The sequence below is a fragment of the Streptomyces sp. NPDC093149 genome (assembly GCF_044754145.1).
Lineage (GTDB): Bacteria > Actinomycetota > Actinomycetes > Streptomycetales > Streptomycetaceae > Streptomyces.
This window is the reverse complement of the sequence record NZ_JBIVON010000008.1, coordinates 292,859-350,529: the sequence shown is the minus strand read 5'-3', so window position 1 is coordinate 350,529 and position 57,671 is coordinate 292,859. Positions and strand designations below refer to the sequence as shown.

Sequence of the window (57,671 nt, the reverse complement as noted above, 5' to 3'; positions counted from 1 at the left end):
CCTGCGCTTCCGCGAGGTCTGGCCCGACGCCACACTCCTGAACCTGTACGGCATGACCGAGACCGCCTCCAACGTCGCCGCGTACGACACCGCCCTCCTGCCCGCGGACGCCGAACGTGTCCCCGTCGGCAGCCCCGTGGCGGGTGCCGTGCTCTCGGTCCGCGACCGGCTCGGCCGACGGCTGCCGCCCGGCGTGACGGGCGAGGTGTGGGTCTCCGGTCCGCCGCTCGCCCTCGGCTATCTCGGCGGTGACGGCGAGGACCGCTTCACCATGGACGACGACGGCGTCCTTCACTACCGTACGGGGGATCGTGGCCGCCAACTCCCCGATGGCGTAATGGAGATGACCGGGCGCGCCGACAACCAGATCAAGATACGGGGCTACCGCGTCGAGCTGGAGGAGATCGAGGCCACCCTGCGCAAGGCGCCGGACGTCACCGACGCGGGGGCGTACACGGAGACCGAGCGGGGCGAGACACGCATCGTCGCCTGCTTCACGGCCGACGAGGAGACAGGTCCCGCCGCACTGCGCGGCTACCTGCGCGACCGGCTCCCCGACTACATGCTTCCCGCCCGCATCCAGCAGCTCGCCCGGCTCCCGCTGACCACCAACGGCAAGCTCGACCGGACCGCCCTGCGCACACTCGTGAAGAACGCCGGGCAGGAACGGACGGCCGGATTCGCTCCGTCCGACGCCACCGAAGCAGCTGTCGCCGCACTCTGGCAGGAACTGCTCGGCGCCCCACCGGCCTCGGCGGACCAGAACTTCTTCGACGCCGGAGGCCACTCCCTGCTCGCCGTACGGCTCGCCAACCGGCTGGCGAGCACGGCGGGCCGACGCGTCCCCCTGCGCCGCATCCTCGGCGCACCCACCGTCACCGCGATCGCCGCGCTGTGCCGCGAGATCCAGCAGGAGGAACAGGCATGAACGTGCCATGGCTGAACATGACGGGCGAAGAGCCGCCGCCGGGCCGGGACGGCACTCTCGTCGTCTGCTTCGCACCCACCGGCGCCCACGGTTCGACATTCGCGAGCTGGCGGGGCCGGTTGCCCGAGGACACCGCACTCGCGCTGATCACACCGCCGGGCCGCGGCACCCGGGTCGACGAGGAACCCGTCACCGACATGGCCGCCTACGCCGATGCGGTGGCGGCCGAGGTGCGGGCGTCGCGCGGCGGGCGGCGACTGGTGCTGGTCGGTGTGAGCCTCGGCGCGCTGCTGGCGTACGAGACGTGCTGTCGGCTGCTCGACGCCGGAGTGCCGGTCGCGCGGCTGTGCGCGGTGGCCGGACAGTGTCCCGGCGACTTCCACGGCGACGGCGGCGAGGTGACGGTGGAGGACGCCCACGCCTTCGTCACCGGGACCGGACTGACCGACCCGGAGCTGCTGGCGGATCCCGACTTCGAGGAGGTGCTGCTGCCGCCCGTCATCGCCGATCTGCGGCTGGCCGCGGGCTACGACGGCGGCCGGACTCCCGTACCGCACGTCGAGTTGCGCGCGGTGTGGGCCACCGACGACCCGCACGTGCCCGAAGTCACCGTACGGCGTTGGGCCGACTGGACGCGTGCCGAGTGCACCGCGCGGTCCGTCGAGGGCGGTCACTACGCCCACCAGGAGAACCCGGCAGCGGTCATATCCGCCTGCCTGGACGGTCTGCCCACGACCCGGCCCTCACGCCGCTCCGTGCTCGGCGCCGGTGCGACGGCCGTCGCGGGCACGATGCTGGGGCTCGGCGCGATCGCGTCGGGATCACCCAGAGCATCGGCGTCCGCGCCGGCAGCGGGGGGCGGCGTCACCTTCGACGGGGATCCCACCGACCCCGTGGGCCTCGCCGTGGCGATGATCCGGCAGAACACCAGCAACCCCGGAGACGGCGCACTCACGCTGCCCTTCGCCCGGATGCTCCAGGACATCTTCCGCGCGGCCGGGGTCGGCACCGAGATCGTGCCCACCCCGAAGGAGGGAAACGTCCACTTCTTCGCCCGCGTACCGGCCGGCGGACCGACCCGGAAGAAGCCGCTGGTCCTCCTCGGCCACTCCGACGTCGTCCCCGCCATCGGCGACAAGTGGACGACGGACCCCTTCGCCGGAGACATCCAGGACGGCAAGCTGTACGGCCGCGGTTCCCTCGACATGAAGGGCGTCAACGCCGCCTTCGTCGCCGCTCTGCTGCGTCATGTGCGCGAAGGCGCGGCCTTCGACCGCGACATCGTCCTCTGGTCCGACTGCGACGAGGAACAGGGACCCTACGGGGTGCGCTGGTTCCTCGCGGAGCATCCCGGAAGGATCGAGGCGAGCGCGGTCGTCACCGAGGGCGGCTGGGTGCTCAACCAACGCGACGGCCGGACCCCCATGATCGCCTCGCTCACCTGCAACGACAAACGCTCCCTGCTGCTGCGCCTGGAGACCTCCTCGTACGCCACCCACACGTCCAAACCGTTCACCGGGCAGGCCGTGATCCGGCTCGGCGAGGTGCTGGAGCAACTGGGGGACTGGCGCGCCCACATCCGTCCCAACGCACTGTCCCGGCAGTACTTCGCCGAACTCGCCGAGGCCACCACCGACCGGCCGCTCGCCGAAGCGGTGCGCGAGATGCTCGATGCCCGTACGGAACAGCGACGGGACCGGGCCGGTGAAGCGGTGGTACGGCTCAGCGACACCCCGGAACTGCACAACGCGATGCTGCGGACCACGCTCGCCTTCACCTCCGCGCAGTCCGGCTACTACCCGAGCATCGTGCCGGGCACGGCGACGGCGGAATTCCGCGCGGCGTTCCTGCCCGGGGCCGACGACCCCGGCCGAGTCGTCGCCGAACTGCGCTCGCTGATCGGCAACCGGGCGACGCTGACCGTGGTCGGCAACCCCGGCGAGAGCGAGCAGCAGGCTCTGGACCGGTTGCGCGGCTATCTCGCGGTCCCCGACTCCGGCTACGACACGGACGTCTTCCGCGCCTGGCGGACAGCCGTACGCCGGACGCATCCCGGAGTACGTGCCACCGCCTGCCAGTTCGAGGCGGTCACCAGCGCGGTGCCGTTCCGGGAGCAGAACGTACCCGTCTACGGCATGTACCCGTTCACCGTGAACCGGGACATGCTCAAGCGCATGCACGGCACCGACGAGCACATCGGCGTCGAGGCCTTGCGCCAGGGCACCGAAACCGTTTACCAGATGCTGGCGGGACTGCGTACCGGGGCCTGACCGGCCCGGACCGTACGGGCGTGCTCCGCAGCGCGCCCGTACGGTCGTCGGACCCCTGACGTCAGCCCACGGTGACCCAGTCGAGGGTGCGCTCGACCGCCCTCTTCCAGCCCGCGTACCCCTCGGCGCGCCGCTCGTCGTTCCACTGCGGCTCCCAGCGCTTGGACTCCTGCCAGTGCTCCCGCAACTCTCCCTCGTCGCGCCAGAAACCGGTGGCGAGACCCGCCGCGTACGCGGCTCCCAGCGCGGTCGTCTCGGCGACGACCGGACGGCTGACCTGCACCCCGAGCACGTCCGCCTGGATCTGCATGCACAGGTCGTTGGCCGTGACCCCGCCGTCGACCTTGAGCACGTCGAGATGGACACCGGAGTCCTGCTCCATCGCCTCCACCACGTCGCGGCTCTGATAGCAGATGGCCTCCAGAGTGGCCCGTGCCAGATGGGCGTTGGTGTTGTAGCGGGCGAGGCCGACGATGGCGCCACGGGCGTCCGAGCGCCAGTACGGGGCGAAGAGGCCCGAGAACGCGGGCACGAAGTACATCCCGCCGTTGTCCTCGACCGTCCGGGCGAGCCACTCGCTCTCCGCGGCCTCGGTGATGATCTTCATCTGATCGCGCAGCCACTGCACGGCGGACCCCGTGACGGCGATGGAGCCCTCCAGGGCGTAGACGGCCGGGTTCCGCCCGAACCGGTACGCGACGGTGGTGAGCAGCCCGTGCTGCGACCGGATCGGCTTCGTGCCGGTGTTGAGCACGAGGAAATTGCCGGTGCCGTAGGTGTTCTTCGCCTCGCCGGGCTCGAAGCACACCTGACCCACGGTGGCCGCCTGCTGGTCGCCGAGTACCCCGGTGATCGGGATCGCCGCCCGCAAGGGCCGGGAGGTACGCGTGCGGCCGTACGCCTCGGCGTCGGAGGACGGGTTGATCACCGGCAGCATCGCTCTGGGGATGCCGAAGATGCCCAGCAGTTCGTCATCCCAGTCGAGCGTCTCCAGATCCATCAGCATCGTACGGCTCGCATTGGTCACGTCGGTCGCGTGGATGCCGCCGTCGGGACCACCGGTGAGATTCCACAGCACCCAGCAGTCCGTGTTCCCGAACACCGCGCGGCCCCGCTCCGCGGCCTCGCGCACCCCGTCGACGTTGTCGAGGATCCACTTGATCTTCCCGCCGGAGAAGTACGTGGCCGGAGGCAGCCCCGACTTGCGCCGGATGACCTCGCCATGTCCCTCGTTCTCCAGGGCCTTGGCGATCGCGTCGGTCCGGGTGTCCTGCCAGACGATGGCGTTGCAGTACGGACGACCGGTGCGGGGGTCCCATACGACGGTGGTCTCGCGCTGGTTGGTGATCCCGATGGCGTCGAGATCGGTGGCACCGAGACCTCCGGTGCGCAGGGCGTTCTGCATCACCGAGTTGGTGCGCTCCCAGATCTCCACCGGGTCGTGTTCCACCCAGCCGGGGCGGGGCAGGATCTGCTCGTGCTCCAACTGGTGCTTGGCCACTTCGTTTCCGCCGTGATCGAAGATCATGAAGCGGCTGCTGGTGGTGCCTTGATCCACCGCGCCGATGAAGTCAGCCATGGCACGCTGCCTCTCCTGAGTCGCGCCCGATGACGGAACCGGGCGTCACTTCTCCGTCGGCGTGGGGATACTGCCCTCCGGCTCCGGTTCCGCGCCCGGCAGGAAGCGGCCGATGAGCGCCTTGTAGACGAACGCGCCGATCAAGCCGCCCACGAGCGGGCCCACGATCGGCACCCAGAAGTAGAGGTTCCCGTACTGGTCGCGCCACGCGCCTTCGTAGCCGGTGAGGAAGCTCGCGAACCGGGGTCCGAGGTCGCGCGCCGGATTGATCGCGTATCCGGCATTGGTGCCCCATGCCATGCCGATCGCCACCACGATGAGGCCCACGATGAACGGGCTGATGTTGGCGCCCGGCGGTGTGCTGAGCAGATCCGTGACCGCGAAGATCAGCAATATGAGAATGGCGGTGCCGATGACCTGGTCCCGCAGCGCTCCCCACTCGTGGACAGGTAGCGCGGTGTTTCCGTTCGCGGGCAGCGTCGAGAAGACGAATTGCGTCTTGATCGTGTGTCCCGGGTCCGCCTTGGCCAGAGCCTCGGTGTAGTTCCAACGCACCAGCAGCGCCCCGATGAAGGCCCCCAGGAGTTGAGCGAGCGCATAGGGGGCCACTTTCTTCCAGGGGAAGTCCTTGAAAGCGGCGAGCGAAAGCGTGACAGCGGGGTTGAGATGCGCTCCGCTCAGTCTGGCCGCCACGTAGACACCCAGAGTGACTCCGAGGCCCCATGCCCAGGCGATGCTGTCGTGATTCCCGAGGCCTCCCGGCGGGTCGGTGAGCGCACCGCCCGCGACGACCTGGGCCACGACACCACAGCCGAAGAGGATCAGCACCATCGTGCCGAGGAACTCCGCCGAGAGTTCCCCAGCGAGTCCCGATGCCTTGAGCCGCTCCATGGGATCTCGCTTCCTGTCGCGCCACGACTGTTGGCGGCATGGATCCAGGTATGAGCGTAGACGCGGCGAATTGGTTCCGCACTCGGTGACGGAAGCCCGTCGGTGGACCGGCACCTGACGCGCGTTTGCCTCACATGTGTCGCCGACGCCGGTTTCCCGCCACGGCCACCCGTATCGAGAACCGGCCGCTCACGGGCAACCGGGCGGCGACTCAGTCCACGTCGACGTTGTCGAAGAGATCGAGCATCCTGCTGAGCACCCGAACGCAGGCCGTCACGTCGGCGTCGGTCAGGTTCCCGTCCACCCGGCGCAGCAGGTCCTGTTCGCGGGCGAGGGCGGCGTCGATCGCCGCCCGGCCGCCATCGGTCAGCCGGATCAGCGACGACCTCTGGTGGGCGGGGTTCGGGACGATCTCGACCAGCTGCCCCGCAGCGGCGTCGTTGACCATGCGCTGCACGAACTGCCGGCTCAGCGCCTGTGTGCGCCCCATCTGCGGAACCGTCATGGGCCCGTGCTCGCGCAACAGATCCAGGACGGCGCGCACGCCGACGGAGAGGCCTTCGATCGGTGCGGCCTCTTCCACCTTGCGCTGAACCCGTCTGTACAGCGGGCCGACGAGAGCGAACACCTCCGTCAGTCGTTGGGCGAGGTCGTCGGATGCCAGGGGCGGGTCACTGTCGGTCACCCGGCCATCATGACACCTCGGTTGCCAAAGTGGGAAACAGGTGACACCTTGGTTGTCATGATTGCTACCCCAGACCTTCTCTCCTACGAGACCGAGGACGGCCTCCTCCGCTACCGCGACACCGGGGAGGGCCCGTTGCTGGTGCTGCTGCATGCCGGCTTCCTCGACCACGGCATGTGGGACGACCAGGTGCCGGTTCTCGCACGGCACCACCGGGTGGTCGTGCCGGACGCCCGTGGGCACGGCGCATCGTCCAACGCCGGCGGGCAGTTCCGTCACACGGATGATCTGGCCGCACTGCTGCGCCACCTCGACGCCGGTCCCGCGATCCTCGTCGGGGTGTCGATGGGTGCGGCGACCGCGGTCGACACCGCGCTCGAACACCCCGATCTGGTGCGCGCGTTGGTCGTCAGCGGTGCCGGAACGAGCGAGCCCGAGTTCCAGGACCCCTGGTCCGAGGGGGTCCTTGCCGACCAGGCCCGAGCCCTGGCCGCCGGTGACGTCGAAGGCTGGATCGACGCCTCCATGCTCTTCGTCGCCGGCCCGCACCGCACGCTCGGCGACGTCGACCCCACCGTCGTTCGCCGCCTGCGCGAGATGACCGCGCGGACGCTCGCCAAGCACACCGGCGACGAACCGGACTGGCGTGTGCCGGTGCCGGACACCTGGGCGCGGGCGGCGAGGATCACGATTCCGGTACTGGCTGTCATCGGCGGCATCGATTCGGACGACCACATCGGTATGCCCCGGCGCCTGGTACGGACAGTCGCCGACGGACGGGCCGCAATCGTCGAGGGCGCCGCTCACTACCCCAACATGGAACGGCCGGAGGCCTTCGACGAGATCCTCGGGGGATTCTTGGAGTCCGTCATCGCTCGGGGGAGTGACGGCGGGTGACCACGACGTCCCGGCCGAGGGGCTCCGCCGGGCGCACGTCGCGCGGTCGGGAAGCGCCGCGGGGCGACGTGCCCGGTGATGGGTGCGGAACCGGGCCCGGCCTGCGGCGAGTGCGGGCTCAGCGGGCGGCGGTCACCTTGCCCCCGGCCTCCTGGGCCGGGACGTCGTGCAGGCCCAGGCGCAGATGCTCGACGTGGAAGAGGGCCTGGTCGAGGAGTTCCGCGACATGGTCGTCGTACAGCGCGTAGATCACCGAGCGGCCGCGCCGCTCCCCGGTGACCAGTCCGAGATTGCGCAGCAGCCGCAACTGGTGGGAGCAGGCGGACTGCTCCATCCCGACCGCGTCGGCGAGCTCCGTCGCCGGGCACGGCCCCTCCTGGAGCCGGGCGAGGATGCGGAGGCGGGACGGGGTGGCAAGGGCCTGCAGGGTGGTCGCCACGTCGGCGGCCCCCACGGCGTCGAGGCGCTCGCGCGCGGTGGCAGCAGTACTCGCGTCAACTCCGTGGCCCATGCCGTACATCCTACGGAGGTGTACGCATGAATGCGTGTTCATGTAATCCTGTATGGTGCGGAGGTCGAACCATTCCGCCTTCTCGCCCGAAGGATCACCGCCCATGTCTTCCACCCTCACCCGCCCGGCCGCGCCCGCCGGCCCGGTCCGGGACGCGGTCGCGGCCGGACGACGCACCCGGATCCTGGCCCTGCCGGAAGCACGCTGGGCCGCGGCCGCCCTGGTGCTGTTCCTGTCGGCGCTGCCCTTGTACCTGCTCGGTGCCCCGTGGTGGACGTGGGGCCCGCTGTACGCGCTCACCTACGTCGCGGGCGGCTGGGAGCCCGGCTGGGAGGGGCTGAAGGCCCTCAGGGACAAGACGTTGGACGTGGACCTGCTGATGGTGGTCGCAGCCCTCGGGGCTGCGGCGATCGGCCAGGTACTGGACGGCGCTCTGCTGATCGTCATCTTCGCCACTTCGGGCGCTCTGGAGGCGTTCGCCACCGCACGCACCGCCGACTCGGTGCGCGGTCTCCTCGACCTCGCACCCGCCACTGCGACCCGCCTCGGCGACGGCGGCGAAGAAACGGTGCCCACGGAGCAGCTGCGGGTCGGGGACGTGATCCTGGTACGTCCCGGTGAACGTGTGGGCGCCGACGGCCGGGTCCTCGACGGGGCCGGCGAGGTGGACCAGGCAACCATCACCGGCGAACCGCTGCCGGTGGCCAAGGAGCGGGGCGACGAGGTCTTCGCCGGCACACTGAACGGCACCGGGGCGCTTCGGGTCACGGTGGAGCGCGATCCGTCCGATTCGGTGATCGCCCGGATCGTCGCCATGGTGGAGGAAGCCTCCGGGACGAAGGCCCCCACCCAGCTGTTCATCGAGAAGGTCGAACAGCGGTACTCGATCGGCATGGTGGCGGCCACCGTCGCCCTGTTCACCCTGCCCCTCGCCTTCGGCGCGGCACTGCAGCCGACACTGCTGCGCGCGATGACCTTCATGATCGTGGCGTCGCCGTGCGCCGTGGTCCTGGCCACCATGCCGCCGCTGCTGTCCGCGATCGCCAACGCCGGGCGACACGGTGTGCTGATCAAATCCGCCGTCGTCATGGAGCGGCTCGGGCAGATCGACGCCGTGGCCCTCGACAAGACCGGCACCCTGACCGAGGGCACCCCGCGCGTCACCGACATCCGGCCCCTGTCCGCCTCCGGCCTGACCGTGGACACCCTGCTCACCTTCGCGGCGGCGGCCGAGCACCCCAGCGAACACCCGCTGGCGCGGGCCGTCGTCGATGCCGCCCGCACACGAGGCCTCGTCCTGCCTTCCGCGGCGGGCTTCACCTCTGCCCCCGGCACCGGCGTCACCGCCACCGTGGAGGGCCGCACGGTCGCCGTCGGCAGCCCCGCCCGGCTGCTGAACGGCCGCGCCGACCACGCGGCCGCCGAGCTCGCCGCGCGGTTGGAGGAAGAGGGCCGCACCGCCGCGCTGGTCGTCCTCGACGGCACACCCGTCGGCGTTCTGGGCATCGCCGACCGACTGCGCACCGACGCCCAGGACACCGTCACCCGCCTCACCGCCCTCACCGGCAGCGCACCGGTGCTGGTGACCGGCGACAATCCGCGTGCCGCCGCGCGCCTCGGCCGCGATGTGGGGATCGACGACGTCAGGGCAGGGTTGCTGCCCCAGGACAAGGTGCACGCCGTCAAGGAGATGGAGCGCGCCGGACGGAAGGTCCTCGTGGTCGGGGACGGCGTCAACGACGCGCCCGCACTCGCCGCCGCCCACACCGGCATCGCCATGGGCAGGGCCGGCTCGGACCTCGCGCTGGAGACCGCCGACGCCGTCGTCGTCCGCGACGAACTCGCCACCATCCCCACCGTCGTGGCGCTCTCGCGCCGCTGCCGCCGTCTCGTGGTGCAGAACCTCGTGATCGCCGCCGTCTTCATCACCGGCCTCGTCCTCTGGGACCTGATCGGTACGCTGCCCCTGCCACTCGGCGTCGCCGGTCACGAGGGGTCCACCGTCATCGTCGGCCTCAACGGACTGCGCCTGCTGCGCGACGCCGCATGGAGGCGCGCCCGAAGCGTCGAGTGAGCCGTCCCGCGCCCGCGCGCGGCCGAGGGCCCCGTGCGCCGACAAGGCCGGGGAGGGCGGGGTACGAGAGGACGGGGAAACCCTCTGGGGGTATCGTCGGGCTCGTACCGCAGAACCCGTACGACCGAGCATGCGAGGCAACCGTGGACCGCAGACGTGCGCGCACACCGGGGGCGTCCCGGCTGCTCGTGCTGTGTGCCGTCCTGTGCGGTCTGTTCCTCATGCACGGGGCCCCGTCGAGCGCCGCCGAGGGCTGTCACGGCACCACGGCGGCGGGCTCGGGCATGCATATGTCAATGACGGCGAGTGCGGCCCATACGGCCGTGCCGGACGAGCACGGCCCGGCGCACGCTGCAGCCGTCACGCCGGGGACGAGCGGTGAGTCGTGCGTATTCACCCATGCGCGCGACCGGCTGCTGCCGCTGCTCACGGCGCTGGGCCTGGTGGTCCTGGCCCTGGCGATGCCCGGGAGACGGCGCACGGAGGTGCGCGGACCGGCACGGCGGGGGCCGCCGTTCGCCGGCAGGGATCTACTGCTCCAGGTGTGCGTCGCGCGGACGTGACAGGTGTTCGCCGTTCCCGGCCGTCCGGCCGGACGGCCGGATTCCCCTGTCCCTTTCGCGCGCCACCGACGTGGCGCAATCCACCTGGAAAGAACGTGTGATGTCCGTTTCTTCGTCCACCACCACCCGTCGCCGCTCGCTCGCGGCCGCCGGCACCGTCGCCGCGCTCGCCCTGGCGCTGGCGGCCTGCGGCTCCTCCGAAAGCTCCAAGTCCGACAGCTCGTCCATGCCCGGCATGGACCACGGCTCCGCCACTGCCACCGCGTCGGCCGCTGCCGGCGGGACGTTCAACGCTGCGGACGTGGAGTTCGCGCAGCAGATGATCCCGCATCACCAGCAGGCCATCGAGATGGCGAAGCTGGCCGACGGCCGCGCCGCCGACCCCGAGATCAAGACACTGGCGGCAGCGATCGAGAAGGCCCAGGACCCCGAGATCAGCACCATGAAGGGCTGGCTGAAGTCCTGGGGCAAGCCGCTGCCCGCGGCCTCTGCCTCGATGGGTGACATGCCCGGCATGGACCATGGCTCGAACGGCTCGGGAATGCCCGGGATGATGTCCGACCAGGACATGAGCGGCCTCGAGGCAGCCAAGGGCAAGGACTTCGACAAGAAGTTCGCCCAGCTCATGATCGGCCATCACGAGGGCGCGGTCACCATGGCCGAGACCGAGCGGAAGAAGGGCGCCAACGCCGACGCGAAGAAGCTCGCCGATGCCGTCATCACCGCCCAGACGGCCGAGATCGAGAAGATGAACAAGATCATCGCCAGGCTCTGACCCCTGCCGGGGGTGCGGGCCTCGGCCTCACGCGGCCCGCACCCTCTTCCGTGCGTGTTCCTCGGAGCCATCCGACAGGCTCTGACTGTTCAGCCCGCTTCCGACGCCGCGAGCAGGTCGCCCACCTCCTCCGCGGTGGTGTCCTGGAGCTCCTCCCCGAGGACCAGCCAGCGGGTGATGCCGACCGATTCGAGGAACGGCAGGTCGTGGCTCGCGATCAGCAACGCACCCTCGTAGGACGCAAGTGCGCCGGTCAGCTGCCGCACGCTGGCGATGTCGAGGTTGTTGGTCGGCTCGTCCAGCATCAGCAGCTGCGGGGCCGGTGCGGCGAGCATCGCCGCGGCGAGCGCGGCACGGAAACGCTCTCCGCCGGAGAGGGTGCCCGCCGGCTGTTCCGCGCGCTTGCCCTGGAACAGGAAGCGTGCCAGCTGGGAGCGGATGTGGTTGTCGGTGACTCCGGGAGCCATCCGGGCCACGTTCGCCGCGACGCTGAGCTCGTCGTCCAGCACATCCAGCCGCTGCGGAAGGAATCGCAGTGGTACGTGCGTCCTGGCCTCGCCGGACAGCGGAGCGAGCTCGCCGGTGAGGGTGCGCATCAGTGTCGTCTTGCCGGCACCGTTGCGCCCGACGAGTGCGATCCGCTCGGGCCCGTGCACATGGAGGTCGCCCTGCTGCAGTCTGCCGAACCGGGGGCGCAGTTCGTGCAGGCTCAGCACGGTGCGGCCGGTGGGAACAGCGGTGCGGGGGAGGCTCACACGGATCTCGGCATCGTCACGGATCGCGTCCGCGGCTTCCTCATGGCGGTCGCGTGCCTCGCTGAGCCGATCCTCCTGGAGGCCGCGAAGCCTTCCCGCGGACTCCTGCGCGGACCGCTTCCGGCGGCCGGCGAGGATCTTCGGGAGCCCCCCGTCGGCCTCCGTCTTCCTGCCCTGACGCCGACGTCGTGCCAGCTTCACCTCGGTTTCCTCCAGCTCGCGCTTCTGGCGGCGGACATCCGCCTCCGCGGCGCGCAACATCCTTCCGGCGGCCTCCTGTTCGATGCTCAGGGCTTCCTGGTAGGCCGACCAGCCACCGCCGTACCAGTTCACGGAACCGGACCGGAGTTCGGCGATGCGGTCGACGCGCTCCAGCAGTTCGAGGTCGTGGCTGACCACGACCAGCACGCCGGAGCGCCAGTTGTCGACGGCCTCGTAGAGCCTGCGCCGGGCGAGCACATCGAGGTTGTTGGTCGGCTCGTCCAGCAGAAGGACGTCGGGACGTTCCAGCAGCAGTGCGGCCAGGCGCAGGAGAACGGTCTCGCCCCCGGACAACTGGGCCACGGTGCGGTCCAGTTCGATGCTGCCGAGTCCCAGGGAGCCCAGGGTCGCCACGGCCCGTTCCTCGACGTCCCAGTCGTCGCCGATCGTCTCGAAGTGCCTCTCGTCCACGTCCCCGGCTTCGATGGCGCGCAGCGCGTCGCGCCGCTCGGCGATGCCGAGGGCCGCGTCCACACGCAGCGTCGTGTCGAGGGTGATGTTCTGCGGCAGGTAGGCGAGGCTGCCGCCGACCGCCACCGATCCCTGGGAGGGGCGCAGCCGCCCGGCCAGCAGTCGCAGCAGGGTGGACTTGCCCGCGCCGTTGGTACCGACGAGTCCGGTACGGCCCCGGCCGATGCTGAGCGAGAGGCCGTCGAGGACGGTCGTGCCGTCCGGCCACTGGAAGGACAGAGCGGAGCAGGTGAGCGAAGCGCTGGGGGCAGTGGGTGTCGCCATGGTGATCCTCGCAGTCGCAAGCGTGGTGAAGGGGGGCTTCGTATGCGAGCACCACGCAGCGACCGTGCCGAGAAGGAGGGTGCGGCGGTCCGGAAGGTCGAAGGACTGCTGAGGCACCGAGGTCGCATCCACGCGGGGTCACGGGCAGGGGGAATCACTGCTACTGCGTGACGGGGGCGTACGGCACGAGCCGTACGGCGCGATGTTCGCGAACCTCAGATGCGCAACGTCCACCTCTATCGGAGACAACAGGGCCGCTTGGAACGATAACGAGCCGCAGGACGAAAGGCAAAGCCCCGAGGTGACGGGGCCGTTCCGGACGCGGTCGGTCCGCCGAGCGGTGCGCAGGGGCGAAGCCCCTGCGAGCAAGAAGTCAAATGTCACCGTATGACCGATTTGCAAAAAATTAATAACTTCGTCAATAAAGAGGCTTTCTCCACCTGCTGCACCATTTGGATGTCGAAAGAAATGTCCCTTTTGCGACTTCGTGGTGCGAGTCACGTTCAAGGGTTCGAGGGTCTCGGCGACCGGTGCGCTTCCCTTCTGCGCAAGGGAATTCAGCCGCACGGTGTGAGGTGGATTACTGCGAATTCCATTGATCGATCTTGCAAATGAAATGTGATCCAGAAATGAGGGCTTGTTCCTTTCGGCGTTTCTCGCCTACGGTCACCGTCAATCCGGACGGAACGCCAAATCCTGCCGCCGTCCGAGAATCCGACCCATCTCGTCTACGGCAGGAGCGGGGGACCCAGGTAAGCCGCCGGTCCGGTATCCGGAACGGCTCGGGGTGAAGTCGCATTCGCGTGCGGCCGGACATCTCCAGTCCGAACCCGACAGCTCACCTCGCAGGCGACGGAGAGGAATTCAGCATGTCCATAACGGGTAAGCACGATCGTCGCAAGTCCACTTCGCTGACCCGTGGCTTCATCGCCGCGGCCACCGGCGGAGTCGCCCTCGTACTTCCGCTGGTGGGTGTCGGCTTCGCCTCCGCCGCGCCGGCGCAGGCCGCCACCGCCTCCAAGGCCGTGACGTCGAAGACCGCCACCGCCAAGGAGGTCTCCGCGCAGAAGGCTGCGCCCGCAACGTATTCCGTGATCGCCGGCGACACCCTTGCCAAGATCGCGAAGGCGCATTCCCTCAGCGGTGGCTGGCAGAAGCTGTACGCGGACAATCGAGAGGTCGTCGGCGACAATCCCGGACTGATTGTCCCGGGCATGACGCTGACAATCGGGGCAGCCACCCCCGCCGCGACCACCGCGAAAACCGCCGCTGTATCGGCCGCGACCACGTCGGCGGCAAAGCCCGCGACGTACGCGAACAATCTGGACGGCTGGATCAGGGAGGCGCTGGCCGTCATGGCCCAGCACGGCATCCCCGGCAGCTACGACGGCATCCACCGCAACATCATGCGTGAGTCCTCCGGCAACCCGCTGGCCATCAACAACTGGGACTCGAACGCCGCCAAGGGAACGCCCTCCAAGGGCCTTCTGCAGATCATCGACCCGACGTTCCGTGCCTACCACGTGCCCGGCACGTCCATGGACAGCTACGACCCGGTCGCCAACATCACCGCAGCGTGCAACTACGCCGCCGACAGGTACGGCTCGATCGACAACGTCTTTGGGGCGTACTGACGCACAGCCGCACCGAAAGGCGGTTCAGGGCCGACGGGTGGCGAGAGGCCGGGACTTCTCCCGGCAACGGATCACCCACCGGTCAGGGACCGCCTTTCGGCGGTTCGTCGGCCGGAGCCGCACACGGCGACGACGTCACGTGGCAGGCTGGCAGGGGCCCGGAACGGTCACGTGGCGGGCGAGCCAGGACAGCAGGGGTGCCAATTCCTCCGCCGCCACGAGCACGGAGTCGACCAGCGCAGCCGTGTGCTGTGCGCAGTCCCCGCCGAGGGGGCGGGCAGCGGATACCGAGCGGTGCCGAAGGAGAGCGGCGCGCGGATGACCGGCGTCGTGACCACGCGGTACGCGCTTCATGACGTCACCGGTGATCTCGTACCCTCGCGCCTCCAGGGCCTCGACGGCGCGCACCAGCTCCGGTCCGCTCTCCCGCGCGGCAACTGCCGTACGGAACAACGGGATCTGCCCCGGATCCGGATAGTCCCAGCCACCGTTGATCCGGAGCCCGTCGAGATCGAAACGCAGGCCGATCCGGACATTGCGCGCGATCCGGATCTCCGCCGCTTGATGCTGCCACCACCACGGATCCTTGCGGAAACCCCAGACGGAGAAGTCCTCGTACGCCCGGTCCGCGTCCGCCACATCGTTCAGCAACGCGATCATGGGCTGCCGGACGAGGCGTTCCCGGTCCTTCCGGAGTTCCTCGCGCGCTTCCCGCGAAGGTGCGCCCTCCAACCGCAGAAGCAACTCGAATGCCTGCTCTGTCCAGCCGCTGAACGCTCCGCTCATGCGGAGGATCCTAGGGCGCGTCACTCCTGGGCGCTCTCCGTGGGCCGTTTCGAACTCCGGGGCGGCGGTCTGGGCACCGTGGCCGCTTCCCCCTCCCGAACGGACCGCACCACCGCGTCGTGCAGACGCCGGCTGTCGTCCTCCGAGCAGCACGGCACCGGACTGCCCGACATGGTGAACCAGTCGATCGCCCCTGTGTACTGCACAGTCACCTGGGCCATGTCATCGGCCCAGGTCGTGTGAACCGTCAGATCCCCGGACAGGACGCCGACCTCTTCCGTGAGCACGCCACCGTGCCCGGAGAACACACCGCGAGTCGTCCATGACGCCCAAGCCATGTACCCAGGCTGGCACCAAGGCGGTGGATGCGCGACCCGCGGCACCCCGGCATCGCGGCGCCCCACCCTTCCGGAATGCGAAACGGGCAAAACTTTCCCCGGGATCCGGCTGCGGTTCCCGTACCCGCCGATCCCCAACAGATTGACGCACTCTTAACGCCAAACAGTCGGATCCTGCTTCCGAAACAACGAATTCCGAAGGTGAACAGCTCTTGACCTGCGGAACTCGTCAGGATTGCATGTCGCGCTGGGAGCGATGAAACCACTCACCACGTCCTCGTCTGGAGGCGATACCGCTCCCGTGCTCAGACACCGCACCTGTTGATCGGAATCGCACGATGACCGAAACGCTCAGCGCTCCCCAGGCGCTCGCGCCGGCGACCGGCCCCACCCCACAGAAGCTCAAGCGTTCCATCGGCGTCGTGGGCGGGACACTGCTCACGCTGTCCTGCGTGACGCCCGCCTCGACCCTCTTCGTGGTCGTTCCGGACCTGTTCTCCAGCCTCGGCACATACACCGCCCTCACTATCGCCATCGGCTCACTGCTCTGTATCGCGGTCGCCTTCTGCTACTCGGAGCTCGGCACCCTCATTCCGAGCGCGGGCGGCGAGTACGCCATGGTGTCGACCATGGCGGGACGGCTGGCCGGGTGGCTCGTCTTCGTGCTCTCCCTGCTGGTCGTGATGATCGTGCCCCCGGTCATCGCCATGGGAACGGCCGACTACCTCGCCCCCGTCGTGCACATTCCGGCCCCCGCCGCGGGCGCCGGCGTCATGGTGCTCGCCACCCTCGCCGGTCTCCTGGACCTGCGCGCCAACGCGTGGATCACCGGGATCTTCCTCGTCCTGGAGGTCATCGCTGCGGGCGTCGTCGCCGTTCTCGGGTTCGCGCACTCCGAGCGTGGGGCCTCCGCGCTGGTGCACGGGTCGGTCGCCTCGTCGAGCGGAACGACTTCCACGGTCACCGCGATGATGGTGGTCTCCGGGCTCGCGATCGCGCTCTTCATCACCCAGGGCTTCTCCACGGCCGTCTACCTCTCGGAGGAACTGGAGAACCCGCGGCGCAACGTCGCCCGTACCGTGCTCGCCACGCTCGCCATCTCCACGGCGGTCATCCTCGTCCCGGTCATCGCCATCACGCTCGGCGCTCCGGACCTCGCGGCCCTGACCTCCGGGGACCTGAACACCATGGTCGCCGCCTGGTCCAACTCGGCCGTCGGCACGTTCGTCAGCCTCTGCGTCGCTCTCGCGATCATCAACGCGGGCATCGTCATGGTCATCCAGAACTCACGGGTCCTGTTCGCCTCCGCCCGCGACAAGGCCTGGCCCGAGCCGGTCAACGCCGCGCTGTCCCGCCTCGGCCGGTTCGGCTCCCCGTGGGTGGCGACCCTGGTCGTCGGCGTTCCCGGAGCGGCGCTCTGCTTCGTCAACCTCGACACCCTGTACGGCGTCACCGGCGTCTCCGTCACCGGCATGTATCTGCTGGTCGCGGTGGCCGCCCTGCTCTGCCGCCGCGGCGCGCACCGTGAGGCACCGGCCTGGCGCATGCCGCTGTGGCCCGCGATCCCCGTGCTGCTCATCGCCGTGCTCGCGTACATCCTGGCCCAGCAGGAGGTCGAGTACCTGCTGTGGACCGGCGGGATCACGGCGGTCGCCACGCTCTACTGGGTGCTGTACCTGCGCCCCCGCGGGGAGACCCGATGGCTGGTCAGCATTCCGGAGGACGTGCAGTCCTGACCACACCGGACGACGGGGGCAAGAACCGTGTTCCCGCTCCGGCCGCCGAGCCGTGACCCCGGGGAGGCCGGGGCGACGGCGGGCGTCATCGGCCGGCGTGCCCGGTGCCAGGACGGTGCCGGGCACGGCGGCTCCGGCGCCGCGGGAGTCCGCGGCGCACACCGCTGTCAGTTCCAGATACCGGTGATGTCGGATGCCGAGGCCGCGTGGCCGGCGTGTGTCGTCAGCCCGGCCAGGTCCTCCAGGGTGCGCAGGACGTCGTAGTGGTCGTAGGTGGCACCGCTGGAGCTGCCGGGGATGACGTGCTCTCCGTAGAGGACGGTGGGGATGCGGTTGCCCGACAGCTCGTCGTCCTCGTCGAACGTGACGACCAGAAGGCTGTTGTGCGTCTTGGCCCAGGCGGCATAGGCGCCCAGCTCTTTCCTGAGCCAGGCGTCGCCGGTGGCCACGGAGCAGTCGTGCATGTCGTCGCACAGGTTCGGCACGACGAACGACACCTTCGGCAGGTTCGTGAAGTCGGCCGGGAACTGCGTCATGGTCTTCGCGGTGCTGGTCGGCACATTGGCGAACCCGAACCAGGGATTGTGCTGCTGGGCGTAGTCGCCGCTGCTGCAGACGGTCGAACCCTGGCCGGGAAGCGTCTCGTTGTAGCTGGCCCAGGTCTTTCCCGCGGCGATCAGCTCGGACGCGAGATCGGGGGCGGACAGGGAACCGACGCCCACGCAACTGTCGTCGGTGCGGCCCTGACCGGAGCCCGAGAACAGCATGTAGTAGTTCGGCTCGCTGGGGTGGGTGACCCCGAAGGACCGGGTGAGGTTCGCACCACCCGCCTTGAGCGTGTTGTTGATGTACGGGGCGCTGGAGCTGCCGATCACCTGGGTGTAGGCGTGGTTCTCCATCACCACGACCACCACATGATCGGGGGCCGGGAGAGCGGCGGCCCGCGCCGTGGAACCGGTGACGGCCCAGAGGCCGATCGAGGCGGCGGCGAGAGCCACGGTCCCGGCCGGCGCGACCCGGGAACGTCGACTGCGCCTGGACGCCTGGACTGCGGTCATGGCCTGCTCCGGACGGAAGTGACGAACACGCGCCGTGTGGGGCGCAACCGTGGGGGTCACCGGGTGGACTCGGCCGCGTCCCGTAGATGAAGAGCGGACAAACCCTTCCCCACCAGTCTGCCCTCGACGCGGGCGGGTCGCCCCGGGGTCCGATCGCCTGACCGGGGACCGCCCCCTCGGCCCGGCGACCGGGCAGGCGCACCCCTGAACGGTCAAGGTGGGACCAGGACGTCGCCACATCGTCGGAACACGGGGAGTCGGAGCGGGATGAGTGTCGAGCGGGTGGGAGTCGTTGTCCACCGGGGCCGCCCCGAGGCCGTCGCCACGGAACACGTCGTACGCGGCTGGTGCGCGGGCGAAGGCATTCCGTGCATGGAGATCGACGTGTGGCGTGACGACGCACGGCGGCGCGGCGGCCGTGAGGAGGCGGATGTCGCGGGCAACCCCGATCTCATCGTGACGCTCGGCGGCGACGGAACATTTCTGCGCGGTGCCCGGATCGCGGCCAAGAACCGTGCCGCCGTCCTCGGGATCGACCTGGGCCGGGTCGGCTTCCTGACCGAGGTGCCGGCCGCCGACGTCGTCCGGGCGCTCGATGCCGTCCACCACGGGCGGGCCGATGTCGAGGAGCGCATGACGCTGACGATGCGGGCCTCCCGCGTACTCGAAGTGCCCAAGGACATCGACGCCCTGATGGGGTACGGACGGCGCCCGATGCTGCCGCCTCCCCAGGTCGACCGGGAGGCCGAGGCCGCGGCGGAGGGCTGGGGCGTGGCGCTGGACGTCACGGCTCTGAACGACGTCGTCGTCGAGAAACTCGCGCGCGACCGGCAGGTGAGTCTCGGTGTCTACATCGGCGGTCGGCTCCTCGCCTCGTACTCGGCCGACGCCGTGATCATGGCGACGCCCACCGGGTCGACCGCCTACAGCTTCGCCGCGGGCGGCCCGGTGGTCTCACCCCGCATGGACGCCGTCCTCTTCACACCCGTCGCACCCCACATGACGTTCAACCGCACTGTCGTCGTCGCCCCGGACGAACCGGTCGCGGTGCGGGTCCTGGCCCATTCCGGGCAGGGCGCGGTCACGATCGACGGTCAGCTGCGAGGCGTACTGCACGCCGGAGACTGGCTCGGGGTGTACGCGGCACCGCGTCGTCTGCGCGTCATCAGGCTCGGCCCGCACGACTTCTACGGGCGGCTGCGCACACGTCTGCGCCTCACGGACGCCCCGGCGACGGCCGCCGACGGGGAGAGCCCGCCCCTCTTCCGTCACGACGGGCCCGTCCCGCACGACCTGGCCCATCTCCATCTCTCGCTGGCGGACAGGGGGGACGCCGCCGACGGCCGGTCCGGCGGAGAGGGGCCACCGGCTGGAGACTCGCACGCGTAGACCCGGACATCCGGACGAGCAGACCGACATGGCGTACGAAGAAGGAGTCCATATGACCAGCAGCGCCGACGTCGCATCCGTCACCGGAGTGACGGTGCCCGACACCCGACTGGCCGCCGAGGCCACGGAACTGGTGCGCGACGCGACCGACGACCTGATCTACCACCACTCCCGCCGGGTCTACTTCTTCGGCAGCCTGCAGGGCCGCAACAGGAACCTGGGCTTCGATCCGGAACTGCTCTACATCGGGGCCATGTTCCACGACCTGGGCCTGAACGAGGAGTTCCGGAACAGCGGGCGCCGGTTCGAGGTGGACGGCGCCGACGAGGCACGGAGATTCCTGCAGGGCCACGGCGTTCCCGAGGACAGCATCCGTCGCGTCTGGACGTCGATCGCGCTCCACACGACACCGGGAATCCCCCAGTACATGGAACCCGAGGTCGCCCTCGTGACCGCGGGGGTGGAGTACGACGTGCTCGGCATCGGGTACAGGGACATCAGCGACGCGGACCGCGACTCGATCGTCGCCCTGCATCCCCGCCCCGACTTCAAGCAGCGCATTCTCCGGGCCTTCACCGAGGGCATCGAACGCAAGCCGGACACCACCTTCGGCAATGTGAAGGCCGACGTCCTGCAGCGGTACACTCCCGGATTCGAGCGGGGCGACTTCGTGGACACCATCCTGGATTCCCCCTGGCCGGAGTGAAACCGTGCCAGGGGGTACGAACCGGTGGACGGCTGTGTCCGGGCACACCATGATGGTGATCCGAGCCAGGGCTCCCCGGGGTGGACGAGAGCCGTGGCAGCCGTCGGGCGGGTGGCGGCCACGGGGGACCGGGCAACTGCCGGCCCGAGCTCCGCCGTCCGTCCTCCGACCGCCTGCGGAAAGGCCGTGCTGTGCCGGGTGCTCTCGTCCTGCTGCTCGCCGGGACCTGGCTGCTCTCCGGCGCCCTGGTCGCCGGGACGGATCCGCTGATCGTCGCCGTGGGCCGCACAGCGGTCTGCTGCGCGGTGCTCACCGCCGTCGCCGCCTCCAGCGCGGCCGGCCGGGCCGATCTGCGCCGGGCCGCCGCCCGCCCCGCCACCGTGTGGCTGCTGGGCCTGCTCGGCTTCGCCGGTTACGCGGCCGGCACCCTCCTCGCGATCCCGCGCATCGGAACGTCGCTGACCAACCTTGTCGTCGCACTGATGCCGTGCGTCTCGGTGGCGGTGGGCGCGGTGTTCTTCGGGGAACGGTCCGGGCCGCGCAAGGCGACGGGGGCGATCCTGGCCTGTGCGGCGGCCGCCGGGTACGCGGCGCTCGGCGCGGACACGGGAGATCTGGACGGAGAGGGACTGCTGATGGTGGCGGCCGCGACCTCGGCCTTCGCGGTGTACGGGTTCCTGTACCGGGAACGGCTGGCGGGGCTGCCGCCCCTCGCCGTACTGCCCGTGCTGCTCGCCGCCGCCACCTGTCTGCTGCTCCCGATGGCACTGCCCGCGCTGATCGCCCACCCGCCGACACCCGTTGCGACCGGCGGTGTCGTCGTGCTGGGCGCGGCCCTCTACGCGCCCGCCTACCTCGTACAACACCGGCTCATCCTGCTGCGCGGCCCGGTCTTCACGGCCGCTGTGCAGCTGGCCGTCCCGTTCACGGTGCGCCTCGGCGACTGGGCGCTGAACACCGCGCCCGCGCCGTCGGTCACCGAACTGCTGCTGCTCGCGGTGTGCTGCGGGGGGATCGCTCTCGTCACCGTCCATCCACAGGACCGGCTCGCCACAGCCGAATGACGGGGACACCGGCGTCGGCACGTCTCACGGATCCGCGCCGCCACGGTCATGGGCCGTGCGAGCGGATCCCGCCCCGACGGCACCCGGACCGGCCCCGTCGCCCGGGACCGCCGCGCCCCGGGCTCGAACCGTCCGGTCGCCGCCCGGTCGGGCGCAGGTGCGTGGCCGATATCCGGTCGACAGACGCCTTGCCACGCACTGTGATGACTTGGACTGCCCGCCGCATGGAGCGGGCCGGACGACGGAGGCGTCTTGACGACCGAGGAAGCCACGGACCCCAGCCCCGTGATCGATGCCGCACTGGTCAGGATCCTGGTCGACACGCAGTTCCCGCAGTGGGCCGGGCTGCCCCTGCGACTGCTCGACCCGGCGGGCTCGGACCATGTGATCCACCGGCTGGGCGAGGAACTGTCCGTCCGGCTGCCCCGTCATGCCGGGGCCGGCAACCAGGCCGTCAAGGAGTCCGCATGGCTGCCCCGACTCGCCCCGCATCTGCCGCTCGCCGTTCCGATTCCGGTGGGGGTGGGACGGCCCGACTTCGGCTATCCATGGCCGTGGGCGGTCTCTCGTTGGCTGGACGGCGAGGCGGCGACCGTCGAGGCGCTGGCCGATTCGACGGACACCGCCGTCGCACTGGCCGCGTTCCTGGCGGCCCTTCAGCGGATCGCGCCGGGAGAGGATGCCCGCGGTGATCTGACGCTACGCCCGCCGGCCGACCGGGACCGCGCCACTCGGACCGCGATCGCGGAGGTCGACGGACTGTTCGACGCCGGGGCCATGACCGAGTTGTGGGAAGCGGCGCTGAACGCCCCCGAGTGGGACCGCCCTTCGGTCTGGTGCCACGGCGACTTCCATACCGGCAACCTCCTGACGACCGACGGCGAGCTCAGCGCGGTCATCGACTTCGGCGAGCTCGGTGTGGGCGACCCGTCCTGCGACCTGACCATTGCCTTCACTCTGCTGTCGGACCGGAGCCGGGCCGTGTTCCGCGCCGAGCTGGGGGTGGACGATGCGACCTGGACCCGGGGCCGCGGCTGGGCCCTGGCCACCGGCCTGAACGCATACACCTCCTACGCCGCCGTCGACCCCCGGGTCGCCGCGCAGACCACCCGTCAGATCACCGAGGCGCTCACCGGCTGAGGGCCGTCCCTCCCGCTCGGGGCGCCCGGCGACGGCCGCGGCACCTCGCCGTGCGGCTGGATGTCCCGCATGCGCCCGGCACGAGGGAGACTTCCGCTGTCGGCCGCGTGCCGTACCGGATCTCGTCATCGGTGCGGTGACCGGGGCGTGCGGTCCTCATCCGTGAGGACCGCACGCTCATCGAACCGGTGCGGGTACGGGTGCGGCCTGCGGGCTGCGGCTCAGAAGGTCACGTCCGAGCAGGCGTAGAAGGCGTTACCGGTGTCGGCGATCGTCCAGACACCGAGGATCAGGTGCTTTCCCGACTTCTGGGGCAGGACGCCGGAGTGGCTGACCGTGGAACCCGGCAGACGGCCGCCGAAGGGCACGGTCAGGAACGGCTGCGGATCCAGGTCGGCCCGGGTGAGGGGCTTGGTGGGGTCGTAACCGTCCTTGGTGATGTAGTAACGGAAGTCGGTCGTGGCGTGCCGTGCCTCGATCTGCCAACGGAAGGTGTAGCTCTGCCCGCCGGTGACCTCGGTCGCGGGCCAGGCGCCGCCGCGCGGGTCGTCGAGCTCGGAGAACCGGCCGATACCGCCGGAGCAGATCGTGCCGTCCACAGGGCCTCGGGCAGGGAAGCCCTTCGGGCCCTCGACGCTCGGCGGTTCCCACTGGATCTGGCCGCATTTGCGCACGGTCCCATTGCCGCAGAGCTGCTGACGACTGATGGGGGCGTCGGTGTAGCCATGGCTCTGGGCGCTGCCGCCGGTGACGAGGACGGAGGCTCCGGCGATGCCGAGCCCGAGCAGTAACGAGGTGATCCTTCTGCGCATGCTTCGCTCCTGAGGGAGGTGTGGGGGTGCGCGAGACGAGTGGGGCGGGTGCACTCCACCCCACTAGGTCTAGACCAAGTTCGAGGGTATCCAGGGCACTTGGTCATGTCCATCGGGCATTTCGGCCGAGCCGGAACACACCGTCCGCACGTCGGGACCCGACCCCCGGGCCGTCGACCGCCTCGAAGCCGCGGTGCGGCGGAAGTGCGCCGAGCGTCGCACGCGCCGACCGCGCGCTCGGAGAAAGGGCGGACGTGGACCGAGGGTGCGTCGCCCGCACGGTTTCGGCCGGAGTGGCAGCACCGGCGGCGCTCCGCCGGGCGAACGGGGCCTGAACCGGGCCTGGTTGCCGACGCGTGCAACCGGCGGGCTCGCGCGGCACGTCATGGGCAGGAAGTGCAGGTGAACGAGAAGGAGGGGCGGAGACCTTGAGCCCGAACAGGAACGCGTCACGCCGTGCAGTACTCGCCGGGGGTCTGGGAGCCGCGCTGGCCGCAGGCCCCATGACCTCGGCCGCGTACGCCGTCGGGCCGGGGGACGCGACGGAGCGGAAGCTGCGGGCCCTGGAGCGGGAACATGCCGTTCGGCTGGGGGTGTTCGGGTGGAACGCGGTGACGGGCAGGAGCGTCGCCCATCGGGGCGATGAGCGCTTCCCCATGTGTTCGGTCTTCAAGACGCTGGCCGTCGGGGCCGTCCTGAGGGACCTGGACCACGACGGCACGTTCCTGTCGAGAGTCATTCACTACACGGAACAGGACATCGAGAGGGCGAAGGGCGCGCCGGTGACGGGTGAACCGGAGAATCTCGCGCACGGGATGACGGTGGACGCCCTGTGCGGGGCCGCCATCTCGTTCAGCGACAACACCGCGGCGAACCTCCTGCTGGAGGAACTCGGCGGACCGAGGTCCGTCACTCGCTTCTGCCGGTCGATCGGAGACACGGTGACCCGGCTGGACCGATGGGAGCCGGAACTGAACTCGGCGGAGCCAGGCCGTGCGACCGACACCACCAGTCCACGCGCGATCGGCGAGACCTACGCACGGCTCGTCCTCGGGCGCGCCCTGGAGACAGGGGACCGGAAGCGATTGACGGGGTGGCTGCTGGCCAACACGACGGGTGGCAAGCGCCTGCGCGCGGGTCTTCCCGACGGCTGGACCGTCGGCGACAAGACCGGCACCGGCAGATACGGGACCGCGAACGACGTGGGTATCGCCTGGCAACCGGGCCGGGGGCCGATCGTGCTGGCAGTCCTGTCCACCAAGCGCGACGCCGACGCCGAGGCGGACGATCACGTGGTCGCCGAGACGGCCGCCGTCCTGGCGCAGGCCCTCGCCTGAAGCCGCGGCGGGCGACCCCAGGGGCCGGCCGAGCGGCGACGGAGGCGTACACGGCGCCGGGGGTGGCCTCTTGACGAGCGAGGGAGCGCCCTGACCGGGCACGTCACCGTGAAGGTAACCTCTCCCGATGCGCATCGGGATCGTTGGCACCGAGAACAGCCATGTCGACCACATCGTCGGCCATCTCAACGTTCACGACGCGGGCGGCGACGCGCGCGTCGTGGCCCTCAGCGGCGGGCGCGGTCGGCGCAACGAGGCACTGGCGTCCACCGGCGGGATAGCGAAGATCGTCGACGAACCCGCCGACCTGCTCGGGCTGGTGGACGCCGTCATCGTCGCCGACCGGCACGGCGCGCACCACCGGGACCAGGCGATCCCCTTCCTGGCGGAAGGGCTTCCGGTATTCGTCGACAAGCCGCTGGCCTGCACCGTGGAGGACGCCCGAGCCATCATCGACACCGCGCTCGCCCACGACGCGCCGCTCACGTCGTTCTCGGCGCTCCGCTGGATTCCCGACGCCGACGCGCTGGCGTCCCGGTCCGCCCGCGGCGGGCCGCCGCACGTGGTGGTGACGTCGGGTCCCGCCGACCCCGATGGCGAGTACGGCGGGATCTTCTTCTACGGCATCCACCCGGTGGATCTCGCTCTCCGGCTCGCCCCCGGCGAGATCCGCGACATTCGCACGGACACCACTGACACCACCGTCACCGCGTCATTCACCGCCGGCGGCACCCGCGTCGTCGTGAACTTCGTCGAACCGACCACAACGCACCAGATCCCGTTCCACGGAATGACGTTCACTCAGGACACCATGGTCCAGCAGACTCTCGCCCTCGACGCGAACTACTGCGTGCCGGGACTGGAAGCGTTCCTGGAGATGGCGCGTACGGGCCGACCGCCGATCGGCTACACGGATCTGCTGCGGCCCATCGAGGTTCTGGAAGCCGTCACCGCCGCCCTGCGGAGCCGGTAGGCCGTTCCAGGACCAACGGCCTGGTGCACGACAGACAGTGGATCAGGCCGTAAGGGCTGTCCCGTAGCCGACGCCGCCCGCCGTCCGGACGGTACCGGATGCAGGCCGGGTGGTCGGGGGCGCGGGAAGCGAGCACATCGCGTCGCACGGCCGCCGGGGCCCATCAGCGAGGGCGTCTCACACGTCATGCGGCGGCCGGTGGCGGGAACGCGGCTGCTGTCGACCCCCATTGGTGCTCCGGATCCGGTACTTATGAGCCACGGCGGAGCCGACTGTCTCCCGCGCACCATCCGCCCGACGCCGGGGTGAGCGAGGTGGTGCCATGTGCGCCGCCGCGTCGCCGGAACCGGAGCGAGGCCTCGCCGACATCCTGGGCGGGACGAGCGGGATCCCGGCCGACAGCGGAAGGCCGTTGCGGTGTGCCGGCCTCATTTCCAGGCCCTCGGGAGCCGCGCCGGACGCGCGAAGAACCTCCGTCCGACGGGTCGAATTATAAAGTCTCAATAGATTATCAATGTTATTAGCAACTCGCTTGCCGGCTGGTCGAATTATTCGCATTCCGCCCGGCTGGTCCTCCCTCGCCATGGGAAATCAAACGAGGTGGCGAAACCGGTCGAGGGTGTCCGGAGTGGCGCGACGAGGCTGGAATCCGACGGTTGAGGGCGTCGGGACGGGAAATGGAAACAGAGCGAGGTCGCCCGCTGGTCCCGCTCAAGTTCACAAGGTCCGTAACACGGTTCACATCAGTCCCAGGTGCGAATTCCTGCGCGCGTGACCAACGGTGTCGGTCATTCCGGTTCCGTGCGCCTGCAGGAAGCCGTCAGTTCCTCTTGTGCGGCCTGCTTCACGGTCTGGGTATTTCTCTTTGCTGGTCCTTTGTAAAGGTGTTGTGGATGGAAAATGGCGAGCAGTCACCCGGTGGTGATGCGGGCCCGGGTTCCGGCCCGGTACGGAATGAGGGTGCGGCCGTGCTTTCGGTGCGCGCCGTCCTCCGTGCATCGGCGTACCCCTTGCTGTTGGTGGCCACGTTCTCCGTGGCCGCGGCCACTCTCCGGCTGGACTGGGATCCCGGCCGGGTGAGCCCGCTCTTCCTGCTCGGCACCATTTCCTACCTCACGGCTCTCGAACGCCTGATTCCGCATCAGCGCGCCTGGCACCCGAACGCCGACGAGTGGCGTTGGTACGGCGTTTACTTCCTGCTGACGATGGCGGCCAGCGCCCTGGCGCAGTATCTGGTCACCGTCGCCGTTTCGGCGGTGGCGCCAGGCGAATCTGCACCCCATCTCTGGGAAGAGATTCCGGCGGCTCTGTTGACGGGTTCGCTGGCGAGCTATCTCGTACACCGACTCGGACACTCCAATTCGATATTCTGGCGACTGCACGGCGTGCATCACGTGCCGCAGAAAGTGAATGTCGCCAATAACGGTGTCAATCATGTCTTCGACATCATGCTCGCGCAGGGGGCTGTGCAGTTGGCTCTGGCCTCGATCGGATTCTCCCGGGAATCCGTATTCGTCGTGGGTCTTTTCGTGGCCGCACAGGGATACTTCGTCCACGCCAACATCGACGTCCATATCGGACGGTTCAACCATGTGCTCGCCAGCCCCGAACAACATCGCCTGCACCACAGCGTCGACCTGTCCGAGGCGGGCCACTACGGATCGGACCTGTCCATCTGGGACCACCTCTTCGGCAGCTACACCTGGCGGCCCGGCCGGGAGCCGATCGCGGTCGGGATCGGTGACCCCGCCTCGTTCCCCCCGACCGCCGATATCGCCACCAGCCTTCTCCACCCCTGGCGCCGCGCGAAGAGAGCCGGGCCCGGTTCCGCCTGAGCTGCCTCGCCTTTCCGGGACCCCGCACCCCCTCCCGCATCCATGCCGTGTCGCGGCGCCACGACTCGAGGAGTACGACCTTGCCCGACGTGAACAGTTCCTCTGTGAGCGACAAAGTAGCGATCATCGGCATGGGCTGCCGACTGCCCGGCGGCGCATCGGACCACCGCGCCTACTGGCAGAACCTCATGGAGGGCAAGGACTGCATCACCGCCACACCGGCCGACCGCTACGACGTCTCGACGCTCCGCAGCCGGTTCAAGGAGAAACCCGGCCGTCTGATCGGCGGCCGAGGCGGATACATCGAGGGTTTCGACGAGTTCGACCCCGGCTTCTTCGGTATCAGCCCGCGCGAGGCCGACCATATGGACCCCCAGCAGCGCAAGCTGCTGGAAGTGGCGTGGGAGGCGTTGGAGGACGGCGGCCAGCGGCCCTCGGAGCTCGCCGGCAGCGATACCGCCGTGTTCGTCGGCGCGTTCACACTGGACTACAAGATCCTCCAGTTCTCCGATCTGGGCTTCTCCTCACTGGCCGCGCACACCGCCACCGGCACCATGATGACGATGGTCTCGAACCGTCTGTCGCACTGCTTCGACTTCCGGGGCCCCAGCCTGTCGATCGACACCGCCTGCAGTTCCTCCCTGGTGGCGGTGCACCTCGCCTGTCAGAGCCTGCACAACCGCGAGACCGATCTCGCACTGGCCGGTGGCGTCCTGCTGCACATGGCACCCCAGTACACCATCGCCGAGACGAAGGGCGGATTCCTGTCGCCCGACGGCCGCTCGCGGACGTTCGACGCCGCCGCCAACGGCTATGTGCGGGCCGAGGGCGCCGGAATGGTCGCGCTCAAGCGGCTGGACGACGCCGTACGCGACGGCGATCCCGTCCACGCGGTGATCATCGGTACGGGGGTCAACCAGGACGGCCGCACCAATGGCATCACCGTGCCCAGCGAGGACGCCCAGTTCGGCCTCATCCAACGCGTCTGCGCCGCGGCGGGCATCACCCCCGGCGCCCTGCAGTACGTGGAAGCGCACGGCACCTCGACCCCGGTCGGCGATCCGATCGAGGCGAACGCGCTGAGCCGGGCGCTCGCCGTGGGACGCAGGCCCGGCGCCCCCTGCTACGTCGGGTCCGTCAAGACGAACATCGGGCACACCGAGGCGGCAGCGGGTATCGCCGGGCTGATCAAGACCGTTCTCTGCCTGAAGCATCGCCGTATCCCGCCCCACATCAACCTGGAACGGATCAACACCGCCATCGACCGGGAGGCCTCCCCGTACCGGATCCCGACCGAGCCTACCGACTGGCCCGAGCACGAGGGCCCCGCACGGGCCGGGGTGAACTCGTTCGGCTTCGGCGGCACGAACGCCCATGTCGTACTGGAGGAGGCACCCGAGCGGGCACCCCAGCAGGCCGTGCGCCGCGAACGGGCCTGGAACATCCTTCCGTTGACCGCCCGGACCCCGGACGTCCTGCCCGAGGTGGCGGCGGGCATCCGTCGCGAACTGGCCGGTTTCCACGGGCCGGAGGTGTCGGCGACCGATCTCGGATACACGCTTGCGCGTCGCCGCCAGCACCTCGAGTCACGGCTCTGCGTCGTGTACTCCTCACGTGCCGAACTGGACGAGGGGCTCGCCGCTTTCCAACGGGGCGAAGCCCACCCGCGGGTCGTCCACGGAAGGCAGCTGGATGTCGAACGGCGCCGTCTGGTCTGGGTGTTCACCGGCATGGGACCGCAGTGGTGGGGAATGGGCCGCCAGCTGTTCGAGGGCGACGAGGTGTTCCGGGAGGCGGTCACCCGCTGCGATCAGGCCATCCGCAGGTTCGCGGACTGGTCCCTGATCGCGGAAATGACTGCGGACGAAGCCGATTCGCGCATGGGTGAGACATGGCTCGCACAGCCGGCCAACTTCGCCGTCCAGGTGGGGCTCGCGGCCATGTGGCGCCAGTACGGTGTGCGGCCCGATGCCGTGGTCGGCCACAGCACCGGCGAGATCGCCGCCTTCCACGAAGCGGGCGTCTACACCCTGGAGGACGCGGCGCGCATCGTGGTGCACCGCAGTCGGCTCCAGCAGCGGCTGACCGGGACCGGCACGATGCTCGCCGTCAGCCTGCCGGAGGCGGAGGCGCGGTTCCGGGCGGCGGCGTACGGGCACCGGGTGTCGGTGGCCGCGGTCAACAGTCCCTCGGCGGTGACGCTGGCCGGGGACCGCGACGCACTGGCCGAGCTTGCGGACGTGCTGCGGTCCGAGCAGGTCTTCGCCAAGCTCCTGACGGTAGAGGTCCCGTACCACAGCGCGGGCATGGAGGCGATCAAGGACGAGCTGCTGACATCCCTGGCCGGACTCGAACCCCGGGCGGCGACGGTTCCGCTGTATCCGACGGCCCACGAGGGCACGGCGCACGGCAGCGAGCTGGACGCGGAGTACTGGTGGAAGAACGTCCGCCACCCGGTCCTCTTCCGCTCGGCTGTCGACCGGCTCGCCGACGACGGGTTCGGCCTGTTCCTGGAGATCGGTCCGCATCCGGTGCTCGGCCACTCCATCCGTGAGTGCCTCGACGGCAGAGGGACGACCGTGCGCACCCTTCCGTCGATCCGCCGCCGCGAGAACGAGCCGGAGCGCTTCGCGACGTCGCTGGCGGAGCTGCACAACGTGGGCGTCCCCGTCGCCTGGGACGCCCTGCACCCGGTGGGCGCTCCGGTGGCCCTGCCCCGCTATCCGTGGAAGCGCGACCGCTACTGGGCCGAGCCCGGCCCCGTCGCGCACGTCCGCCTCGGCCGGACCGAGCATCCCCTTCTGGGCCGCCGCACGACGCACACGGAACCGACGTGGCACACGACGCTCGACACCGAGCGGCTGCCCTACCTCGACGACCACCGCATCCAGTCGACCGTCGTCTTCCCGGCGGCGGGGTACCTGGAGATGGCCGTGCAGGCGGTCCGCTCCCTGACCGGCGGCACCCACGCCGTGCTCACGGACATCGAACTCCGCAGGGCCCTCTTCCTGCCCGAGGGCGAGGACCGGGCCGTACGCCTGACGCTCTCGCCGCAGAACGCCGTGTTCACCATCGCCTCGGCGGAGGAGGGCGAGGGTGAGCGGGCGGTGCACGCGAGCGGTGTCGTGCGCTCCGGGCAGCCGCGTCCCGCCGGCCCGCCCGTCGACACCGCGTCTCTCGCGGCACGCTGCCGACGCCGGCTGGACGGGGCGGACTGCTACACGGAGCTGGCCGCTCTGGGGTACCACTACGGCCCCGCGTTCCGGACCATCGAAGAGGTGTGGATCGGATCCGGCGAAGTCCTCGCCCGGCTCCGCCCGCCGGCGGTGATCGGAGACGACGCGGCCCGGCACCACATCCACCCCGTACTGCTCGACGGCTGCTTCCAGTCCCTGCTCGCGACGCAACTCCTCGACGGCGGCGCGGACCGGCAGACCTCCGGCATCCGGTTGCCCCTGTCCATCGACGAGGTGTGCCTCGCCCCGGTCGGGGACCGGCCGATCTGGGTGCACGCCACAGTGACCCGCGCCGGCGCGGACGAGCTCGTCGGGGACATGGCCGTCTACGAGGACGGCGGCGAGTGCCTGGGCGGCATCGGTGGCTTTCGCGCAGCCGATGTGGAGAAGGCGTCCACGACGGTCGGCCTCGGCACGATCGATTCCTGGCTCGCCGAGACCACGTGGATCGACAGACCCCTCGATTCCGCGGCGGGCAAGGACCCGGGCGAAGGACGGGACGAGGGCGAGGCCCCGATCGGGGCCGAAGCCGAGACCGCGGCAGGGGGCGGTGGCGACTGGCTGGTGTTCGCCGATCGGCAGGGCGTCGGCGATGCCCTGAGCGCCCTGCTCGCCGCGCGCGGTGAGCGCTGCCGCCTTGTGCGCCCGGGTGAGGTGTACCGAAAGGGAGACGACGGACAGGAGTTCACGGTCGTGCCGGGATCGGCCGCGGATCTGGAACGGCTCTTCGCCGACCTGGGCGAGGGCGGCCAGGACCGGGACAACGGCCGCGAAGGAGCGACCGGCAGGAGCGGTGGGCCGTCCTTCGGAGCCATCGTGCATCTGTGGAACCTCGACCTGCCGCACCTCGCGGAGGCTTCACGGCAGGACCTCGTACAGCACAGCGGCACGGGGGCGTACTCGCTGATCACGCTCGCCCGGACACTGCTCCGCCACGGAGCCGAAGGCCGGCTGCACATCGTGACGCGCGGCGCGCAGCACGTCGAGCCCGGCGAGATCGTCGAACCCCTGGGGGCACCCGCATGGGGGATCGGCCGCGTGCTCAGACATCAGGAGCTGACCTCCCACCGCGGCAAACTGATCGACCTGGATCCCGGCCGGGGAGGAGACGAGGGATGCCGGGCCGACGCCCGGGCGCTGCTGCACGAGGTCCTCACCGATGACGAGGAAGAGATCGCGCTGCGCGGCGACCACCGCCTCACCAGCAGGATGCGGCGGGCCGAAGGGCTGACGCGTCCCCTTCCGCTGCGGCTGCGCGCCGACGCCGACTACCTGGTCACCGGTGCCTTCGGTGCGCTCGGCAGACTGCTCTGCCGGACACTCGTACGCCGCGGGGCGCGCGGTCTGATCCTGATCGGACGCACCGCGCTCCCGGAGCGCTCCGCCTGGCGCGGTCTCGACCCCGACACAGCCGAGGGCCGTGCCGTGGCCTTCGTCAAGGAGCTGGAGGCGCTCGGGGCGCGCATCGTCCTGGCACCGCTCGACATCACCGATGAGGCCGCGCTCACGACCTGGCTCGACGCGCGTCGGCGCACCTCCCCGCCGCCCGTACGAGGGGTGTTCCACCTGGCCGGCCGGGTACGCGACACACTCGTCGCGGACATGGACCGGCGCACCTTCGCCGAGGCCCACGATCCCAAGGCCATCGGCGCGTATCTGCTCCACCGGCACCTCGGCGACGAACCGCTCGACCACTTCGTCCTGTTCGCCTCGATCGCGTCACTGCTGACGACGGCGGGCCAGACCAACTACGCCGCCGGGAACGCGTTCCTCGACGCGCTGGCCCAGCACCGTCGGGCACTGGGTCTGCCGGGGCTGAGCGTGGACTGGGGACCGTGGGCCACCGGCATGATCGAAGAGCTCGGGCTCGTCGACCACTACCTCCGCAGCCGCGGGATGAGCTCGCTCTCACCGGATACGGGCATGGCGGTCCTGGAGCGTGTCATGGGCCAGGACCGGGCCCAGTTGCTCGTCGCGACAGTCGTCGACTGGCCGGTGTTCCTGGCCTGGTACGGATCGCCGCCCGCGCTGGTGGCCGACCTCGCCGCGACGGCAGGCACCGGCACGGGCGACGCCACGGGGGAGGGCATTCTCGACACCTTCCGCGACGCGGACGCGACCGAGCGCCTGGCGCTGGTGACCCGGCGGTTCACGGAAGTGGCCTCCTCGGTGCTGCGGACGGGAACCGATCAGATCGACCCACAGGCAGGCCTCAACGCGTTGGGACTCGACTCGCTCCTGGCGATGGAGCTGCGCGCCCGGCTCGTCTCCGAACTCGGCGTCGCTCCGCCCGTGGTGGCCCTGCTGAGCGGCAGTCCGGTCGACGAGCTGATCGGGCAGCTCCACGACGCTCTCGCCGAAGCGGTGGCGCTGGAAACCGATGGTGACGACAAGGCCGCGGTGGAGGTCTTCGACGACGAGCTGCGCCATCCGCTGACGCAGAACCAGAAGGCCCTGTGGTTCCTCAGGCAGCTCGATCCCGACGGCTACGCGTACAACATCGGCGGCGCGGTCGAGGTCCGTGTCGCTCTCGAACCCGACCTGATGTTCGAGGCCGTCCGCTGCCTGGTGCGACGTCACCCCGCGCTGCGGACGAACTTCCTCACCGTGGACGGCGTGCCCGTGCAGCAGGTGTCCATGGACCGGAGCCCGGACGTCGCGCTGTTCGACGTGCAGGACCAGGAGTGGGAGGAGATCCACCGGACGATCGTGGCCCAGTACCGCAGGCCGTACGACCTCGAACACGACCCGCTGTTCCGTTTCCGGCTCTTCAAGCGCGGCCCGGACCGCTGGGTGATCATGAAGGCGGTCCACCACATCGTCTCCGACGCGATCTCGACGTTCACCTTCATCGAGGAACTCCTCGCGGTGTACGAGGGGCTGCGTCAAGGCCGTGCGCCCTCGCTGCCGCCGGTCACGGCCCGCTATCTGGACTTCCTCAACGCACAGAACCGCTTCCTGGCCGGTCCGGCGGCGCACCGCATGCTCGACTACTGGCGCTCGCACCTGCCCGCCGAGGTGCCGGTACTGGAACTGCCCGTCGACAAGCCCCGTCCGGCCGTGCAGACACACAACGGCGCCTCGGAGTTCTTCGTACTGGACGCGGCTCTCACGGCCCGCGTGCACGCTCTGGCCCGCGCGCACGACGTGACCCCGTTCATGGTGCTGCTCAGTGCCTACTACGTACTGCTCCAGCGCTGTTCGGGTCAGGACGACGTCATCGTGGGCAGTCCCGTGACCGGCCGGACCGACCAGGAGTTCGCCTCCGTCTACGGCTACTTCGTCAACCCGCTCCCGCTGTACGCGGACCTTTCCGGCGAACCATCGGTCGCCGCCCTGCTGCAGCGGGTCCGTGCGACCGTGCTGGGCGGTCTCGACAACCAGGAGTACCCGTTCGTCCTGCTTGTGGACGAGCTGGGGCTCCAGCACGACCCCAGCCGCTCCGCGGTGTTCCAGGCGATGTTCATCCTGCTGACCCACAAGGTCGCCACCGAGAAGTACGGCTATCGGCTGGAGTACATCGAACTACCCGAGGAGGAAGGGCAGTTCGATGTCACGCTCTCCGTCTACGAGGACGAGGCGGAGCGTCGGTTCCACTGTGTCCTCAAGTACAACACCGACCTGTTCCTGCCTCAGACCATGCAGCGGATGGCGACGCACTACACCACACTGCTCGACAGCATGACCCGGGCACCGGCCGAACGGCCCATCACCCGCCTGGAGATGCTCGGTGCCCAGGAGCGTGAGCGGCTGGTCCACGAGTGGAGCGGCGCCGGGCACCTCGCTCTGCCGCCCGGTGCGGGGGAGTGGGAGAGGGGCCGGGTCCGCCCGGTGCATCAGCTGATCGAAGAGGTCGCGGCCCGGTGCCCGGACGCCGTCGCCGTCACGGTGCCGGCACGCCGCGGGAATGCCCTTCGGCTGACGTACGCGGAACTGGACCGCCGCTCAGGAGAAATGGCACGACGGCTGCGGGGACGGGGAGCCGGTGCCGGATCGGTGGTGGCGCTGTGCCTGGAGAAGACGCCCGACCTCGTCGTCGTACTGCTGGCCGTCCTCAGGACCGGAGGCGCCTACCTCCCGGTCCCGACCGACCATCCGGCCGACCGGGTCGCGCACACCGTGCGGACCGCGGCCGCCACCCTCGTGGTCGTCGAGGACGATGCCTGCCGCGACCGGCTGCCGGGGCTGCCGGCCGAGACGCTGACCCTGCGGGAGCTCCGCGAGTCCGAGCCCGCCCCGGACGACCCGCGGGAGCCCGCGCCCGGCGCCGAGGACGCGCCCGGTCTCGACTCGCCCGCGTACGTCATCCACACCTCCGGCTCGACCGGGCACCCCAAGGCCGTGCAGGTCAGTCACCGGAACCTCGCCTCGGCGTACGGAGCGTGGCTGAAGGAGTACCGCCTGGACCGTGACGTGCGGGGCCACCTCCAGATGGCGGCCCCGTCGTTCGACGTCTTCACCGGGGACCTGGTGCGCGCACTGTGCTCGGGCGGCAATCTGGTCCTGGTCGACCGGGACCTGCTCTTCGACACCGAACGTCTCCACCGGACCATGCGGGAGGAGAACGTCGACTGCGCGGAGTTCGTCCCCGCCGTCGTACGGGCGCTCATGGACCACTGCGAACGAGGAGGCCACCGGCTGGACTTCATGCGCCTGCTGGTCGTCGGGTCCGACGCCTGGAAGGTGGGGGAGTACCGACGCCTGCGCGAGCTGTGCGGACCGCGCACGCGCCTCATCAACTCCTACGGGGTCACCGAGGCCACCATCGACAGCGCCTGCTTCGAGGGTCCCGTCGACGACCTGGAACCCGGGCGGGCGGTGCCGATCGGACGCCCCCTGAGCAACAGCACGCTCCATGTGCTCGATCAGCACGGCGAGCCCGTGCCGCCCGGGGTGCCGGGCGAACTGTGGATCGGTGGCGACGGTGTCGCGCTCGGCTACGCGGGGGACCCCGCGCAGACCGCCCAGCGTTTCGTGACCCGGACACTGAGCCGGGAGCCGGGCGCCGAACCCGTACGCCTCTACCGGAGCGGCGACGCGGCGCGCTGGGACGTGAACGGCTTCGTCCATCTGCTGGGGCGCGTCGACGACCAGGTCAAACTGCGCGGCCATCGGATCGAGATCGGCGAGATCGAGGCCCACCTCGCCCGGTGGCCCCAGCTGGCCCGGGCGGTCGTCGCGGTGCGCTCCGACGCCCGGGGCGAGGACGTGCTCTGTGCCTACTGCGTTCCGGCGGAAGGAACAGCGCTCGACCGGCACGCGCTGCGTCGGCGACTCGCGGGGCTGCTGCCCGCGTACATGGTCCCCTCGCACTTCGTCGCCCTGCCGGAACTTCCCCTGACCGCCAACGGGAAGGTCGATGTCGCCAATCTCCCCACTCCCCGATTCGACGCACGCGACGAGCCGGAGGAGAGGCTCACCACACCTTTCGAGGTGAGCATGGCCAGGCACTGGAAGGAGCTGCTCGGGCTGGAACGGGTCAACCCGACGCACGAGTTCTTCGAGGCCGGAGGCAGCTCCATCAAGCTGATCGAGCTCATTCACCGGCTCCGGCAGGAATTCGGCGTGGCCATTCCCGTGAGTCTGCTGTACCAGGTCACGACCCTGCACGGGATGGCCGCCACGGTGGAGCGTCTCGCCACCGGCGGGATCTCGGACGACCTGCCCTGTCTCAGCTTCAACGGCGACCGGGAGCGGACGGTGTTCTGCTTCCCGCCGGCCGGCGGCCACGGTCTCGTCTACCGAGCCTTTGCCGCCCAACTGCCCGAGTACCGCCTGGTCGCCTTCAACTACGTCCCCGGCGAGAACAAGGTGGGCCACTACGCCGACGTCGTCGAATCCCTGCGGCCCGAAGGCAGCTGCCTGCTGCTCGGCTACTCCCTCGGCGGCAACCTCGCGTTCGAGGTGGCCAAGGAACTCGAATGCCGGGGACGCGATGTCGTCCATGTGATCGTCCTCGACTCGCACCGCATCCTGGAACCCTACGAGCCCGGCCGCGATCACTTCGAGATCTTCGAGGCGGAACTGGCCGAACACCTGCGCAAGCACACCGGGTCGGAGATCGTCGCTCGCGAAACCCTCGAACACGCCGCGGAGTACCTGGCGTTCTGCGGCCGCACACCGAACCTCGGCGCGGTCCGTGCGACCGTCAGCGTGGTCACGGACGAGGAGAAGACCGCGCTCTACGCCGCAGGCGCCCGTGGCACCTGGCACGGCAGCTCCACCACGGCCACGGCCGTGCTGCGCGGCTCCGGAATCCACGCCGACATGCTCGACCCCAAGCACGTGGCGCGCAACGCCGAGCTCGTGCGCGGCATCCTCCAGGAGGGCGGCGCCGATGGCCGGTGACACGGGCGACGTGTGGAGCGCAGGTGAGCGGGGAGCGGACGGCAGCCCCCGGGTCATCGTGATCGGCGCCGGTGTCGCCGGCATGTCCACCGGGTGCTACGCGCAGATGAACGGAATGCGGTCCCGCATCTTCGAGAAACATGTGCTGCCGGGCGGGTGTTGCACGGCCTGGTCGCGCGACGGCTACATCTTCGACTACTGCATCGAGTGGCTCATCGGCACGGCCACGGGCAACGACGCCCACCAGGTGTGGCGCGAACTGGGAGCGCTCGACGGCAAGACCATCACCAACTTCGAGATGTTCAACCGGGTCGTCGACGAGACCGGCCGCGCAGTGGTCTTCTACAACGACCCGGACCGGCTGGAGCGCCACCTGCTCGACGTGTCGCCCGGCGACGCCCGGCTGATCCGCTCGTTCTGCCGCGATCTGCGGCGGTTCATCGACATCGAGCTGTACCCCTTCCTGACCGCCCCGGCCCTGCGGAGCGTGCGCGAGCGGGTGGAGACACTGCGCACCGTCCTGCCTGCGTTCCGTCTCTTCTGGCGCACGGCGTCGACTCCCATGCACGCGTTCGCCGACCGGTTCCAGGACCCGCTGCTGCGCCGGGCGTTCCGCAACATCTTCTTCCAGGACCCGGAAGGGTTCCCGCTGCTCCCGTACCTGTTCAACATGGCCAGCGCCCATCACCACAACGCCGGCTTCCCGCAAGGAGGTTCGCTGGGCCTGGCCCGGTCGATCGAGGAGCGGTACACGGCTCTGGGCGGCGAGATCAGCTACCGGGCACGGGTCGAACGCATCCTGGTCGAGGACGGACGTGCCATCGGCATCGAACTGCGCAACGGCAGACGGTACTACGCCGACCACGTCGTCTCCGCCTGCGACGGCCACACCACGATCCACGGCCTGCTGCAGGGCCGTTTCACCGGGCCGCGGATCGACAAGCTGTACAACGACCTGCTGCACCGCCCCGGCACTCTCTTCCCCGCGGTGGTCTCGGCCTTCGTCGGGATCCGGGGCGATCTGGGCCCCGACCGGGCGCACAGCACCACGTACCTGCTCTCCCCCGAGGACGCCGCGCGACTGCCCGGCGCGCTCCAGAGCAGTCTGGTGGTCCAGCTGCGCTCCCGCTACTCGGACGGATTCGCCCCGCCCGGAAGATCGGTGGTCCACTGCACCTACTTCAGCGACTTCGCCCACTGGAAGGCGCTGCGCACCGCCGACCGCAGGGAGTACCGGGCACAGAAGCGCCAAGTGGCCGACTTCGTCAGAGGATTCCTGGAGCGCCGCCTGCCGGGCACGGCCGAGCGCATCGAGCTGGTCGACGTCGCCTCCCCGGTCACGACCCGGCGCTACACCGGCAATCACGACGGTTCCATTCTGGCCTGGAAGGCCTTCTCCGAGGCCGACGACATCGCGGCCGGGCTCGTCGGCAAGGACCGCATGCGCCTGCCGGGCCTGCGCGGCTTCTCCATGGCCGGACAGTGGGTCGGCATGGGCGGCCTGATCCGTGCCGCGTCGACCGGCCGCTTCGTCGTCCAGTACCTCTGCGACGAGCTGGGGCGCGGGTTCACGGCGTCCGAGAGCCGTGGGGAGGAACCCTGGCACCCCGGAAAGCTGGGCCACCTGCCCCAGCTCGACCAATGGTCCGCGAACGGGGGCACCCGCACATGAACAGCAGACGGAGCAGGTTCATGCCGCGCACCCGGCGCGAGTCGATGATCATCATCGGAGCAGGGCTCGGTGGCCTGTCCACCGGCTGCTACGCCCTGATGAACGGCTACCGCACCCACATCCTGGAAATGCACGAGCTGCCGGGCGGCTGCTGCACGGCCTGGGACCGCGGAGACTTCACACTGGACCCCTGCGTCAGCTGGCTCCTGGGCAGCGGACCCGGCAACGAGATGCACCAGATCTGGCTGGAGCTGGGCGCGTTGCAGGGCAAGCAGGTACGGCACTTCGACGTGTTCAACGTCGTGCGCGGCCGGTGCGGGCGGGCCGTGTACTTCTACTCCGACCCCGACCGGCTTCAGGCGCATCTGACGGACATCTCGCCCGCCGATTCCGCTCTGATCCGTGACTTCTGCAAGCAATTGCGCACATTCCGCAAGTGCCTCGCGGTCTATCCGTTCCTCAAGCCCGTCGGACTGATGTCGATGCCGGAGCGCTGGCGCATGCTGGCGTCGTTCGTGCCGTACTTCAACGTCGTGCGCAAATCCATCAGCGTCCTGATGACCGACTACTCCGCCAGGTTCCGGGACCCCCTGCTGCGTGAGGCGTTCAACTTCATCCTCTACGAGAAGCACCCGGCGTTCCCCGTGCTGCCCTTCCACTTCCAGCTCGCCTCGCACGCGAACCTCTCCGCCGGCGTCCCCGAAGGCGGTTCGCTCGGACTGGCCGAGTCCATCGAGCGGCGCTATCGCGGACTCGGCGGCGAAGTGACCTACAACGCCAAGGTCGAGAAGGTACTCGTCGAGGACGACCATGCCGTCGGCGTACAGCTGAGCGACGGCAGCGAACTGCGCGCCGACATCGTCGTCTCGGCCTGCGACGGCCGCACCACGATGATGGACCTGCTCGGCGGCCGCTACCTCGACGATGCCTACCGCCGCCTCTACACCCGAACCATCCATCAGCCCGGCATGGTCTTTCCCGGGTACTTCACGCTCTTTCTCGGGCTGCGCCGCGACTTCCCCGACGCCGACCCCTGCACGACCTATCTGCTCGACGAGGCGGAAGCCGCCCATCTGACCGGAATCCGCCATCCCAGCATCAACGTCCAGTTCCGCAGCAGGCACTACCCGGAACTCTCCCCGCGCGGGACGAGCATCGTCTACGTCACCTACTTCTGCGACATCGCTCCCTGGCGGGCCCTGGACGAAGGACCCGAGCAGGCCACCCGGACCCGCGGCGGACGGAGACTCCACACGCTGCCGGTGCGCCACGGCCGCGGGTACTACGCGGCGAAGAAGCAGGCCCGCGACGTGCTCGTCGCGTTCCTGGAACGACACCACCCCGGCATCACCGACGCGATCGCCGTGCGCGACGTGTCCAGTCCGCTCACACAGGTCCGCTACACGGGCAACCACGACGGCACGGTGCTGGGGTGGCAGCCGTTCGTGGAGAGCGGGGAGACGCTGGAGACACTCATCAAGAAGCACGGCCCCGGCCTGCCGGGTCTGCGGAACTTCTACCAGTCCGGCGTATGGGCGACGACGGGCGGCCTGATCCGCGCGGCGGCGGCGGGCCGGCACGTCATGCAGTTCATCTGCCGGGACGACGGCAGGACCTTCACCGCGTCCGTCGACGAGAGCGGGCCGCCCCCCACCCATCTCGTCGTTCCGGTGGGCCCCCGGCCGGACGCGCGGTCCGCGACGGTCGACCGGTTGTCCCCCGTCGACAGAAAGGGAACGGGATGAGGACCAGGAAATGGGTGGTACGTGAGCACATCGAGGGCGTCCCCGACATCGAGAGGGTCTACGGGCTGGTCGAGGAGGAGCTCGACGTCGACCTCGCCCCGGACGAGATGCTGCTGAGAACGCGCTACGTATCGGTGGACCCCTACCTCCAGGGCATCGCGCTGGACACCCCTCTCGGCGCCCACATGGGGGCCGACTCGATCATGGAGGTGCTGGAAGCGGGTCCACGGGCGGCCCACCGCCCCGGCGATCTGGTGCAGGGCTTCGGCGGCTGGCGCACCCATCTCATCAGCGACGGCGCGGCGACCCCGTGGCAGACCGGTACGTTCCCGATGGTCTTCCCGGCCTTCCGCCGCCTGGACCCGAACTGGTACGACGACGCCCTTCCGCTGCCCACCGCGCTGAGCGTCATGGGCGGCCCCGGGATGACGGCCTGGGGCACCCTGACCAAGTTCATGTCCGTCCGCCCCGGGGACACCGTCGTGATCAGCGGCGCCTCCGGCTCCGTCGGGTCACTGGTCGGGCAGCTGGCCAAGCTCGCCGGCGCACGGGTGGTGGGTACCACCTCGACGGCGGACAAGGCGGATTACCTCGACGAGCTGGGATTCGACGCGGTCGTCGTCTATCGCCACAAGGACAGCTGCGACGCGGTGCGCGAAGCTCTGTCCTGGGTCGCACCGGACGGGGTCGACAAGTACTTCGACAACCTGGGCGGCACGGTCACCGACGCCGTGTTCTCCATGCTCAACGTCGGAAGCCAGGTGGCCGTGTGCTGGCAGTGGGCCACCCAGGTCGGCCGGGAGGCCATCGGGCCGAGGCTGCTGCCGTACATCATGTTTCCCCGTACATCGGTGCGCGGCATCTTCTCGCTGGAATGGTTCACCGAACAGAACTGGCGCGCCCTCCACGACGAGCTCGGCGGCAGGGTCCGGCGGGGCGAGATCCGCTGCGGGCACACCCTTCACCAGGGCTTCGAAAACATCCCGGACGCCTATCGGAGCCTCTACGAGGACACGGGAGCCAGTCGGGGCAAGGTGCTGGTCGAACTCTGAACCCCCGTTGCTCCGACATCTTCTTCCCGCCCGCACGACCGTGCCCAGCACCCCGACATACCCGTGCCCGCCTGGAGGTCCCATGCCCCGCTCCGACGACACCGACGCGACGACCGGCCTGCCGACTCTCCCTCTGCACCGTCTGGGCTTCGACTCACCCGGACCACCCAGGCAGGTCGACCTGCCCGACGGGACGCGGGCGTGGCTGGTGAGCCGGTACGAGGACGTGCGCAAGGTCCTGACCGACACCCGGTTCGGACGCGCGGGGCTCCACACACCGGACGCCCCGCCCCTGACCGCGGACGCCGGTCTGGTGGGGAGCCTGGATCTGATGTTCAACCAGGACGGCGAGGACCATCTGCGCCTGCGCCGCTCGCTGCGGCGCGCCTTCACACCGAGGGCCGTCGCCCGATGGCGGCCCTGGATCGCCGCGATCGTGGAACAGCGCCTGGACGAGCTCGCCGCCGGAGCCCCTCCGGTGGATCTGGTGGCCGCCTTCACCCTGCCGCTCCCGGTCGAGGTGATCAGCCGGCTCATGGGTCTCGACACCGCGGCGAGGCAGCGGCTGCGCCACTGGACCCAGTACGCGTTCTCGGACGGCTCCCACCCCAAGGAGGAAATGGACTCGGCGCTGGCGGAGTTCGCCGCGTTCGGAGCCGCGCTGCTGGCCGAACGGAGAAACGCACCGGGGGACGACCTGACCAGTGTGCTGGTACGGGCGGCCGATGAGGAGGGAGGCATCCCGGAGGGACAGTTGGTCGACCTCGTGTGCGGACTGGTGGTGGGCGGGCACGACAGCACCATGACGATGCTGGGCAACGCCCTGCTCTATCTGCTCGGCGAACGGCCGGAGAGCTGGGCCCGTCTCGGGGAGGACGAGCGGGCCGCCGAGGCGGTGGCCGAGCGGTTGCTGCACCTGGTCCCGCTCGGCGACGACCGGGGGACCGCGCGCCACGCCGCCGCCGATGCGGAGGTCGGCGGCGTGACCATCCCTGCGGGATCGGTGGTCATGGCCGACTGCGGCATGGCCAATCGCGATCCCGATGTCTTCCCGCCCCGGCCGTTCGACGACCTGTTCGCGCCCTTGGCGGCCCCCACCCTGTCGTTCGGCGCCGGTCCGCACTACTGCCTGGGTGCCTGGTTGGCGCGGCTCGAACTCCAGCTGTCCCTGCACCGGCTCGCCGCCCGCTTTCCCGGCCTCCGGCTGGCACGACCGGCCGAAGAAATCGAGTGGCGACGCGGCACCACGTCCCGCAGCCCTCAGCGGATCACCGTCACCTGGTAGGAGGACGGCACACGGTCGGCGAGAGCGACTGGAGCCCACCCCGTCCGATCCCGGACGGACCGGTCGCGGAGCCCCGGGCCCGACAGGACCGACGGACTGCGGAAGGGTGATGCGTGCGGCCCGCACACGACGACCGGAGCGACGACGGGCCCCGTCGGAGGGCAGTCGATGTGCCGGAGGTGACCACCCGCTCAGTGCAAGTGCACCGGCAGCGATTCGACGCCGTACACGATGGACAGCTTGCGGAAGGCCAGTTCCTGGGGCGGAACGGCGAGGTGCATCCGGGGAAATCGCCGGGCCAGGGCCGGATAGGCGGAGCGCAGTTCCATGCGCGCGAGTTCGGCGCCTATGCACCGGTGCATTCCGTAGCCGAAGGCGAGATGCCCCGAGGCCTGACGGTGCGGGTCGAAGCGCCCGTCGTCCCCGACGTACGACGCGTCACGGTTGGCGCCACTCAGCGAGCAGAGCACCATGTCGCCCTGCGGAATGACCACCCCCGCTATCTCGATGTCCTCACGGGCGAACCGCGGGAAGGCGATCTGCACCGCGGAGAGGTAGCGCAGCACCTCCTCGACGAAGGGCGCGGCCATCGCGTCGTCGGTCCGTATTCGCTCGAAGACGTCCTTGTCACGCAGCAGCACGAGTGAGCCGAGGGCGATCGTGCTGGCGGTCGTCTCGAATCCGCCGGTCAGCACGCCGTCGGCGAGACCCGCGAGTTCCTCGTCGTCGACGCTGTCGCCGTGCTCCTTCACAATCATGCCGAGCAGGCCGTCACCCGGTCTCGCGCGCTGTGCCTCGACCACATTCCTGAAGTACGCCAGCGACTCCGACATGGCACCGAAGGGCGCGGTCGTCCCGCCGAACAGGTCGAAGCGGTCCATGGCCAGCTGCTGGAAGTCGTGGCGGTCCTCGTAGGGCACGCCGAGCAGCTCACAGATGGTGAGGGAGGGGATCGGCAGTGCGAACTCCTTCACCAGGTCGACCGGCCCCTGCTGGGCTTCCATCATGTCGAGGCGCTCCTCGACGATGGCATCGATCCGGGGAGCCAGGCGCCGCAGCCGGCGCATCGTGAACTCCGGGGTGAGGATGCGGCGCAGCCGCGTGTGCACGGGAGGGTCGCTGAACCCGAGCCCGCCCGGACTCTGCTCCGCTGCCACTCCGGCGTTCGTGGCGAGGTGGGCGAAGTCGGTACTGAACCCGTCGGCCGAACCGAGCACGGCCTTCGACTCCTCGTATCCGGTGACCACCCAGGCGTCCATGCCGAACGGCAGCGAGACCTTGGATATCGGCTCATCCGCCCGGAGCCCGGCCAACTTGTCCACCGGGTCCAGCCCATCCCTGCGCAGCATCATCAACAGGTCTTCGGGGAGCAGCCGGATCGTGGAGGATCCAATTCCGTACTTCTGGATCCTGGACAGATAGGTGCGCCCAAGCCGGGCGGTGATACGAGAACGGAACTTCGTCCTCAACATGTTCTCCATGGGTCGCGCGGTCCGCACGCACGGTGCGGAGATGAGAGGGATGTGCAGCGGGCTCGGGAACGGACAAGGACAGGCGCTGACGCGACTTGTACCGAGAGGGTCGTATCTCAGGGCAGAAGTCGCAACAACGCTGGTAGCACACGGTAGCGCGAGCGGGCGCGGCGGGCGGTCGGCAGCCTTCTCCGCCGGGGCCGGAGGGCCGGGACGCCGGTTGGACAGGGCGGAATCACCGGGCAACCGGTGCGAACACGGGACTCTGGCCGGGACCGGGCGGCCGGACGGGCGGGCGCGGCACAAGGGCCGGGTGCAGGCACCCGGCCTTCGCACGCCGCCTTCGCACCCGGCCTTCGCACCCGGCCCCAAGGCGCCTGTCAGCGCCTGCGGTTGTACGGTCGCGCCGCCCGGCGGGCGCTTGTTCCACGGGCCACGGCCTCATGAAACGCCCTGGTCCCGCCCTGTCGTGAGGAAGCAGCGCGGTGTGTGCCGAGGCCTGCGACGACGATCTGGGACGGCCAAGGGCCGCGCCCGTCGCAATCGAGTAGCGCGGCGGGCGCATGCGCCGAAGTGGCCAGCGGCAGGGGCCCCTCGTGGCGCGCGGTTCCGACGTGACGGCACGCCATGCCCGTGGGCACGGCACGGCCGACGGCGCGGCCTCTCGCCCCACCCGTCGGGTCGCGTCCGGCTCGCCGGTGGGCCGCCGCCCGGATCCGGAGGGCACCGCAACCACCGCAACCCTCCGGTGCCCTTCGCGACCCGGTGGACGGGACACGGCTCACAGGATCCGGCATTCCACACCGGACACGGCCCGATGGGCGCCGGTCCTTCTCCGGGATTCAGCCCGGCAACCTCCAGCGGTTGCCCTTCGCCGCCGCCACCAGTTCAGGCACGGTGCCGAATTTGAGCCGGGGACGCCCCTCATCGCGGCCACGTGCCAACTCGGCCCGGTCGATCGCCGCCAGGCCCCGGGCGTCGACGACATGGCGGCTACGGCTCCGGGCGAGGCGGAGCAAGGCCTTGGCCGAACCGGTCGGCGAGGGCAGCGCGCCGGCGACGGCGTCGGCCAGAAGGGTGCCGACCGTCTCGGCGGCGCAGACGCGATTGGCACCGATACCGCCCGAGGGCCCGCGTTTGATCCAGCCGACGACATACGTCCCCGGAATCCCCGTCACCCGACCGTTCTCGTGCGGGACCGTGCCGGTTGCTTCATCGAAAGGCAACCCGGCCACCGGCACACCGCGGTACCCCACTGCCCGCAGCAGGGCACCGGCCGATATGTCCAGCTCACCCGAACCTCCCGTCACGCGTGTGGCTCGGACGCGGGTGTCGCCCAGCACCGCCACAGGAGCGGAGTGGAAGCGGAAGACGATGCGCCGCCCGGACCCCGGCGCGCGCGACCAGTCCACCGACTCGCGTACCGCGACGCGCAGCGAAGCGGCCTTCCCGCCGGGCCGCGCGCCGTCGATCGCCGCGCCGATCCGCGGATCGTGGTCGTCCACGACCAGCTGCACGCCGGGCCGGTGTGTGAGGGCGAGCAACTCGGAGGCGCTGTAGGCCGCGTGCTCGGGGCCGCGCCGCCCGAGCAGGACCACCTCACGCACCTTTGAGGTGCGCAGCGCCGCCAGGGCGTGGTCGGCGATGTCCGTATCGGCCAGTTCCGAAGGATCCGTGACGAGGATGCGGGCGACGTCGAGGGCGACGTTGCCGTTGCCGGCCACGACCACGCGCTCGGCGGACAGATCGATGGCGTCCGGTGCGACCTCGGGGTGGGTGTTGTACCAGGACACGAACGCGGTCGCCGAGTGGCTTCCCGTCAGCTCCTCACCAGGGACGCCGAGTCGGCGATCCGTGGACGCGCCCACGGCGTAGATGACCGCGTCGTGATGCGCGGCGAGCTCGTCCGCCGTGATGTCCTTGCCGATCTCGACGCCCAGATGCATCCGTACCCGGGGATGGCTGTGGAAGCGTGCGAAGGTGTCGCCCACCTTCTTGGTCGCGGGGTGATCGGGCGCCACGCCGTATCGCACCAGCCCACCGGCCACCGGCAACCGGTCGATCAGCGTCACTTCGGCGTTCGTGTGCAACAGCAGGTCTTCGGCGGCGTACATGCCGGCCGGGCCGGTGCCCACGACGGCGACCCGGATCGGCGCGAAGTCGGACGGCAGGCTGCGCTCGAACGTGGGAGCGCCCCAGATGTGGAAGTTCGGTCCCGTGCTGGCCGGTTCGGGCTCCTCCTCGGCGAAATAGGCCGCGTTGATCGCGGCGTATCCCTTCTGTGCCTCGGGCAGGACGTCCACGGGGAAGATCGCGTCGACCGGACAGGCGTCGGCGCAGGCACCGCAGTCGATGCAGGACTTCGGGTCGACGTACAGCATCTCCGTGCTGCCGAAGGCCCGCTCCTGCGGTGTCGGGTGGATGCAGTTGACGGGGCATACAGCGACACATGTGGCGTCGCTGCAGCAGGTCTGTGTGATGGCGTAGGTCATGTCGTCGGCCCGGGTCGCTCGGCTCGGATCAGATCAGGTTCGCGCGCTTGTAGAAGAACAGTGCCGGCCCGGTGAGGAGCCGAGCCGAGGCCAGGAACTCCATGAGGCCCGAACAGCTCGACCGCATCAGGGACTTGTGGTGCTCGTTCGTCCTGGCCTCTGCCACGGCACGCTCCGTGTCCAGCCCGGCGTTCGCGTAGACGCTCCGGTTCACCATGCTCGTGACGATGCAGTAGGAAGCGACCGCGATCACAAAGGCATTGAGTTGCCGACGCAGCGGACCGGCGTGCCGGAGATGCTTACGGGTCTCGTCGCGGGCGAACTTCATGTGCCGTGACTCCTCCACGACATGAATGTTGTTGATGGTGCGGACGAACGGTGCGACCCGCTCGTCCCGCATCCAGTCGCGCTGCATGACGTCCAGCACCTCTTCGGCGACCAGAATCGCCGCGTAGGCAGCCTCGCCGAACGCCAAGGTCTTGAATGCCCGTCCGAGTTCGACCACCAGCCGGTGCGGACGGTAGGCCGGGGCGCCCAGCTTCGCCGCGCCACGGGCGAACATGACGGAGTGCTGGCACTCGTCGGCTATCTCCGTGAGGGCCCACTGGAACCGCGGGTCCGTGGCGTCCGTGGTGTAGATGTCGCGCAGCACCATCTGCTGCAGGATCATCTCGAACCAGATGCCGGTGCCGGCCACCGAAGCGGCCTCCTGCCGTGTCAGCTCCTTGCGCTGCGCATCGGTCAGTTCCTGCCAGTAGGACGTGCCGTAGAGCGTGCTCCACTCGGGGCTCGCACCGTGGAAGTCCTTGTCCAGAGGGGTGTCCCAGTCCACTTCCGTGACCGGGTCGTAGGACGACTTCGCCGACGAATCGAGCAGGCGACGGGCGACGTCGTGCTCGTGGAGCCGGTCCTGGTTCTCCGGCCGAACGGTGCTGCCTGCCATCCTGCGGCTCCTTGGATCGACGGAACGACTCGGCGCCGGCCGGCCGCGACCCCCATCTCGTGCCCACGTGATGAGTCCGTCGGCAGCTGGACGCCACCCCACTTGTTAGACATGACGTCTAGCAAGCTGTTGGACGGAACGTATAACAAGACTGCCGCACGGGCCTACCCCCGCGGAGAAATCCACGCGGTCCGCCGCCTGTCGACACCATGTCCCGACGATCGCGCAGCAGGACTCGCCCGCCCTGCCGGGTGCGGGTGCCTGCCCGGATGGAGCCAAGGAAGTGCGCCGGTTCCGATGGGAGCGGCAGTACGGCGAGTCGCTCGGCGTCAGGTCGGGTGAGCGGCTCGGACAGGGCCCTGAGCGGCCGGTTCAAAGGTCGACGGAACCCGGCGGCCTCGGCTGTCGCCCGCCCGGTCACTTCGCCGCTGACCAGGTCCGACTTCCCCGGCCGACGAAGGAACACGGCCCCCGCCGATGCCTGCGCCCCGATGAACCGCGTTCCTCGGCACAAGGAGGCGGCGCTCGCATGGACGCGATGCGAGGCCGCCGACGAGCGGCATCGAACAGCAGCACACCGCGTGCAGCAGTTCTCCGCGGAGTGGGCGCTCACGGCATTCCGCCCAAAGGGCTGTCCCGTAATCCCCGGCGGGCACGCGACGACAGCTACGGCACCTCGCCGCGTTGTCGGAACGTCCACATACATCCAGTATGCGGACGCCCCTCCGCCTTGCGATGCACCGCATCCGACGCCGCGCGCTGATCCACCGCGGATCACGGGACAGCCCTTAGCATGAACCATGGAAACGGCTCCTCTCAGAGGGAGATCGGATTCACCGCGAGCGGCGGCCTCCTGCGAGCAGGGAGCCGCCGCTTTGTCCGGCGGACGTCCGCGGACATCGGCTCGTACGCAGGGGAGGACCGGGGGATCTTCAGCACCTGGCCGCCCCGGCGTTCGGGTCACGTCGATCGAACAGTGGGCGCGGGCGCCCCTGCCTGGCAGGGCTACTCGGACTGGCCCGCGCGGTGGTCCTTCCCGGCCCGCGATTCTGCCGGTGGCCTGCGTGCGGCATACGTGCCCGCGCCCGCCGCCAGCAGCATCACACAGCCCGTGAAGACCAGGCCGGCCTCGCGCAGGCCGAGCCATGTGGCCAGGGCGCCCACACCGACGACAGGCACCGAGATCCCGGCGTAGGCGACGACGAAGAACGCCGAAATCGTGCCGCCGCGGTGCTGCGCCGGGGCGGCGTCGCTGATCAGGGTGAGCGCCGCGCGGAAGGCGAGTCCCTGACCGGCGCCGCCGCACAGGGCGCCCAGGACGAGCAGGGGCAAGGATTCGGCGATCAGCGACGACGCCACCAGCAGCAGGCCCCCAACGAGGACGCCGCACCCTACGGGGAGCGCGAGACGCGCGCCGATGCGTTGCGTCAAGGACTGACCGACGGTCGAAGCGAGGAACACGGAGAACACCACGGCGCCCGAGACGGCCAGGTTGTGCACCCCCAGCGTCTGCGAGACAAAGCTCGGCGCGACCGCGGTGAACAGCCCGAGGAGTGCGAAGCCGGCGAACGCCGCCAGCGACGCGGGTGTGAACACACCCTTGACCTCGTGAGGAACCGTGACCCCTTGCGGCTTCAGGGGCGGCCACCTCTTCGGTTCCACCACGGTCTCCGGCAGGAACCAGGTGATCCCCATGGCGGCCGTCACCAGTCCGAGGTGGACCCAGAACGGCAATGCCAGTGGCCACGGGGTGTACTGCGCGAGCACGCCGGAGAGCAGTGGCCCACAGCCCAGACCACCCATGTTCGCGGCGGTGGCTGCGAACCCGGCCCGCGCCTTCTGCCCGGGACCGGCCAGTTCGATGACGGCCGCTGTCGCCGCGCCGCTCAGCAGGCCGGCCGCGCAGCCGGACAGCAGGCGTCCCGCGAAGAGCAGAGGCAGCCCGCTCTGCAGCAGGAAGCATCCCGCACTGCCGGCCGACAGGACCATCGCGCACAGGAGGACTGGTCTGCGACCTGCCTCGTCGGAGTAGTTTCCCGCCACCAGGAGCACGCCGATGACCGCGATGGCGTACACGGCGAAGACGACGGTCACGATCAGCTCGGAGAACCCGATCCGGTGCTGGTAGAGCCCGTACAACGGCGTCGGCAGAGTGGTCCCGGCCATCCCGATGGCGAACACCGCTGCCGCTGCCGGGTAGCCCGGTCGCAGGCCGACGCCCGCGCTCACTGTCCCCTCGCGAAGGATCACGCGCGCCACCCTAAAAGGGTTGTCCCGTAATCCCCGTCGGGCGCGCGACGACAGCTGCGGCACCTCGCCGCATTGTCGGACCATCCGAATACACCCAGTACGCGGACGTCCCTCCGCCCTGCGATGCACCGCACCCGAAGCCGCGCACTGATCCACCAGAGGTTACGGGACACCGCTTGAGGGCGCATGCTCACGGAACCGGCGCCCGGCTCTGAGCGGAGGGCCCCTACGAATGTCGCCGGTCGATTTGAGGCCCGGTTCTCGGGAACCGTCAGTCCCAGAGCTTGTATGTCACGACCTGCTGCGTCTGGGCCGGCTTGGCACCGGTGTAGACGAGCTGCAGCCGGGTGAATTGCTGTACCTCGGGATGCCTCTGCCAGCTCTTCGGGCGGTCGAGCCGCACGGTGACAGGATAGGAGTGGAATTTGCCCGCTGCGCAATAGGGTTGACAGTCATTGACGGCGTCGAGACCGCTCCCCACAGCGGACGTCGCACCCCATTTGCTCCAATGCAGTGCGATCAGGCGGTTGTTGCCGTCCCCGCAGGCGATCAGGAATTCGCCCGGGCGTACCTGTGAATTCGAGAAACAGTCGACGGCCACTGCACGAGCGTGCGAGGGCGACTTCGCGGAGGCGGAGGTCGGCACGGCCGCAGCCGCGAGGGCCACGGCGGCACACAGCATGACCGCGCTCCTGAATTTGTCTCGTTGCATGTCGGCTCCCCAGCTGCCCTTTTCCGAGCCCACGCGGCCCATCCGTTCACACCGCGACCGCTCCGCAGGCGGAGGCCCGCGCGGCAAGGGAAGTCGCCGGTGGCCGTGCACTTCTTCCAGCGGCGGTTCCAGAATCGACAGTACGACCGCGCCCAGGTATGCACCACCCGTACAGGTGAGAGCTGCGCAGACAGGGGACGAGGGGGTTCGCTCCGTCCCGTGGAGCGCCCGGTCGATGCAATGCTCGACCGGGCGAGACCCACCCGCCACTCTTCCATGATCCGGAAAACGGTCGGGCGCTTGTTGCCCCGAGACCCGATTGAGGTCTTCTCGGTCGTCCGACCTGTCGTCCCGTCTTCGGCTCGGGTCGGCGGGGCCTGGTGATCCGGCCGGCACGTGTCGGGTGAGACTGGGGGACGGCCTTCGGGCCATCCGCAGTCCAGACCATGACGAGGGGACGAGAGAATCATGAGCCGCCTGACTGTGGCGATGCAGATCTCCATCGACGGTTACGTCGACAGCAGCCTGCCCGACGCCGACTGGCAATTGTGGAATTGGGGTCCCGACTGGCCGTGGAGCGCGGACCTCCGCGCGGCCTTCAACGGCCTGCTCACGAGTGCCTCGGGCATCCTGCTGAGCCGGCCCATGGCGGACGAGGGTTACCTGGGGCACTGGGGCCGGATGGCCGAGCAGCATCCCGGCGACCCCGACTGGGAGTTCAGCCGGGTCATCGGTGCGCTCCCCAAGTTCGTGGTGAGCAGGTCGGGCAGGCCCGAACTCGACTGGCCACGGACCACGGTGCTCAACGGCGAGCTGACCGACACCGTGGAACATGCGAAGCAACAGGCCGACGGGGATCTGGTCTGCTTCGGTGGCGCCGGCCTGGTCTCCTCCCTGCTGCGAGAGGACCTGGCCGACGAGCTCCGGCTGTTCACCAACCCCGGCTTCGCGGGCGCGGGAACCAGCGTCTTCGGAGCCCGGCTCGCGACGCGGAACTACCGGGCCGCCCACTCGGCCGCCTACGCCTGTGGCGTCGTGGAGACCCGCTGGGTCAGATAGCCGCACCTGGGCGCACCGACCGACGTGAAGCCTCTGGTGTCAGGGACGATCTTGTGGTGAGAACCGTCCTACCAGGGGCTTCACGCCTGCTCGGAGCCGAGTGCACCCCGTCCGCTCCGCCTCATCTCCTCGGATCACCGCTTCATAGAGATCATTTCACTGAGACCTCATCGAGCGTTCGAACCGTTCTGGTCCAGCCGTGGGCCGAGACCTGGAATCACGGCACTGCTTCCGCCGTCTTCCCCGAAGGCGCTGTCGACCGGGCTGCGGATGCCGCCGGCGGCGGGGGTCCGGTCAGTCGCTGTCCCGGTGGCTCATGAACCAATGGGTGTCGAAATAGCGTGCCATCGTGAACGGATGGTGCGGGTCGATGAGGATGCGGCAGACGAATTCCGCCGCCCGGCAGTCGAAGGGGACGTCCTTGCCGTCGAAGGACCGGACCACGACGGGCCAACGGTCGGGGTCGTCGCCGTCGGCCCTCCAGCAGTACAGGTCCTCGTGCTCCGTACCCGCCCAGATGAGCAGGCCGTCCTCCCTCAGATGCGTCCACGGCTCCTGGTTCAGGTCCAGGTATCCGTCGAAGGAACCCTCGCCGAACGTCTGGACCATGCGCTTGTAGTCGCTGGGCAGCGCGGTGCCCAGGCGCGACTCCACCTCTGCCCAGGGCATGTCCGGCCGCTGGGCGGGCCGTGCCCAGCCAGTGACCCGTATGAGCCGCTCCACCCAGTCGACGTCCTCGCCCTCGTCCGGAGCGACCGCCAAGGGTTCTGGCACCTCCCTGTGGGCGACCGTCAGCACCGGCCGCTCGGTCCCCTCGGCGTCCCGCGCAGTACCCGTGCCGACCCACTGATCCCCGTACGCCCACGCCCGTATCTTCACGGCCCGGTCCTCGAAGGGGACGAGGAGAGCCGCGCCTGCGGACTCGTCGACCGTCGGGTCGGTGAAGCCGTCGAGGACGAGGGTGCGCGGGGCGCCGTACCTGCTTTCGAGCAGGTCGGTCAGCTCCTGCGGGTCCAGGTCGCCGGGCAGGTACATGTATCCGTTCCCAGGGCCGATTCGGGCCAGCAGGTCGGTGACGGTCGCTTGCGTGAGTTCCATGGCGGACAGTGAAGTGCATCGCACCGACAATGGACGTGCTCATCGACATGTCCGACGTCGATTCGGGAGGCGCCGCACTCCTTGATCCGGCGAGCCTGCGGTGGCACATGAGGGTCGCCGCGATGGCAGTGGGCGAGGAAGAGTTTCGGCTGTGCGCTCGTAGCGGCGGCGGAGACGCCGACGGCCAGGGGCAGCCCGGCCACACCAACGGGATGTGGATCCCGGAACCGGGCTCACCCCCGGCCGTCGCCCCGCTCGTACAGCGCGTCCCTCGACTTCACCAGGTACATCAACAACGTCTATTCTCACCGGGTTACGCCGCTGAACAGGCGGGAAGAGCGGGGGAGTCACACCATCATGAGCGGTACGAACGGGGACGGCCGTGACGAGCGGGACGACAGCGTCGACGGAGGCATCAAGCCGCTCGCGGTGAGCGACCCCGCGCGCATCGGGCCGTATCTGCTGCTCGGACGGCTTGGTGCCGGTGGCATGGGGCGGGTGTTCCTCGCGCGGTCGGACAGCGGGCGGACCGTCGCCGTCAAGGTGGTGCACGAAGAGTACGTGTTCGACGAGCAGTTCAGGGCGCGGTTCCGGCGGGAGATCGAGGCGGCGCGGAGGGTCGGTGAGCGGTACACGGCGCCGGTGCTCGACGCGGGTCCGGGCGACGAACCGCCGTGGGTCGCCACGGGGTACGTTCCAGGGCTCTCGCTTGAGCAAGTCGTCCGGCTGTACGGGCCGTTGCCGACGGCGTCCCTCCACTTCCTCGCCGACGGGTTGCTGAAGGCACTCAAGGATATTCACGGCGCCGGGATCGTGCACCGCGACCTGAAGCCGTCCAACGTGATGCTGACCGTGGACGGCACGAAGGTCATCGACTTCGGGATCGCGCGGGCGCTCGAGACGTCCGTCGAGTCCTTGTTGACCAGCACGGGGATGGCCATCGGCTCACCCGGGTTCATGTCGCCGGAGCAGGTGCGTGGGCAGCGCGTGGGGGTCAAGAGCGACGTGTTCACCCTCGGGTGCGTACTGACATATGCGGCGACGGGGCAGCTGCCGTTCGGGCAGGGGGTGAGCAATCAGCATGCGGTGATGTTCCAGATCGTGGAGAGCGAGCCCGATCTGACGCGTGTCGAGGACGCCGCGCTGCGGGCCCTCATCGCCCGGTGCCTGACGAAGGGCATCGACCAACGACCTGACGTCGATGAGCTGTTGGAGGACCCCGAGAGACCGCGCCCCCGTGCCGCACGCGGTGCCTGGCTGCCCGCCGGCGTCGTCGCGCACCTCGCGCAGCAGTCCGCACGGCTGCTCGACGCCGAGGCGACGCCGCTGCGGGAGGAGCCCGTGGACCTGGCGACCGTCGGGCTGCGGCCGAAGAGCGGACCTCCCGCCGTCGTCCCGGCGGGAGGCGACACCACGACGCGACGGCGGGAGCACGAAGGGCGGCCCCGGCGGCGCCAAAGGCTCATCGTTCTGCCCATCGTTGCCGTCATCACCGTCGGCGGGGGCACGGCCGTCCTGCTCCAGCCCTTCGCAGGCGACGGCGGGGACGGAACACGCGCCCAGTCACCGGGCAGCAGCGCGAGTGCCACTCCCGGTGAAGACAACTCGCATAACACGCCCGGCAGTTCACCCTCCAAGGCGGGAAACGGGAAGAACGGGGGCGACGGCAAGGGCGAGGACGCCAAGAAGGGTGAGAACAAGCAGGGGCAGGACGGCGAGAAGGAGCCGCGTGGGACGAACGACCGCGAGAGCGGGGCCAGTTCATCCGATGGCGGCAGCGGCTCCGGCAGCGGCGGCACCGGAACCAGCGGCGGGTCCGGCTCCACGGGGTCGTCCGGCTCCACGGGGTCGCACGGTGGAGATTCTTCCAGCTCCGGTGGCTCGTCCTCCGGCGGCTCGTCCTCCGGCTCGCGGCCACCCGCTCTGAAGAGCTACAAGGCCGCGTACACCAACTCCTGTGTCGGCGCGTGCGACATGCCGATCAAGGTGAGCTGGTCGGCGATCTCCGGAGCGACCAGGTACGACATCCACTACACCAACACGGGCAGCAACTTCACCAAGAAGAACGTCGACACCACCTACTCAACCGGCAGCACCAGCTACACGATCACGGGTCCGTACTCCGGTGACGAGATCTGCGTCACGGTGCGCGCGGCCAACAAGTACGGTGCCTCTGCCTGGGCGGAGACCTTGTGCGACACGGTGCCCTACTGAAGGGCGTCGTCGTGCCTACGTCAGCGAGCGACCACCACGGCACCGTCGCCGACACGGTGTGCTTGTCAGGGCCGGGAGTACGGACGGTCCGCAGCCGGGCGGCGAACAACACGCATTCGGCCCCGTCGACGCGCTGCCGACGGGGCCGATGGGCGGTCTGCGAGTGATCAGCCCAGACGCAGCGCCTCGCGGATCGTCGTGAACAGGTCGGTCTGGTCGGTGACGCCCAGGACCCGGTACGCCAGCGGCCCCTGAGCCGCGATCCGGACCTCGGTGCCGGTGTGCTCCTGCGACTGACCGGGCGCATTGGTCGAGTAGTTGACCTTCAGCTGCTGGCCCTCGTCGGTGACCAGCGTGGAGGACAGGCCGGGCGGCTGGGCCTCCAGGGGCACGATCTGGCTGGTGTGGCCGTGGTCGGCCGTGGTGACGACCAGGGTGTCGGGGTGCTTGGCGGCGTAGGCGCGTGCCACCTCGACCGCGCGGTCGAACGCCGCGGTCTCGCCGATCTGGCCGCACGGGTCGGCCGCGTGGTCCTGCTTGTCGATCGAGGCGCCCTCGACCTGGAGGAAGAAGCCGTTCTTGCTGTGCTTCTGCTTCTGCTTCGCCTCCAGGAGCTGGATGGCCTTGGTCGTCTGGTCGGCGAGGTTCGGGGTGCCGGAAGGCCGGTTCGGATTGGAGGTGACGCAGCGCTGCGGGTCGGTCCCGCCGACCGCGGCGGGCTTGCCCGTCCACTCCGTCGGCACGTTGCCGGGCGCGAAGAGCCCCAGCACCGGCTTGTCGCCCTTGGCCGCCTTCAGGGAGGCGTTGTCCTCGACGACCTGGTACCCGAGCTTCCGCGCCTGCTCGGTGACGGTCAGGCCCTTGTACTTGCCGTCGGTCACCTTCTGGTCGAAGCGCTGCTTGCCGCCGCCGAGGAGGACATCGACCTTGTGATTGACGCTCTGCTCCGCGATGGAGCCCGGTCCGCCCTTGGCGATCGTGTCGGTGGGGCACTTGGCCATGTCGGCCGGGCCCTGGCAGGAGCGGTCGGTGGCATGCGAGGCCAGGACGGCCGGAGTGGCGTCGGTGAGCTCGGCGGTGGTCACCGAACCGGTCGCGTAGCCGCCCTTCTGCGCCAGCTCCAGAATGGTCCGCACGGCCTTGTCCGTGCCCGGTGTCTTGGAGATCCGTCCGTTGACCGTCTTCTGGCCCGTCGCCCAGCCGGTGCCGCTGGCCGCGGAGTCGGTGACGTAGTCCGGGGTGCCGTCCGCGTGCACCGCGTACGTCGTGTAGGCGCCGGTCAGCGGGAACTTGTCCATGTTCAGACGGCCACTCGCGCCCACGGTGTAGTCACGGGCCAGGGTGATCTCCGAGTCGCCCATGCCGTCGCCGATGAGCAGGATGACGTTCTTCGCCTTCCCGCTCTTGACGGCGCTCTTGGCGTGCTCCGCCGTGTCGTACGCGCCGGCCGTCGTGGTGACTGCCACGGCGGCGGTGGCGACGAAGACCGCACTGGCGGCTATCAGGTGGTTGCGTGTCAGGCGCGGTCCGCGCATGGAGGTCTCCTTGAACAGGTCGGTGCAGGGTGCCAACGGTGATCAGTCCATCAGCGCCACGTGAACCGCGGACGACGTCCAGGCGCCCTCCGCCCTGCCGGGACGTGGCACGTCGGGCCGCGTGCTCCGGGGAGTCCCGGCCATCCGGACGCCACGAGGACGGGGTCGTCTCCGCTTGGCGCGGCGCGCACGCCCGCCAGTGCCGGGGCGGGCGGTGCCGAGCACTCCCCTCACCCGCGCCGAGCGCCCTGGAACCGGCGCAGACCACCCCCGGTCATGCCGCTCCCGACCCCGCGGGATACCCGCCCGTACCCGTGAGCCCGGTTCCGGGCGCGCGCATGCCTTCGGCGTCGGCCGCACCGGCGACCGGCGTCCCCGTCCCACGCCGCGGCCGCCGGTACCGCGGCGCGGCGGCCGTCGCCGCGGTCACCGCCGCAGCGGTGGTGGCGAGCTGGGCGGTCTCCGACCCGTCGAGGCCCTCCTTGCCGGGCCGCGGGGCGTCGTCCGAAGGTCCGGTCGGCCCGGCCGCGGTCACGGCCATCGCGTCTCCGGGGCCGATGACCGGTGACTACCGATGCGGGGCGCAGCACGCTGTGGCCTGGGCGGGCTGGAGCGCCTGCACACGAGTTCTGACGCGTACCGGTGGAACGACCGGCCTTCATGACCTTCCCCCGCCGCGACAGCCGAGGCGCGCCGGGTGTCGGACGAGCGGCCGGGGGGGGTGGGCCCCCCCGGGGGGGGGGGCCCCCCCCCCCCCCCCCGGGGGGGGCCCCGCCCCCGGGGGGGGGGCCGGGGGCGGGGGTGATAAAGCTAAGGGCCCCCGCCC

General features: G+C 69.9%; 39 protein-coding genes and 1 riboswitch (1 of these 40 cut by a window edge). Of the genes, 22 read left to right on the top strand and 17 right to left on the bottom strand.

All coding sequences use genetic code 11. The features are described from left to right. Positions 1-928 carry the 3' portion of an AMP-binding protein gene (locus ACIQCZ_RS25055; protein ID WP_402284930.1) on the top strand. Its footprint begins 827 nt before the window's first position, so the window shows 928 of its 1,755 coding nt (coding positions 828-1,755); its start codon lies off the left edge, out of view; its stop codon occupies positions 926-928. Then, entirely contained in the window at positions 925-3,198 is a 2,274-nt protein-coding gene (locus tag ACIQCZ_RS25050) for a M20/M25/M40 family metallo-hydrolase (RefSeq protein ID WP_402284928.1), read from the top strand. Before ACIQCZ_RS25055 ends, ACIQCZ_RS25050 begins: the two co-directional genes overlap by 4 nt. Positions 3,199-3,259: 61 nt before the next feature. Here the strand turns inward: ACIQCZ_RS25050 and glpK are convergent, their stop codons facing one another. The 3 genes from glpK to ACIQCZ_RS25035 all read right to left on the bottom strand — a co-directional run bounded on the left by glpK (position 3,260) and on the right by ACIQCZ_RS25035 (position 6,353). Then, the gene (gene glpK, locus ACIQCZ_RS25045) at positions 3,260-4,777 is read right to left on the bottom strand and encodes a glycerol kinase GlpK (protein WP_402284927.1); all 1,518 of its coding nucleotides are present in this window, start codon (positions 4,775-4,777) and stop codon (positions 3,260-3,262) included. Between the two features lie 45 nt (positions 4,778-4,822). Further along, positions 4,823-5,668, bottom strand: coding sequence for an MIP/aquaporin family protein (locus ACIQCZ_RS25040; RefSeq protein ID WP_402284925.1), 846 nt, complete (start codon positions 5,666-5,668; stop codon positions 4,823-4,825). Positions 5,669-5,879: 211 nt separating this feature from the next. Beyond that, positions 5,880-6,353, bottom strand: a complete 474-nt coding sequence (locus ACIQCZ_RS25035) for a MarR family winged helix-turn-helix transcriptional regulator (RefSeq protein WP_402284923.1) — start codon at positions 6,351-6,353, stop codon at positions 5,880-5,882. 57 nt (positions 6,354-6,410) lie between these two features. Between ACIQCZ_RS25035 and ACIQCZ_RS25030 the strand changes: the two genes are divergently transcribed. Continuing rightward, positions 6,411-7,250 carry an alpha/beta fold hydrolase gene (locus tag ACIQCZ_RS25030; protein WP_402284921.1) on the top strand — a complete coding sequence of 280 codons (840 nt, stop codon included), beginning with the start codon at positions 6,411-6,413 and terminating at the stop codon, positions 7,248-7,250. Positions 7,251-7,368: 118 nt separating this feature from the next. Here the strand turns inward: ACIQCZ_RS25030 and ACIQCZ_RS25025 are convergent, their stop codons facing one another. Further along, the gene (locus ACIQCZ_RS25025; RefSeq protein WP_376209330.1) at positions 7,369-7,761 is read right to left on the bottom strand and encodes an ArsR/SmtB family transcription factor; all 393 of its coding nucleotides are present in this window, start codon (positions 7,759-7,761) and stop codon (positions 7,369-7,371) included. A 103-nt stretch (positions 7,762-7,864) separates the two neighbouring features. Here ACIQCZ_RS25025 and ACIQCZ_RS25020 point away from each other — a divergent pair, with 103 nt between their 5' ends. The 3 genes from ACIQCZ_RS25020 (at position 7,865) to ACIQCZ_RS25010 (ending at position 11,173) form a co-directional block, all read left to right on the top strand. Next, positions 7,865-9,835, top strand: coding sequence for a heavy metal translocating P-type ATPase (locus ACIQCZ_RS25020; RefSeq protein ID WP_402284919.1), 1,971 nt, complete (start codon positions 7,865-7,867; stop codon positions 9,833-9,835). A gap of 143 nt (positions 9,836-9,978) precedes the next feature. Further along, positions 9,979-10,398: a hypothetical protein gene (locus ACIQCZ_RS25015; protein ID WP_402284918.1), complete on the top strand. Its 420-nt coding sequence runs from the start codon at positions 9,979-9,981 to the stop codon at positions 10,396-10,398. Between the two features lie 100 nt (positions 10,399-10,498). Beyond that, positions 10,499-11,173, top strand: a complete 675-nt coding sequence (locus ACIQCZ_RS25010; RefSeq protein WP_402284916.1) for a DUF305 domain-containing protein — start codon at positions 10,499-10,501, stop codon at positions 11,171-11,173. A gap of 89 nt (positions 11,174-11,262) precedes the next feature. On the opposite strand, the gene ACIQCZ_RS25005 is transcribed toward ACIQCZ_RS25010, so the two are convergent. After that, positions 11,263-12,924 carry an ABC-F family ATP-binding cassette domain-containing protein gene (locus ACIQCZ_RS25005; protein WP_402284914.1) on the bottom strand — a complete coding sequence of 554 codons (1,662 nt, stop codon included), beginning with the start codon at positions 12,922-12,924 and terminating at the stop codon, positions 11,263-11,265. A 705-nt stretch (positions 12,925-13,629) separates the two neighbouring features. Beyond that, positions 13,630-13,789: riboswitch (cyclic di-AMP (ydaO/yuaA leader) on the top strand. A gap of 4 nt (positions 13,790-13,793) precedes the next feature. Here ACIQCZ_RS25005 and ACIQCZ_RS25000 point away from each other — a divergent pair. Then, on the top strand, positions 13,794-14,558 hold the full coding sequence (locus ACIQCZ_RS25000) for a transglycosylase SLT domain-containing protein (RefSeq protein ID WP_402284912.1): 765 nt from the start codon (positions 13,794-13,796) through the stop codon (positions 14,556-14,558). A 135-nt stretch (positions 14,559-14,693) separates the two neighbouring features. On the opposite strand, the gene ACIQCZ_RS24995 is transcribed toward ACIQCZ_RS25000, so the two are convergent. Then, positions 14,694-15,344, bottom strand: coding sequence for a DUF2461 family protein (locus tag ACIQCZ_RS24995; protein WP_402284911.1), 651 nt, complete (start codon positions 15,342-15,344; stop codon positions 14,694-14,696). Between the two features lie 20 nt (positions 15,345-15,364). Then, on the bottom strand, positions 15,365-15,682 hold the full coding sequence (locus tag ACIQCZ_RS24990; RefSeq protein ID WP_402284909.1) for a hypothetical protein: 318 nt from the start codon (positions 15,680-15,682) through the stop codon (positions 15,365-15,367). 338 nt (positions 15,683-16,020) lie between these two features. On the opposite strand from ACIQCZ_RS24990, the gene ACIQCZ_RS24985 reads away from it, so the two are divergent. Further along, on the top strand, positions 16,021-17,418 hold the full coding sequence (locus ACIQCZ_RS24985) for an APC family permease (protein ID WP_402284908.1): 1,398 nt from the start codon (positions 16,021-16,023) through the stop codon (positions 17,416-17,418). Between the two features lie 167 nt (positions 17,419-17,585). On the opposite strand, the gene ACIQCZ_RS24980 is transcribed toward ACIQCZ_RS24985, so the two are convergent. After that, complete coding sequence (locus ACIQCZ_RS24980) at positions 17,586-18,476, bottom strand: alkaline phosphatase family protein (protein WP_402284906.1); 891 nt, start codon at positions 18,474-18,476, stop codon at positions 17,586-17,588. A gap of 267 nt (positions 18,477-18,743) precedes the next feature. Between ACIQCZ_RS24980 and ACIQCZ_RS24975 the strand changes: the two genes are divergently transcribed. The 4 genes from ACIQCZ_RS24975 to ACIQCZ_RS24960 all read left to right on the top strand — a co-directional run bounded on the left by ACIQCZ_RS24975 (position 18,744) and on the right by ACIQCZ_RS24960 (position 22,775). Then, a complete protein-coding gene (locus ACIQCZ_RS24975; protein WP_402284904.1) occupies positions 18,744-19,865 on the top strand; it encodes an NAD(+)/NADH kinase in 1,122 nt (373 codons plus the stop codon). 52 nt (positions 19,866-19,917) lie between these two features. Continuing rightward, on the top strand, positions 19,918-20,571 hold the full coding sequence (locus ACIQCZ_RS24970; RefSeq protein WP_402284902.1) for an HD domain-containing protein: 654 nt from the start codon (positions 19,918-19,920) through the stop codon (positions 20,569-20,571). 191 nt (positions 20,572-20,762) lie between these two features. Beyond that, positions 20,763-21,635 (top strand): EamA family transporter, encoded by an 873-nt coding sequence (locus ACIQCZ_RS24965; RefSeq protein ID WP_402284901.1) that lies wholly within the window; start codon positions 20,763-20,765, stop codon positions 21,633-21,635. A 252-nt stretch (positions 21,636-21,887) separates the two neighbouring features. Further along, entirely contained in the window at positions 21,888-22,775 is an 888-nt protein-coding gene (locus ACIQCZ_RS24960; RefSeq protein WP_402284900.1) for an aminoglycoside phosphotransferase family protein, read from the top strand. A gap of 221 nt (positions 22,776-22,996) precedes the next feature. Here the strand turns inward: ACIQCZ_RS24960 and ACIQCZ_RS24955 are convergent, their stop codons facing one another. Further along, entirely contained in the window at positions 22,997-23,587 is a 591-nt protein-coding gene (locus ACIQCZ_RS24955) for a lytic polysaccharide monooxygenase (RefSeq protein ID WP_402284899.1), read from the bottom strand. Positions 23,588-24,090: 503 nt separating this feature from the next. Here ACIQCZ_RS24955 and bla point away from each other — a divergent pair. The 8 genes from bla (at position 24,091) to ACIQCZ_RS24915 (ending at position 43,070) form a co-directional block, all read left to right on the top strand. Further along, a complete protein-coding gene (gene bla, locus ACIQCZ_RS24950; RefSeq protein ID WP_402285080.1) occupies positions 24,091-24,924 on the top strand; it encodes a class A beta-lactamase in 834 nt (277 codons plus the stop codon). Positions 24,925-25,051: 127 nt separating this feature from the next. Continuing rightward, a complete protein-coding gene (locus ACIQCZ_RS24945; RefSeq protein ID WP_402284898.1) occupies positions 25,052-25,897 on the top strand; it encodes a Gfo/Idh/MocA family protein in 846 nt (281 codons plus the stop codon). An 893-nt stretch (positions 25,898-26,790) separates the two neighbouring features. Next, complete coding sequence (locus ACIQCZ_RS24940) at positions 26,791-27,732, top strand: sterol desaturase family protein (RefSeq protein WP_402284897.1); 942 nt, start codon at positions 26,791-26,793, stop codon at positions 27,730-27,732. A gap of 80 nt (positions 27,733-27,812) precedes the next feature. Further along, complete coding sequence (locus ACIQCZ_RS24935) at positions 27,813-37,316, top strand: amino acid adenylation domain-containing protein (protein WP_402284896.1); 9,504 nt, start codon at positions 27,813-27,815, stop codon at positions 37,314-37,316. Further along, positions 37,306-38,988 carry a phytoene desaturase family protein gene (locus tag ACIQCZ_RS24930; protein WP_402284895.1) on the top strand — a complete coding sequence of 561 codons (1,683 nt, stop codon included), beginning with the start codon at positions 37,306-37,308 and terminating at the stop codon, positions 38,986-38,988. Before ACIQCZ_RS24935 ends, ACIQCZ_RS24930 begins: the two co-directional genes overlap by 11 nt. Positions 38,989-39,008: 20 nt before the next feature. Further along, the gene (locus ACIQCZ_RS24925) at positions 39,009-40,733 is read left to right on the top strand and encodes a phytoene desaturase family protein (RefSeq protein ID WP_402284894.1); all 1,725 of its coding nucleotides are present in this window, start codon (positions 39,009-39,011) and stop codon (positions 40,731-40,733) included. After that, a complete protein-coding gene (locus ACIQCZ_RS24920) occupies positions 40,730-41,785 on the top strand; it encodes an MDR family NADP-dependent oxidoreductase (protein ID WP_402284893.1) in 1,056 nt (351 codons plus the stop codon). Before ACIQCZ_RS24925 ends, ACIQCZ_RS24920 begins: the two co-directional genes overlap by 4 nt. Before the next feature lie 82 nt (positions 41,786-41,867). Further along, a complete protein-coding gene (locus tag ACIQCZ_RS24915) occupies positions 41,868-43,070 on the top strand; it encodes a cytochrome P450 (protein ID WP_402284892.1) in 1,203 nt (400 codons plus the stop codon). A gap of 191 nt (positions 43,071-43,261) precedes the next feature. Here ACIQCZ_RS24915 and ACIQCZ_RS24910 read toward each other — a convergent pair whose 3' ends face one another. From ACIQCZ_RS24910 to ACIQCZ_RS24890, 5 genes are all read right to left on the bottom strand, one after another. Further along, entirely contained in the window at positions 43,262-44,542 is a 1,281-nt protein-coding gene (locus ACIQCZ_RS24910) for a cytochrome P450 (protein ID WP_402285078.1), read from the bottom strand. Between the two features lie 842 nt (positions 44,543-45,384). Further along, complete coding sequence (locus ACIQCZ_RS24905) at positions 45,385-47,034, bottom strand: FAD-dependent oxidoreductase (protein ID WP_402284891.1); 1,650 nt, start codon at positions 47,032-47,034, stop codon at positions 45,385-45,387. A gap of 28 nt (positions 47,035-47,062) precedes the next feature. Further along, positions 47,063-47,977 carry a diiron oxygenase gene (locus tag ACIQCZ_RS24900; protein WP_402284890.1) on the bottom strand — a complete coding sequence of 305 codons (915 nt, stop codon included), beginning with the start codon at positions 47,975-47,977 and terminating at the stop codon, positions 47,063-47,065. A gap of 1,005 nt (positions 47,978-48,982) precedes the next feature. After that, positions 48,983-50,224, bottom strand: coding sequence for an MFS transporter (locus tag ACIQCZ_RS24895; RefSeq protein WP_402285076.1), 1,242 nt, complete (start codon positions 50,222-50,224; stop codon positions 48,983-48,985). Positions 50,225-50,498: 274 nt separating this feature from the next. Continuing rightward, complete coding sequence (locus tag ACIQCZ_RS24890; RefSeq protein WP_402284889.1) at positions 50,499-50,972, bottom strand: hypothetical protein; 474 nt, start codon at positions 50,970-50,972, stop codon at positions 50,499-50,501. Positions 50,973-51,407: 435 nt separating this feature from the next. Here ACIQCZ_RS24890 and ACIQCZ_RS24885 point away from each other — a divergent pair, with 435 nt between their 5' ends. Beyond that, positions 51,408-51,998, top strand: a complete 591-nt coding sequence (locus ACIQCZ_RS24885) for a dihydrofolate reductase family protein (RefSeq protein WP_402284888.1) — start codon at positions 51,408-51,410, stop codon at positions 51,996-51,998. A 294-nt stretch (positions 51,999-52,292) separates the two neighbouring features. Here the strand turns inward: ACIQCZ_RS24885 and ACIQCZ_RS24880 are convergent, their stop codons facing one another. Further along, entirely contained in the window at positions 52,293-53,096 is an 804-nt protein-coding gene (locus ACIQCZ_RS24880; RefSeq protein WP_402284887.1) for an SMI1/KNR4 family protein, read from the bottom strand. Positions 53,097-53,453: 357 nt separating this feature from the next. Between ACIQCZ_RS24880 and ACIQCZ_RS24875 the strand changes: the two genes are divergently transcribed. Further along, positions 53,454-55,310: a protein kinase gene (locus ACIQCZ_RS24875; RefSeq protein ID WP_402284886.1), complete on the top strand. Its 1,857-nt coding sequence runs from the start codon at positions 53,454-53,456 to the stop codon at positions 55,308-55,310. Between the two features lie 167 nt (positions 55,311-55,477). Here ACIQCZ_RS24875 and ACIQCZ_RS24870 read toward each other — a convergent pair whose 3' ends face one another. Together ACIQCZ_RS24870 and ACIQCZ_RS24865 are read right to left on the bottom strand one after the other, a co-directional pair. Then, positions 55,478-56,845 carry an alkaline phosphatase gene (locus tag ACIQCZ_RS24870; RefSeq protein WP_402284885.1) on the bottom strand — a complete coding sequence of 456 codons (1,368 nt, stop codon included), beginning with the start codon at positions 56,843-56,845 and terminating at the stop codon, positions 55,478-55,480. Between the two features lie 274 nt (positions 56,846-57,119). Next, a complete protein-coding gene (locus tag ACIQCZ_RS24865; RefSeq protein ID WP_402284884.1) occupies positions 57,120-57,386 on the bottom strand; it encodes a hypothetical protein in 267 nt (88 codons plus the stop codon). Between the last annotated feature and the right edge of the window lie 285 nt (positions 57,387-57,671).

What these genes read in the sequence shown, in the direction of transcription:
- ACIQCZ_RS25050 (WP_402284928.1), top strand. Translation starts at nt 925, where the DNA reads ATGAACGTGCCATGGCTGAACATGACGGGCGAAGAGCCGCCGCCGGGC.
- glpK (WP_402284927.1), bottom strand. Translation starts at nt 4,777, where the DNA reads ATGGCTGACTTCATCGGCGCGGTGGATCAAGGCACCACCAGCAGCCGC.
- ACIQCZ_RS25040 (WP_402284925.1), bottom strand. Translation starts at nt 5,668, where the DNA reads ATGGAGCGGCTCAAGGCATCGGGACTCGCTGGGGAACTCTCGGCGGAG.
- ACIQCZ_RS25030 (WP_402284921.1), top strand. Translation starts at nt 6,411, where the DNA reads ATGATTGCTACCCCAGACCTTCTCTCCTACGAGACCGAGGACGGCCTC.
- ACIQCZ_RS25025 (WP_376209330.1), bottom strand. Translation starts at nt 7,761, where the DNA reads ATGGGCCACGGAGTTGACGCGAGTACTGCTGCCACCGCGCGCGAGCGC.
- ACIQCZ_RS25020 (WP_402284919.1), top strand. Translation starts at nt 7,865, where the DNA reads ATGTCTTCCACCCTCACCCGCCCGGCCGCGCCCGCCGGCCCGGTCCGG.
- ACIQCZ_RS25010 (WP_402284916.1), top strand. Translation starts at nt 10,499, where the DNA reads ATGTCCGTTTCTTCGTCCACCACCACCCGTCGCCGCTCGCTCGCGGCC.
- ACIQCZ_RS25005 (WP_402284914.1), bottom strand. Translation starts at nt 12,924, where the DNA reads ATGGCGACACCCACTGCCCCCAGCGCTTCGCTCACCTGCTCCGCTCTG.
- ACIQCZ_RS25000 (WP_402284912.1), top strand. Translation starts at nt 13,794, where the DNA reads ATGTCCATAACGGGTAAGCACGATCGTCGCAAGTCCACTTCGCTGACC.
- ACIQCZ_RS24995 (WP_402284911.1), bottom strand. Translation starts at nt 15,344, where the DNA reads ATGAGCGGAGCGTTCAGCGGCTGGACAGAGCAGGCATTCGAGTTGCTT.
- ACIQCZ_RS24990 (WP_402284909.1), bottom strand. Translation starts at nt 15,682, where the DNA reads ATGGCTTGGGCGTCATGGACGACTCGCGGTGTGTTCTCCGGGCACGGT.
- ACIQCZ_RS24985 (WP_402284908.1), top strand. Translation starts at nt 16,021, where the DNA reads ATGACCGAAACGCTCAGCGCTCCCCAGGCGCTCGCGCCGGCGACCGGC.
- ACIQCZ_RS24980 (WP_402284906.1), bottom strand. Translation starts at nt 18,476, where the DNA reads ATGACCGCAGTCCAGGCGTCCAGGCGCAGTCGACGTTCCCGGGTCGCG.
- ACIQCZ_RS24975 (WP_402284904.1), top strand. Translation starts at nt 18,744, where the DNA reads ATGAGTGTCGAGCGGGTGGGAGTCGTTGTCCACCGGGGCCGCCCCGAG.
- ACIQCZ_RS24970 (WP_402284902.1), top strand. Translation starts at nt 19,918, where the DNA reads ATGACCAGCAGCGCCGACGTCGCATCCGTCACCGGAGTGACGGTGCCC.
- ACIQCZ_RS24955 (WP_402284899.1), bottom strand. Translation starts at nt 23,587, where the DNA reads ATGCGCAGAAGGATCACCTCGTTACTGCTCGGGCTCGGCATCGCCGGA.
- bla (WP_402285080.1), top strand. Translation starts at nt 24,091, where the DNA reads ATGACCTCGGCCGCGTACGCCGTCGGGCCGGGGGACGCGACGGAGCGG.
- ACIQCZ_RS24945 (WP_402284898.1), top strand. Translation starts at nt 25,052, where the DNA reads ATGCGCATCGGGATCGTTGGCACCGAGAACAGCCATGTCGACCACATC.
- ACIQCZ_RS24940 (WP_402284897.1), top strand. Translation starts at nt 26,791, where the DNA reads ATGGAAAATGGCGAGCAGTCACCCGGTGGTGATGCGGGCCCGGGTTCC.
- ACIQCZ_RS24930 (WP_402284895.1), top strand. Translation starts at nt 37,306, where the DNA reads ATGGCCGGTGACACGGGCGACGTGTGGAGCGCAGGTGAGCGGGGAGCG.
- ACIQCZ_RS24925 (WP_402284894.1), top strand. Translation starts at nt 39,009, where the DNA reads ATGCCGCGCACCCGGCGCGAGTCGATGATCATCATCGGAGCAGGGCTC.
- ACIQCZ_RS24920 (WP_402284893.1), top strand. Translation starts at nt 40,730, where the DNA reads ATGAGGACCAGGAAATGGGTGGTACGTGAGCACATCGAGGGCGTCCCC.
- ACIQCZ_RS24915 (WP_402284892.1), top strand. Translation starts at nt 41,868, where the DNA reads ATGCCCCGCTCCGACGACACCGACGCGACGACCGGCCTGCCGACTCTC.
- ACIQCZ_RS24910 (WP_402285078.1), bottom strand. Translation starts at nt 44,542, where the DNA reads ATGTTGAGGACGAAGTTCCGTTCTCGTATCACCGCCCGGCTTGGGCGC.
- ACIQCZ_RS24905 (WP_402284891.1), bottom strand. Translation starts at nt 47,034, where the DNA reads ATGACCTACGCCATCACACAGACCTGCTGCAGCGACGCCACATGTGTC.
- ACIQCZ_RS24900 (WP_402284890.1), bottom strand. Translation starts at nt 47,977, where the DNA reads ATGGCAGGCAGCACCGTTCGGCCGGAGAACCAGGACCGGCTCCACGAG.
- ACIQCZ_RS24885 (WP_402284888.1), top strand. Translation starts at nt 51,408, where the DNA reads ATGAGCCGCCTGACTGTGGCGATGCAGATCTCCATCGACGGTTACGTC.
- ACIQCZ_RS24880 (WP_402284887.1), bottom strand. Translation starts at nt 53,096, where the DNA reads ATGGAACTCACGCAAGCGACCGTCACCGACCTGCTGGCCCGAATCGGC.
- ACIQCZ_RS24875 (WP_402284886.1), top strand. Translation starts at nt 53,454, where the DNA reads ATGAGCGGTACGAACGGGGACGGCCGTGACGAGCGGGACGACAGCGTC.
- ACIQCZ_RS24870 (WP_402284885.1), bottom strand. Translation starts at nt 56,845, where the DNA reads ATGCGCGGACCGCGCCTGACACGCAACCACCTGATAGCCGCCAGTGCG.
- ACIQCZ_RS24865 (WP_402284884.1), bottom strand. Translation starts at nt 57,386, where the DNA reads ATGGCCGTGACCGCGGCCGGGCCGACCGGACCTTCGGACGACGCCCCG.